General features: G+C 43.1%; 49 protein-coding genes (2 of these 49 cut by a window edge). 7 read left to right on the top strand and 42 right to left on the bottom strand.

The features are described from left to right. From TZ97_RS00865 to TZ97_RS00850, 4 genes are all read right to left on the bottom strand, one after another. Window positions 1-12 carry the 5' portion of a Cna B-type domain-containing protein gene (locus TZ97_RS00865; RefSeq protein ID WP_045759072.1) on the bottom strand. 2,664 nt of this gene lie to the left of the window's left edge, so the window shows 12 of its 2,676 coding nt (coding positions 1-12); it begins with the start codon at window positions 10-12; its stop codon lies beyond the left edge, outside the window. Window positions 13-384: 372 nt separating this feature from the next. Continuing rightward, window positions 385-1,113 carry a pseudouridine synthase gene (locus TZ97_RS00860; RefSeq protein ID WP_045759071.1) on the bottom strand — a complete coding sequence of 243 codons (729 nt, stop codon included), beginning with the start codon at window positions 1,111-1,113 and terminating at the stop codon, window positions 385-387. A 2-nt stretch (window positions 1,114-1,115) separates the two neighbouring features. Then, window positions 1,116-2,267 (bottom strand): MFS transporter, encoded by a 1,152-nt coding sequence (locus TZ97_RS00855; RefSeq protein WP_045759070.1) that lies wholly within the window; start codon window positions 2,265-2,267, stop codon window positions 1,116-1,118. Between the two features lie 105 nt (window positions 2,268-2,372). Continuing rightward, window positions 2,373-3,536 carry an MFS transporter gene (locus TZ97_RS00850; RefSeq protein ID WP_045759069.1) on the bottom strand — a complete coding sequence of 388 codons (1,164 nt, stop codon included), beginning with the start codon at window positions 3,534-3,536 and terminating at the stop codon, window positions 2,373-2,375. 145 nt (window positions 3,537-3,681) lie between these two features. Here TZ97_RS00850 and TZ97_RS00845 point away from each other — a divergent pair, with 145 nt between their 5' ends. Further along, a complete protein-coding gene (locus tag TZ97_RS00845) occupies window positions 3,682-4,374 on the top strand; it encodes a cyclic nucleotide-binding domain-containing protein (protein ID WP_045759068.1) in 693 nt (230 codons plus the stop codon). A 54-nt stretch (window positions 4,375-4,428) separates the two neighbouring features. Continuing rightward, window positions 4,429-5,043, top strand: coding sequence for a peptide deformylase (gene def / locus TZ97_RS00840; protein ID WP_003004253.1), 615 nt, complete (start codon window positions 4,429-4,431; stop codon window positions 5,041-5,043). Window positions 5,044-5,410: 367 nt separating this feature from the next. Here def and TZ97_RS00835 read toward each other — a convergent pair whose 3' ends face one another. The 5 genes from TZ97_RS00835 to TZ97_RS00815 all read right to left on the bottom strand — a co-directional run bounded on the left by TZ97_RS00835 (window position 5,411) and on the right by TZ97_RS00815 (window position 15,217). Continuing rightward, entirely contained in the window at window positions 5,411-6,652 is a 1,242-nt protein-coding gene (locus TZ97_RS00835; RefSeq protein ID WP_045759067.1) for an aminopeptidase, read from the bottom strand. 255 nt (window positions 6,653-6,907) lie between these two features. Further along, on the bottom strand, window positions 6,908-9,760 hold the full coding sequence (locus tag TZ97_RS00830; protein ID WP_045759066.1) for an AAA family ATPase: 2,853 nt from the start codon (window positions 9,758-9,760) through the stop codon (window positions 6,908-6,910). Between the two features lie 172 nt (window positions 9,761-9,932). After that, window positions 9,933-10,082, bottom strand: coding sequence for a hypothetical protein (locus tag TZ97_RS10800; RefSeq protein WP_003010006.1), 150 nt, complete (start codon window positions 10,080-10,082; stop codon window positions 9,933-9,935). 17 nt (window positions 10,083-10,099) lie between these two features. Next, window positions 10,100-14,494: a PolC-type DNA polymerase III gene (locus TZ97_RS00820; protein WP_045759065.1), complete on the bottom strand. Its 4,395-nt coding sequence runs from the start codon at window positions 14,492-14,494 to the stop codon at window positions 10,100-10,102. Window positions 14,495-14,689: 195 nt separating this feature from the next. Further along, window positions 14,690-15,217 (bottom strand): hypothetical protein, encoded by a 528-nt coding sequence (locus TZ97_RS00815; RefSeq protein WP_052690117.1) that lies wholly within the window; start codon window positions 15,215-15,217, stop codon window positions 14,690-14,692. 81 nt (window positions 15,218-15,298) lie between these two features. On the opposite strand from TZ97_RS00815, the gene TZ97_RS00810 reads away from it, so the two are divergent. Continuing rightward, window positions 15,299-15,910, top strand: coding sequence for a Fic family protein (locus TZ97_RS00810; protein ID WP_152620207.1), 612 nt, complete (start codon window positions 15,299-15,301; stop codon window positions 15,908-15,910). A gap of 226 nt (window positions 15,911-16,136) precedes the next feature. Here TZ97_RS00810 and TZ97_RS00805 read toward each other — a convergent pair whose 3' ends face one another. The 10 genes from TZ97_RS00805 to TZ97_RS00760 all read right to left on the bottom strand — a co-directional run bounded on the left by TZ97_RS00805 (window position 16,137) and on the right by TZ97_RS00760 (window position 29,912). Continuing rightward, window positions 16,137-16,496, bottom strand: a complete 360-nt coding sequence (locus tag TZ97_RS00805) for a hypothetical protein (RefSeq protein ID WP_045759064.1) — start codon at window positions 16,494-16,496, stop codon at window positions 16,137-16,139. 33 nt (window positions 16,497-16,529) lie between these two features. Then, window positions 16,530-17,510 carry a hypothetical protein gene (locus TZ97_RS00800; protein WP_045759063.1) on the bottom strand — a complete coding sequence of 327 codons (981 nt, stop codon included), beginning with the start codon at window positions 17,508-17,510 and terminating at the stop codon, window positions 16,530-16,532. After that, window positions 17,497-19,695 (bottom strand): hypothetical protein, encoded by a 2,199-nt coding sequence (locus TZ97_RS00795; protein ID WP_045759062.1) that lies wholly within the window; start codon window positions 19,693-19,695, stop codon window positions 17,497-17,499. The genes TZ97_RS00800 and TZ97_RS00795 overlap by 14 nt, the downstream gene beginning before the upstream one ends. 10 nt (window positions 19,696-19,705) lie before the next feature. Beyond that, on the bottom strand, window positions 19,706-20,059 hold the full coding sequence (locus TZ97_RS00790; RefSeq protein ID WP_003009991.1) for a hypothetical protein: 354 nt from the start codon (window positions 20,057-20,059) through the stop codon (window positions 19,706-19,708). Then, a complete protein-coding gene (essC, locus tag TZ97_RS00785) occupies window positions 20,056-24,480 on the bottom strand; it encodes a type VII secretion protein EssC (RefSeq protein WP_045759061.1) in 4,425 nt (1,474 codons plus the stop codon). Before essC ends, TZ97_RS00790 begins: the two co-directional genes overlap by 4 nt. Before the next feature lie 3 nt (window positions 24,481-24,483). After that, entirely contained in the window at window positions 24,484-25,773 is a 1,290-nt protein-coding gene (gene essB / locus TZ97_RS00780; RefSeq protein ID WP_045759060.1) for a type VII secretion protein EssB, read from the bottom strand. A 1-nt stretch (window position 25,774) separates the two neighbouring features. Further along, window positions 25,775-26,017, bottom strand: coding sequence for an EsaB/YukD family protein (locus TZ97_RS00775; protein ID WP_003013697.1), 243 nt, complete (start codon window positions 26,015-26,017; stop codon window positions 25,775-25,777). After that, on the bottom strand, window positions 26,018-26,473 hold the full coding sequence (gene essA / locus TZ97_RS00770; protein WP_045759059.1) for a type VII secretion protein EssA: 456 nt from the start codon (window positions 26,471-26,473) through the stop codon (window positions 26,018-26,020). Continuing rightward, on the bottom strand, window positions 26,470-29,493 hold the full coding sequence (gene esaA, locus TZ97_RS00765; protein ID WP_045759058.1) for a type VII secretion protein EsaA: 3,024 nt from the start codon (window positions 29,491-29,493) through the stop codon (window positions 26,470-26,472). The genes essA and esaA overlap by 4 nt, the downstream gene beginning before the upstream one ends. Window positions 29,494-29,624: 131 nt before the next feature. Continuing rightward, window positions 29,625-29,912, bottom strand: a complete 288-nt coding sequence (locus TZ97_RS00760; protein WP_031576577.1) for a WXG100 family type VII secretion target — start codon at window positions 29,910-29,912, stop codon at window positions 29,625-29,627. Between the two features lie 477 nt (window positions 29,913-30,389). On the opposite strand from TZ97_RS00760, the gene TZ97_RS00755 reads away from it, so the two are divergent. Next, window positions 30,390-30,950 carry a hypothetical protein gene (locus tag TZ97_RS00755; RefSeq protein WP_045759057.1) on the top strand — a complete coding sequence of 187 codons (561 nt, stop codon included), beginning with the start codon at window positions 30,390-30,392 and terminating at the stop codon, window positions 30,948-30,950. 54 nt (window positions 30,951-31,004) lie between these two features. Here the strand turns inward: TZ97_RS00755 and TZ97_RS00750 are convergent, their stop codons facing one another. The 19 genes from TZ97_RS00750 to TZ97_RS00660 all read right to left on the bottom strand — a co-directional run bounded on the left by TZ97_RS00750 (window position 31,005) and on the right by TZ97_RS00660 (window position 48,157). Next, window positions 31,005-32,855, bottom strand: coding sequence for a proline--tRNA ligase (locus tag TZ97_RS00750; RefSeq protein WP_045759056.1), 1,851 nt, complete (start codon window positions 32,853-32,855; stop codon window positions 31,005-31,007). Between the two features lie 15 nt (window positions 32,856-32,870). Beyond that, window positions 32,871-34,130, bottom strand: a complete 1,260-nt coding sequence (gene rseP, locus TZ97_RS00745) for an RIP metalloprotease RseP (RefSeq protein ID WP_021154371.1) — start codon at window positions 34,128-34,130, stop codon at window positions 32,871-32,873. Between the two features lie 36 nt (window positions 34,131-34,166). Then, the gene (locus TZ97_RS00740) at window positions 34,167-34,970 is read right to left on the bottom strand and encodes a phosphatidate cytidylyltransferase (RefSeq protein ID WP_023919527.1); all 804 of its coding nucleotides are present in this window, start codon (window positions 34,968-34,970) and stop codon (window positions 34,167-34,169) included. A gap of 9 nt (window positions 34,971-34,979) precedes the next feature. Further along, a complete protein-coding gene (locus tag TZ97_RS00735; RefSeq protein ID WP_003009971.1) occupies window positions 34,980-35,729 on the bottom strand; it encodes an isoprenyl transferase in 750 nt (249 codons plus the stop codon). Window positions 35,730-35,883: 154 nt separating this feature from the next. Next, window positions 35,884-36,210, bottom strand: coding sequence for a preprotein translocase subunit YajC (yajC, locus tag TZ97_RS00730; RefSeq protein WP_003004444.1), 327 nt, complete (start codon window positions 36,208-36,210; stop codon window positions 35,884-35,886). Window positions 36,211-36,366: 156 nt separating this feature from the next. Beyond that, window positions 36,367-36,612: a hypothetical protein gene (locus TZ97_RS00725; protein ID WP_003009969.1), complete on the bottom strand. Its 246-nt coding sequence runs from the start codon at window positions 36,610-36,612 to the stop codon at window positions 36,367-36,369. Window positions 36,613-36,837: 225 nt separating this feature from the next. Beyond that, complete coding sequence (locus TZ97_RS00720; protein WP_045759055.1) at window positions 36,838-38,967, bottom strand: AAA family ATPase; 2,130 nt, start codon at window positions 38,965-38,967, stop codon at window positions 36,838-36,840. A gap of 355 nt (window positions 38,968-39,322) precedes the next feature. Next, window positions 39,323-39,622, bottom strand: coding sequence for a hypothetical protein (locus TZ97_RS00715; protein ID WP_045759054.1), 300 nt, complete (start codon window positions 39,620-39,622; stop codon window positions 39,323-39,325). An 18-nt stretch (window positions 39,623-39,640) separates the two neighbouring features. After that, complete coding sequence (locus TZ97_RS00710; RefSeq protein ID WP_045759053.1) at window positions 39,641-40,021, bottom strand: hypothetical protein; 381 nt, start codon at window positions 40,019-40,021, stop codon at window positions 39,641-39,643. Beyond that, window positions 40,000-41,616 carry a lipase family protein gene (locus TZ97_RS00705; RefSeq protein ID WP_045759052.1) on the bottom strand — a complete coding sequence of 539 codons (1,617 nt, stop codon included), beginning with the start codon at window positions 41,614-41,616 and terminating at the stop codon, window positions 40,000-40,002. Before TZ97_RS00705 ends, TZ97_RS00710 begins: the two co-directional genes overlap by 22 nt. Window positions 41,617-41,618: 2 nt before the next feature. After that, the gene (locus tag TZ97_RS00700; RefSeq protein ID WP_045759051.1) at window positions 41,619-42,005 is read right to left on the bottom strand and encodes a DUF1310 family protein; all 387 of its coding nucleotides are present in this window, start codon (window positions 42,003-42,005) and stop codon (window positions 41,619-41,621) included. A gap of 186 nt (window positions 42,006-42,191) precedes the next feature. Further along, entirely contained in the window at window positions 42,192-42,590 is a 399-nt protein-coding gene (locus tag TZ97_RS00695; RefSeq protein WP_045759050.1) for a DUF1310 family protein, read from the bottom strand. Between the two features lie 107 nt (window positions 42,591-42,697). Then, window positions 42,698-43,462 (bottom strand): amino acid ABC transporter ATP-binding protein, encoded by a 765-nt coding sequence (locus TZ97_RS00690; RefSeq protein WP_045759049.1) that lies wholly within the window; start codon window positions 43,460-43,462, stop codon window positions 42,698-42,700. A 19-nt stretch (window positions 43,463-43,481) separates the two neighbouring features. After that, on the bottom strand, window positions 43,482-44,168 hold the full coding sequence (locus TZ97_RS00685; RefSeq protein WP_045759048.1) for an amino acid ABC transporter permease: 687 nt from the start codon (window positions 44,166-44,168) through the stop codon (window positions 43,482-43,484). Window positions 44,169-44,171: 3 nt separating this feature from the next. Beyond that, complete coding sequence (locus TZ97_RS00680) at window positions 44,172-44,864, bottom strand: amino acid ABC transporter permease (RefSeq protein ID WP_045759047.1); 693 nt, start codon at window positions 44,862-44,864, stop codon at window positions 44,172-44,174. A 66-nt stretch (window positions 44,865-44,930) separates the two neighbouring features. Then, window positions 44,931-45,809, bottom strand: coding sequence for a transporter substrate-binding domain-containing protein (locus TZ97_RS00675; protein ID WP_045759046.1), 879 nt, complete (start codon window positions 45,807-45,809; stop codon window positions 44,931-44,933). Between the two features lie 27 nt (window positions 45,810-45,836). Then, complete coding sequence (locus tag TZ97_RS00670; protein ID WP_045759045.1) at window positions 45,837-46,838, bottom strand: uroporphyrinogen decarboxylase family protein; 1,002 nt, start codon at window positions 46,836-46,838, stop codon at window positions 45,837-45,839. A gap of 99 nt (window positions 46,839-46,937) precedes the next feature. Further along, entirely contained in the window at window positions 46,938-47,138 is a 201-nt protein-coding gene (locus tag TZ97_RS00665) for a hypothetical protein (RefSeq protein ID WP_045759044.1), read from the bottom strand. A gap of 17 nt (window positions 47,139-47,155) precedes the next feature. Further along, a complete protein-coding gene (locus tag TZ97_RS00660; RefSeq protein WP_045759043.1) occupies window positions 47,156-48,157 on the bottom strand; it encodes a uroporphyrinogen decarboxylase family protein in 1,002 nt (333 codons plus the stop codon). Window positions 48,158-48,593: 436 nt separating this feature from the next. Between TZ97_RS00660 and TZ97_RS00655 the strand changes: the two genes are divergently transcribed. Continuing rightward, on the top strand, window positions 48,594-49,451 hold the full coding sequence (locus TZ97_RS00655) for a 5'-nucleotidase, lipoprotein e(P4) family (protein WP_045759042.1): 858 nt from the start codon (window positions 48,594-48,596) through the stop codon (window positions 49,449-49,451). Between the two features lie 58 nt (window positions 49,452-49,509). On the opposite strand, the gene glmS is transcribed toward TZ97_RS00655, so the two are convergent. The 4 genes from glmS to TZ97_RS00635 all read right to left on the bottom strand — a co-directional run bounded on the left by glmS (window position 49,510) and on the right by TZ97_RS00635 (window position 54,638). Beyond that, on the bottom strand, window positions 49,510-51,318 hold the full coding sequence (gene glmS, locus TZ97_RS00650) for a glutamine--fructose-6-phosphate transaminase (isomerizing) (protein WP_045759041.1): 1,809 nt from the start codon (window positions 51,316-51,318) through the stop codon (window positions 49,510-49,512). A gap of 232 nt (window positions 51,319-51,550) precedes the next feature. Then, window positions 51,551-52,936: a glycoside hydrolase family 1 protein gene (locus TZ97_RS00645; protein ID WP_045759040.1), complete on the bottom strand. Its 1,386-nt coding sequence runs from the start codon at window positions 52,934-52,936 to the stop codon at window positions 51,551-51,553. Between the two features lie 279 nt (window positions 52,937-53,215). Then, complete coding sequence (locus TZ97_RS00640; RefSeq protein ID WP_045759039.1) at window positions 53,216-53,911, bottom strand: gamma-glutamyl-gamma-aminobutyrate hydrolase family protein; 696 nt, start codon at window positions 53,909-53,911, stop codon at window positions 53,216-53,218. A 178-nt stretch (window positions 53,912-54,089) separates the two neighbouring features. Continuing rightward, window positions 54,090-54,638 (bottom strand): TetR/AcrR family transcriptional regulator, encoded by a 549-nt coding sequence (locus TZ97_RS00635; protein ID WP_003009944.1) that lies wholly within the window; start codon window positions 54,636-54,638, stop codon window positions 54,090-54,092. 229 nt (window positions 54,639-54,867) lie between these two features. Here TZ97_RS00635 and TZ97_RS00630 point away from each other — a divergent pair, with 229 nt between their 5' ends. Together TZ97_RS00630 and TZ97_RS00625 are read left to right on the top strand one after the other, a co-directional pair. After that, the gene (locus TZ97_RS00630; RefSeq protein ID WP_003009942.1) at window positions 54,868-55,569 is read left to right on the top strand and encodes an ABC transporter ATP-binding protein; all 702 of its coding nucleotides are present in this window, start codon (window positions 54,868-54,870) and stop codon (window positions 55,567-55,569) included. Window positions 55,570-55,581: 12 nt separating this feature from the next. Continuing rightward, window positions 55,582-57,671 carry the 5' portion of an ABC transporter permease gene (locus TZ97_RS00625; RefSeq protein ID WP_045759038.1) on the top strand. The gene runs 574 nt beyond the window's last position, so 2,090 of the gene's 2,664 nt are visible here — the first part of the coding sequence; its start codon is at window positions 55,582-55,584; the stop codon falls past the right edge of the window.

The following is a 57,671-nucleotide window of genomic DNA, read 5'->3' as shown; positions in this document are numbered from 1 at the left end:
CCTCTTTTTCATAAACGATTTTTCTCCTTTTTCTACGTTTACTAGATAAGGTATGTGAGTCGAAAAATTATCACTACATATTGTGATTTTATACACAACCCATCTTTTTTCATTATAATCGATTTACTTTGAGAAGACAAGCTATTATATATGCTTTTTTGTATTTTAAGTACATTTTTTTGATACAAAGAAAAATAGAGAGTGGGACAGAAATCGGTCATTCGTTAGAATTCGATTTCGTCGTCCCACCTCCGCACAGTTGAGTAGGGCTATAAAAGCTGATGAAATCAGCGTAGTAGAGGCCACTCAACCACTGCGTCTTGCTCGACAATCCAAAGACAATTGAGAGGCTAGGACTTTTGTCCCAGCCTCTTGGTTTTTTGCTTATAAGGGAACTCCAAACACCTCTAGGAACTTGAGTTCAGAAGATTGGAGTCTCCGCCATTCTCCCAATTGAAGAGTTGGATCTAGCGTTAGAGGACCCATCGAGATCCGCTCTAAATCCACTACTTCCTTGCCACAGGCAGCGACCATGCGCTTGACCTGACGGAATTTTCCTTCTGCAATTTCAATTTCGACATAGGAACTGGCGCTTGTCTCATCCACCTCTAAGATCTGCAATCTCGCAGGCAAAGTCGTGAAGTCTTTGAGGGCAATGCCTGCTTCAAAACGGGCCACATCTGCCTCATCCATGATCCCAGCCACCTGGGCACGGTAGACCTTCGACACATGTTTCTTCGGTGAAAGCATGGCATGGGCGAGCTTACCATTATTGGTCAAAAGGAGCAAGCCATGGGTATCGATATCTAGGCGCCCGACAGGAAAGACTTCCTTTTGACGGGCTGTCTCATCCAATAGATCCAAGACAGTTTGGTGATGGTCATCCTCAGTCGCTGAGATGACTCCAGCTGGTTTATTAAGCAGATAATACACAAAGGTTTCATGGACCAGATTTTCCCCCATAAAGGTCACCTGATCCTTGTCTGGATCAATCTGTAGCTTCCCTGCTGTCTCTTTTTTTCCATTCACTGCGATTTTCTTTTGCTTGAGAAGCTGCTTGACCTCGGTCCTACTCCCCACGCCACAATCCACTAAAAATTTATCTAGCCGCATGATTACTTCCCGCTCTTTCGCACAATCCAAAGGCCAAAAAAGGAAATCAGGATCATGAGGATACCAGAAAATCCAAAAATGAAGGCTGGAGCAGATGAGATCGTCCCTAATAGACTAAGGACAAAGGTCGTTGCGATCGAACCTGCACTACACCCCAACACCGCAATGGATGTTGCCTGACTTAATACTCCAGCTGGCATCTGATCAGATAAGACATTATAAACAGTTGTGAGAGCCACACTATAGGCAAAACCTGCAAGGATGGTCACAATGGCGAGCATCCAGAGATTGGTAGAAACCCCGATCAACAGTTGGGTCAAGCCATAGGCCACTCCCGAAACTACCAACAAGCGATCGCGAAACAGCTGGGTTAATGGGGAGAAGGCTAATCCTGCAAGGATTCCGACAAATTGCATGGTTGCTAAAATAATCCCAGCAGTTTGGGCAGTACCATGCCCTACTTGCTCGACCACACTTGGAATCCGAACGGTGATCATGACATTGGACAAGACGATAGCTGCCGCAACGACTGCTAAGCCTAGTGCCGTCCGCCATTGACCAGCTGTCATCTGATCATTCCGATGTTTCTCCTCTACACCAACTGTTTTCGAACTATATGGCACAAATAAGAGATACAAAAGTAAGATTGGAATACTGATACCGTAGACGAGAAAGGCAGCCTGCCAGCCAAAGCGAATCAAGAGACTCACTCCAAAGGTCAAAACAGCTGTCCCAACAACCTCTGCAGAACCCCGAATGCCAAGTGTTTGGACACGTTCTTTTCCTTTATAGCGCTCACTGATAATGGCAATGGCAGAAACATTGAGCAAGCCAACCGCCATCCCGAAAATAATCCGAGACAAAAAGACAACTGGATAGGCTGGACTGATTAAGGGAATAAAGCCACATAGAGCGTAAGCGACTAGGCCTGTCACAATCATCTGACGCTCTGAAAATAGGCGCCCAATCCATTTATTGAAGATGAGTGAAACCATGATCCCTGCAGAAGGAAGCGAGACCAAGAGCTCAATCATGCTGTGAGGAATTCCCTTATAATAGGCAAACATGGCCGACTGCGCACTCGAAATCGAAAACGAGGTCGTCAATATAAATGAAAGCGCGAGAATACTCACTTTCTCCATGATTCTTTTCATTATTTTTTCCTTTAAACTATTCTTTTTTTCACACTCCTCCTATAATAACACGAGCTAGTGACAGGACGCAATAGATTGAATTAAAAAAACGAAATGATTTTTCAATCATTTCGTTCGTGCTAGTAATTGTGAGGCGAAGACTCCTGTTAGGAGCATCAAAGCACCAATCAAGATAAAGAGCAGATGATTGGAAGGAGCTAGTGGCGTCACCAACTGGATGAAGAAAGAGGAGACGGCTGATCCAAGATTGCAGCCAATCAAGACAAGCGAGGTCGCAAGGTTCAGGAGATTAGTCGGAATTTTTTCAGATAAGTGATAGAAGATACTGGTTACTCCCGTACTGTAGGTAAATCCTGCCAAGAGGGTTCCTAGAACCAGGCTCCACAGCTGTCCAGACAAGCCGATCAAGGCTAACGCTAGACCGAAACCAAAGCACATGATCATGAGCAAGTTCTTTTTGAAAACATGTGTCAAACTAGCAAATCCCACTCCCGCTACAATCCCTGTCAATTGCATCAGACTTAGGACTGTTCCAGCTGTTGTCGCCGTTCCCATACGAGCATCAACAATGATATCCGGCACGCGCAGGCTAATGATGGAATTGAAACAAATGATGATGCCAGCAATCACGGCTAGCATCAGACTAAAACGCCATTGAGGGGAGCGAAGGCGTGCGGAACCTTTCTTTTTCTCCTTCAAGCTAGCCTGTTTTTTCCCCTTAGGATAGGGGACAAAAAGGATATAGAGGAGTAAAATCAAGTAACCACCTCCATATACGGCAAAGATCGCTGGCCAGCCTAGGGGTAAGAGTTGTCCAACAATAAAAGTCAAGATGGCAGAGCCCACCACTTCAGCAGACCCCCGATAGCCCAGCATCCGAGTCTTGTCATTGCCTGAGTAGCGCTCACTGATAATCGAAATAGCCTTGGCATTGATCATTCCTGTCCCCAAACCAAAGAGAATACGACTCAGAAAGATGAGAGGATAGTCCTGCACGACCAAAGGCACAAGGCCGCTAGTTGAAAAGAGCAAAAGCCCTGCGACAATCATCTGGCGCTCACTCATCCACCGCTCGATCAGGCTATTTAAAAAGAGCATGGCCACAACCGCAAAGGCCGGCAGGGAAACCAAGAGTTCCACCTGGCCTGCTGAATATCCAAATTGGCTAAAATAGGCCTTCATAGCCGGCAAACCGGCTGTAATTGAAAATGATGAGATCAGCATGAGCGACAAGCTCAAGAGACTGATTCTTTCCATTATTTTTTTCATTTTTTTATTTCCTACACTTTACTGGTAACATTTGACTTTACTAATTTATTTAGAAAAGATTCAAACTGGTATTTTCAATAGAATCCTAGTATAATCAATTTAGAAAGAGAAAAACAGGACATTTGTCCTATTTTAGGAGATTAAGATGAAAAAAATTTCCCCATCTACGAAACTCATGGAGATCATCACTGACTACCAATTGGATCAGATCTTTCCAGGTGACTGTCTTAGTCAGCTGGACCTTGTTCTCTATCAGGCTGGAGAGTATATCTGCCGCCAGGGTTCTGACCAAGATGTCATTCCTTATTTTCTCAAAGGCCGGCTCAAGATCGTCCACAGTCTTGAAAATGGTAGCGACACCATCCTTGAAATCCAAGAAAAACCTGGACTGTTAGGAGAGATTGAGCTCCTGCTCGATCGGGTCTGTATCACATCGGTCATTGCAGACCAAGACTCACTAGTCGTCCAGCTCTCTGCTCGGCATTTCAAGGACCGCCTACTGCTGGACCCGACCTTTTTGCGTTCTACTGCCAAGACCTTGGCTGAGAAATTACACCAGATCAACTATTTGGCTCCTGCCAACTTTCATTATTCGGTCAAGGAGCGCCTCGCTACACATTTTTTGGAACATGGTGATGAAAACGGGACCCTCAAGCCCAAGATGAATCAACTGGCCCTGCGTTTTGGGATCAGCTACCGCCACCTCAGCCGCGTGATCAAGCAGATGATTGACGAGGGGTTGATCCAAAGAGAAGGGCGAATCTATACGATTTTAGACCGAAAAAGAATGGGCGACTTGTCCATCAAACACACGGAAACAACTGACAGAAAACTTTAATTTCAGGTTCTTTTGTGTTATCATGGAAGGTAGAAAGAAAGTGAGAGTAAAACGATGAAAGCAATTGAAAAAGTTACAAGAGCGTCCCATTTGATCGATATGGATGACATTATCCGCGAAGGAAATCCCACACTTCGAGCTGTTGCAGAAGATGTGACCTTCCCTTTGTCTGATCAGGAAATTATCCTGGGTGAAAAAATGATGCAATTCTTGCACCATTCTCAAGACCCTGTCATGGCTGAAAAACTTGGCCTCCGTGGAGGAGTGGGACTCGCAGCACCTCAGCTAGATATCTCAAAACGGATTATCGCTGTTTTGGTTCCCAATCCAGAAGATGCCGATGGCAACCCACCAAAAGAAGCCTATAGCCTTCAAGAAGTCATGTACAATCCAAAGGTTGTTGCCCATTCTGTTCAAGATGCAGCTCTTGGCGACGGAGAAGGCTGTCTCTCTGTAGACCGCAACGTCCCAGGCTATGTGGTCCGTCACGCGCGCGTGACCGTGGAGTATTTCACAAAAGACGGTGAAAAGAAACGCATCAAACTTAAAGGCTACAACTCCATCGTCGTTCAACATGAAATCGACCACACCAACGGCATCATGTTCTATGACCGCATCAACCCAAATAACCCATTTGAAATCAAAGAAGGACTTTTGATTTTAGAATAGAGCAAATGACAAAAAAGTAAGGTAGTAGTGAATATCACTACTACCTTACTTTTTTTACGAGACTGCATCTACCGATTTCTGTCTCTCGGAACAGGGGTTGATTGACGGTACTTGAACCTTTCGGTTCTTCGTCCAGTCTAATCAACTGTGTGGGGGCACTAAAAAGGTCCTGTGGACCTTTTTTGCCCGAGCCTTAAAATCGAAAAGCGAGGGAGAAATCAAACTCTTCGAGTTACTGATTTCTGTCTCTTAGCACAGTGGTTGATTGACGGTACTCGAACCTTTCGGTTCTTCGTCCAGTCTAATCAACTGTGTGGGGGCAGGACTACGAAATCGAGACTGCGTCTACCGATTTCTGTCCTGCTCCCTATATTGCCCAATCTCCGTTGCGGAAGACTGGGACGCGGGTGCCGTCTTCTCGGATGCCGTCGATATCCATTTGACTTGAGCCGATCATGAAGTCGACGTGAACGTCGGAGCGGTTAAGGCCGGCTGCTTCGAGTTCTTCTTCTGTGAACTCTGCACCACCTTCTACGCTGGTTGCATAGGCTGCCCCGATGGCCAAGTGGTTAGAGGCATTTTCATCAAAGAGGGTGTTAAAGAAGGTAATCCCTGACTGTGAAATTGGACTTGGATCTGGTACGAGGGCACATTCACCCAAGGCACGCGCTCCCTTGTTTTTGAAGACCAAATCTTTCATGACTTTATCGCCTTTTTCAGCGGTGATATCCACAATTTCTCCATTTTCAAAGGTCACTTTGATCCCTTCGATGATGTTTCCGCTGTAGCTAAGCGGTTTTGTAGACGTGACATAACCTTCTGCGCGACGGAAGTCAGGAGCTGTGAAGACCTCTTCTGTCGGCATGTTTGGCAAGAAGCTTTCACCTTGGGCATTGATGGCTCCGGCAGATTCCCAGACGTGGTTTTTCGGCAAGCCAAGAGTCAAATCTGTACCAGGCGCTGTGTAATGAAGGGCTGAGAATTGTTCCTTATTCAGTGTATCTGCCTTGCTCTTGAGAATAGCAGCATGCTCTTCCCAAGCCTTGACTGGATCTTCCTCATAGACTCGGCAAGTCTTGAAGATTTGATCCCACAGGAGATCCACTGCTTCTTCATCGCTCGCCGCATTTGGGAAGACCTTTTTCGCCCATTCTAAACCTGCTGCTGCAGCAACTGTCCAGCTGACCTTGTTAGATTGAGTAGCGATGCGCATTGGTTTCATGGCCATGCCCAAAGCCTTAGCCGAGGCAGAAAGCTTCTCTGCATCAACACCATTTAAGGCACCTGGATCAGACGAGCGCACACCCAAGCGACTAGCTTTGTGGTCTAAGAGGTAGTTCATCTCCGCGATCTTATAGTCTGGCACATTGTCCAAACGATCCATCGGTGCATGGAGGAATTTTTCCCGAGTAGTAAAATCATCTGCCCATTGGACAATCACTTCGTGCGCCCCCAAAGCATAGGCTTCCTTTACAATCAAGTGGGCCAATTCTCTTTGTTCCACATCGATGTTCAAGACCAAGGTATGACCAGGTTGCACATTGATGCCGTTCGCAACCAATAATTTAGCGTATTTTTCGAGGTTTTCTTTAAAATTTGGTAAAACCATTGTTTTCTCCTTCATAAGTGAATAATCTTCTCCTAGTATACCATAAGTCCATGCAAAAAGAGAGTGGGACAGAAATCGGTAATTCGTTAGAATTCGATTTCGTCGTCCCACCTCCGCACAGTTGAGTAGGGGTGTAAAAGCTGATGAAATCAGCGTAGTAGAGCCCACTCAACCACTGCGTCTTGCTCGACAATCCAAAAATAATTGAGAGGCTAGGACTTGTGTACCAGCCTCCTTTTTCTTGTTCCTTCTAACTTAAGGAAGAACATAGCCTTGATCATCCACGGTATGGGGGTGTTCAGAATTGCTATTCTCTCTCAAAGCTTCCAAATCTTGATCCAAAATCGAATTGTAATCCGTACTACCTTCACGAGTTACCCGAGTCGATACTTGGCGCAAGAGTTTTTCATTAAGATTGCGAACCCAGCGACCATTACTATGGTCATTGGCACGCATATAATTCCTTTTCACAATCTCTCCGTATAGGGCTTCATTGACTTGGTAGCCTTGCTTACGCAATCCTAACAGACCGATCTCAACGATCTCATCTGGGCTGTAGTCTTCAAAATCAAATGTAGTCGGGATCCGGCTTTGCAGACCTGAATTGACCTGCAAGAAGTCGTGCATCTCTTTTGTGTAACCTGCAAAGATAATGACGATATCGCGACGGTGGTCCTCCATAAATTTGAGGACTTCATCCAAAGCTTCCTTCCCAAAATCATCATTTGAACCGGTAAAGAGCGTATAGGCCTCATCGATAAAGAGGACCCCACCCAGTGCACTCTCTAAAACTTCACGCGTCTTCAAAGCTGTATGCCCTTGGTAGCCTCCAACCAGATTGCTCCGCGAAACTTCGATGAATTTCTTCTGCTTGATCACCCCTTTTTGGAAGAGGATATTGCCCAAAATGCGGGCCACGGTCGTCTTCCCTGTACCAGGATTTCCAAGAAAGAGAGAGTGCAAGGTCGTATCTTCGACGATGCCACCTTGTTCAGCCCGTTTTTGATTGAACTCAGCCATGGCCACGAATTGTTCCACTTGCTCTTTCACCTTGGCAATGCCAACTAAACGGTTGAGGGCAGCCATTCCATCTTCTTCCTTATCGGCTCCTGCTTGATACTTACCTTGGTTAAGGACAGCATCGATATCGCTATTGAGGATGGTCTCAATATCATCGGAACCTTGGGCCACTACCCGATCTGCCATGGTCTTAGTCAATTGCTCATCGAGATTACGGATCCAACGACCATTGCTCTTATCTAGTGAGGCATCATAAGCCCGCTTAATATGCCGCGCATAGTAATCCCGGTCTTCGAGCTTGTAATCCCCTTTGCTTAGGATCATTTCGCCCAGTTGGACAATCTCATCTCCTGTGAAATCTTCAAAGATGAAATTATTTGGCACCCGAGAACGGAGGCCTGGATTGGTCTTTAAGAACTCCTCCATTTCCTTGGTATAGCCGGCAAAGATGATCATGATGTCATCGCGATTGTCCTCCATAAATTTGAGGATGGTATTGATCGCCTCGATCCCAAAATCCGCACCACTGTCCTTTTTATCTAAGCTATAGGCTTCATCAATAAAGAGGATGCCTCCTCGCGCTTTTTCGAGCAGGGCTTGGGTCTGTTCAGCCGTTCCTCCAATATTCGAAGAAATCAGATCGGACTCCGTTGCTTCCACGAAACGGAATTCTTCCCCTGAGAGAACACCTGCATCAAAGAGCACTTGTCCCAACAGACGGGCCACAGTGGTTTTCCCTGTACCAGGATTTCCCATAAAGGCAGCATGCAAGGTTTGCTTTTCAGGTGCCTTGCCACTGGCGATTCGTTTCTTGTTAAATTCCACCATGTTGATCATTTTCTTGATCTCATGTTTGACTTTTTCAAGACCAATCAGGCTATTGAGTTCTTGAAGAGCATCTTGTCTCTTCTCTGGTCCAGAGCCCGTTGTAGGGGTTGATGCCACCGTTGCATCCGTCGCCTGTCCCGTAGGAACGACTTGCGCATTGCCCTTCGCCACTTCTCTGCCAACAAGATAGTCACAGTCATCCTCGATTTCCTTGGTCAGATCACGCGCATCCCCCTGGCTATAGGTCATGGTGCCCACCTTCGCAAAGGCTCCACCTTGAAGCCGTATATTGGGAGCCGCAATCTTATGACAAATCATATGCTCAGCCATCAGCACACCATCATCAAAAACTCCAAATGAAATGGTTTGGGCATTCTCATTCAAGAAGGTCGTTTCCCCAGTCAGGGAAGCAAAGGACTCTTCATAGACGCATAAAAATTCTGTAAATGTAGCCTGGTGAGCTCGGATCATACTATTGAATGAATTGATGGAGGTCATACGATCCGAATCCGAATTGAATTGAACATTATTGTCAAGACAGACTCCAGTACCGGTAGGCAACTCAATTTTACAGTTTTCAGACTCCCAGATGACATTCCTCAACCAAACTGGTGGAAAGTCCTTTTCCAGATCCCCGCCTGTAATCGTTGAATTTTTTGCGATCACTTCTGAGTCCTTGGCATGGATCGTATTATTCCCAAATTTTTCAATATGGACATTTTCTAAGGTCAATTTAGATCCTTCTGACAGATCTATCTTAGAAAAAATCGTTGAATTTTGAATGGACAATTCTGATGCTGACATTCCGATGGCACTTTGGTGTTTTTCCGGAACCTTCATCCCAACTCCATCCAATGTCATTTTCGAATGCGTATCCATATAGATAAAAAATTCACTATTTGTCGGAGTGGTGATTTCAAAATAGACCTGTTTACAGGTGATAGCCGACTCATTCCATAAGGTCAAGGCAGTATAGTTCCCACCAGCTTTAAACCACAGATCTTCAAATGTCACCTGAGCTCCCTCTACAAATCGGAAAGAAGCCTCAATCGTGTTGTTAAACATGCGCCCGTTACCATTTGGATTTGGAACTACGTGCCCCACAAAATGAAGGCTCTTGTTGACCACAATCACCTCATCTGTCGGCCATTGAAAGACATACCCATTTTCAAACTCGATGGTATCTCCATCCTGCGCTTTTTCAACCGCATCCATAAAGTTCCAACTGTTGTTGTAAGGGCCTACTAAATATCTTGCCACGCTCTTCTCCTTTGTTTCATCTTTTTGAAAGAAAATCCATTGTTTTTCTATTTCCTTGTCATAAACAATCGTTACTAAAAATTGTAACACAATCCCGTGCCAAAGAAAACACTTATCAGATCTGAAAGGACTGAAAAACCTCTATTTTCAAAAGGAAAATAGAGGCTGTCAGTTAATCTTTCAAGGCTGAAAATAAGCCGGCTAGAGCAATTGCTCCTGAGAGCATGGCAGTGGAAAGGAGCAGCACATTGTCTGCCACTTCTAGCTTGTACTCAAAAACTTTTTCAGCTGGTTTGTCTTCTGCAAAAATTTCTACCTTCATATTCTCCTCCTTTGTTTCTAGAACAAATCATCAAAGAGGCTCAACTGGTTATCCTCCGGCATATTGCCAAGAATGCCCATCTCATCCATCTTTTCAACCAGTGTGGACGAGACACCGCCGCGCTTACGGAGTTCTGTTTTAGAAAGGAATTCTCCTTCTTCACGCGCCCGCACGATTTGCTTGGCAACGTTCTCTCCCAAACCATCCATAGCAACAAAAGGTGGAATGAGGGTATCTCCATCGATCAAGAATTCTGTCGCCTGACTACGATAGAGGTCTAGCTTGCCAAACTTGAAGCCCCGCTCCCACATCTCATTGACAATCTCAAGGGTGGTGTAGAGATCGATCTCGACGTTGGAAGCTTCGTTGTTCTTACGTTTCTCAGCAATTTCCTTCATCCGCGCTTTCACGGCCTCAAGGCCGGCCCCCATAGTCTTGATGTCAAAGGCCTTGGCCCGAATCGAGAAGTAAGCACAGTAGTAATAAAGTGGATGGTGCACCTTAAAGTAGGCTACACGAAGGGCCATCATAACATAGGCCGCCGCATGGGCTTTCGGGAACATGTACTTGATCTTTCCACAGGACTCGATGTACCATTCAGGGACATTGTTTTCCTTCATGGCTTGGATGTAGCCATTGCGCTCTTCTTCTGAGATCTTGAGCCACATGCCTTTCCGCACGCGCTCCATGATGGTAAAGGCCATCTTAGGCTCGAGCCCCGCGTGCATGAGGTAAACCATGATGTCATCCCGACACCCAATAACGGTCGATAGATCGGCAATTCCTGCCTTGATCAAGTCTTGGGCATTTCCCAACCATACATCGGTACCGTGAGACAAACCAGAAAGCTGGAGTAACTCTGCGAAGGTCGTCGGATGGGTCTCTTCGACCATGCCCCGAACAAAGTTGGTCCCAAACTCTGGAATCCCCAACATCCCTGTCGGTGTTCCGATCTGCTCGGCTGTTACCCCTAGCACTTCTGTCCCAGAAAAGAGGGCCATGACTCCTGGATCATCCATAGGGATATCATTTGGATCAATGCCTGATAAGTCCTGAAGTTTCCGAATCATGGTCGGATCATCATGTCCCAGGACATCGAGCTTGAGGACGTTCTCATCGATATCGTGGAAGTTAAAGTGAGTGGTCTGCCATTCAGCGGTCACATCATCTGCCGGGTACTGAACAGGAGTGAAATCATAGACGTCCATATAGTTTGGAATAACGACGATTCCCCCTGGGTGCTGACCGGTCGTCCGCTTGACCCCAGCGGCACCTTGCGCCAGACGTTCCACCTCTGCATCCCGGTAATACTTGCCGTAGTCTCGCTCATAGCCTTTCACAAACCCATAGGCAGTCTTAGCTGCGACCGTACCAACTGTTCCTGCCCGGAAGGCATATTCTTCCCCAAAGATATCCCGAACATCCAAGTGAGCACTCGGCTGGTCTTCCCCAGAGAAGTTCAAATCGATATCGGGTACCTTGTCCCCATCGAAACCAAGGAAGGTTTCAAAGGGAATGTCCTGTCCGTTTTTGCTGAGCTTGTGGCCACAGTTTGGACAATCCTTGTCCGGCATATCAAAACCAGATCCATAAGAACCGTCTGTGATGAACTCACTGTACTGGCACTGGCTGCAGACATAGTGAGGCGAAAGTGGATTGACCTCAGTGATCCCGATCATGGTCGCGACAAAGCTGGATCCGACGGATCCACGCGAACCAACCAGGTAGCCCCGTTCATTGGAACGATGCACCAGCATTTGCGATGCTAGATAAATCACGGCAAAGCCATTCCCCAAGATGGAGGTTAATTCCTTTTCAATCCGCAAATCGACAATATCAGGGAGCGGATTACCATAGATCTCGAAGGCTCGCTTATAGGTCAATTCTGCAACTGTTTCTTCGGCCTTGTCGATAAAGGGTGTATAGAGGTCACCCTTGACCACTTCGACCGGCTCAAAGGTCTCTGCGAGTGCATTGGTGTTTTCAATAACAATCTTGCGCGCCAAGTCTTCTCCCAAAAAGGCGAATTCATCCAGCATTTCATTGGTAGTTCTAAAATGCGCTTTTGGCAGAGGCGCTGGCTGGGCATCTTCTCCGTGCCCAATGGTCCGGTTGATCATAGCCCCTTGACCGAGACTACGGACAATGATCTCCCGATAAATCTCATCTTCCGGCTCTAGATAGTGGACATTTCCTGTCGCAAGAACAGGCTTGCCGAGACGATCCCCCACTTCGATCAAGCTCTTGATAATGGTCTGGAGTTCCTCCATATCCTTGACCTGCTCCTTGGCAATGAGGGGTGCATAGATAGCCGGTGGCATAACCTCGATAAAGTCGTAGTACTTGGCCACTTCGACTGCCGCATCCACACCTTGCGACATGACCGCATCAAAGACTTCCCCTTCTGAGCAGGCCGATCCGAGGATCAAGCCCTCGCGGTGAGCGTCCAGCACGGTCTTGGGAATCCGTGGGACTCCTTCGAAATACTTGGTCCCAGAAAGAGAGACCAGTTTAAACATATTCTTAAGGCCAGTCTGGTTCTTGACATAGAGAGTCGCATGCTTGACCCGCGCCTTCTTATAAGAATTCTCATCGATCAAATCGATATTCAGATCCTTAAGATTGGTCACGCCATGCTTTTCAGCGACATCTTTGATGAAGATAAAGAGCAGGCGCCCCGTCGCTTCCGCATCGTAGTTGGCCATGTGGTGGTGCTCCAAGCCTACTCCAAAGCGCTTGGTCAATGGTCCCAAGCCATGCCGTTTAAAATCTGGATAAAGGTTACGAGCAAATTCCAGGGTATCGATGACTGGCTGAGTGATCTTGGGAAGGCCATGACGCTCGTAGTTGGCATTCATGAAGCCCACGTCAAAGGTAGCATTGTGGGCGACAAGAACCGTTCCCTCACAGAAGGCTTGAAATTCCTTCAAGACCTGCACCAAGGGCTTAGCCCCCCGGACATGCTCATTGGTGATCCCTGTCAATTGGGTTGTAAAGGCGGACAAAGGATGGCCCGGATCGATAAACTCATCAAACTCCTCAATGACATTGCCCTTGTACATCTTAGAAGCAGCGACCTGGATCAAGTCATTGTAAATGGCTGAAAGTCCTGTCGTTTCCACGTCAAAGACCACATAAGTCGCTTCATTGAGGTCCAGATCCACCTCGTTATAGGTGATGGGCACCTTGTCCTCTACGATATTGGCTTCCATCCCATAGATCAGCTGGATCCCAGCTTTCTTGGCTGCTTTAAAGCCATGTGGGAAACTCTGCACATTCCCATGGTCGGTGATAGCCACCGCCTTATGCCCCCACTCAGCTGCCTTGGCGATCAGCTCTTCGACTTCCGGCAGGGCATCCATCGTCGACATATTGGTATGCGCGTGGAATTCCACCCGGCGCTCGCCTTCTGGCATCAGGTCCTTGCGGGCATAATGCACAACTTCCTGGATGTCTTGGACATTCATGGTCAAGTCGCGCGTGAAATTGTTCATTTCGATATTTCCCCGCACTCGGAGCCAGCTGTTCTTCTTGATCATATCAAACTTCTGGGCTTCTTCCTCATTTTTCACCCATTTCTGAAGGGAAAAACTCGAGGTATAGTCGGTCATCTTAAAGCTGATCAAGACCCGACCGGTCCGCGTCACCTTGTGCTCCACGTCAAAGACCACACCCTCAAAGACAATCCGGTTCTCTTCTGTCGTGATCTCGATCATCGGAGTGATCTCAGCCTTGTCTAGCTTAGGTTTAGCTACGGCTTTCTTAGCCTTGAAGTCAAAGGCTGGCTTTTCTTCAACCGCTGGTGGCGGAGCCATCTGGGCCAAGAATTCCATAGCCCGCAAGGTTTCTTCATTGGCTGCTTGGAAGATCTTTTCATTTTCCTCTTCAAAGCGCGCCACTTCTTGCTCTGTCAACTCCTCATCAGACTCCACCCGACAGGTGAAATGCGGAAAACCAAAGGCTTCCAATTGCTTGGCAAGGTTAGGCAAATGATTCTTACGAAAATGCTCCGTATCAACCGAAGAAGGCCCTGAGATGATCAATTCCTGCCCTTCCGCACGCACCTGCAAGTCTTGGTAAAGTCCCTTAAATCCTTGACTAGCACAAGGTCCATCCTCAAAGACCTCCCGATAGTAGGCCTGCAATAAATCATCAGAAAAGTCCTGATTGGCCACTTGGATGGTAAAGGTCGCCTGGTTTCCTGTCTTTGAAAATTCATCCTTCAAGCGCTGGCGCAATTCCTTAAACAAAGCAATCGGCAAGACCTCCGCAAAAGCAAAGCGGAACTCCCAAACCCGACTGACCTTATGCACCACGACTTCTTGAATCTCCGCATGCAAAAAGGCACTGGAAGATCGCATCTCCAGCGGCATATCCAGCTGATCCATTAAAATTTCAAAGGTGTTGGACATTGTTTCTCCCTTGATCTTGATTCTTTTGCTCGCTTTTGAGCGGCCCGTTTTCTAAGCAAAAACAGACCAATCAAAAACATTCGTAACCCTTATTTTATCACAATTTAAGGATTAATTCGAGGGAGAAGTGAAGACAAAAAAATCACCGATAGGACGGTGATTTCTCGATGGTTGGCCAACAGCAGGCAATCCAGATCATTCCCCACTTGTTGCCTCTGTTTCTGAACTGGAGCTCGGTGTCCGAAGCAAATCCTTCATCTGAGACTGGACCGCTTCTCTCGAGCTTTGTTCTTGCTTTTGGATATCCTCCATGACAGGCTGCAACTTCTGCCGGATTTCCACTTTCTCCTCTTGCTCTTTTTGCGCTTGGAAAGTCGGACGATACATAGCAAAGAAAGCCCCGATGACCACGATCAAAGCAATCAGGCTTACTCCGTAGCGTTTTGACTGCTCTTTAGAGTCGACCTTGATGCCTTTGATCGACAAGTCCTTCCACTCCGGATGCTCTTTCTCACAGGCATCTTTCTTGGTCTTGGTTGGCATGACCAAGACTTGGTTCATCAAGGAAATCATCCCCATGACCACGAGCAAGTAGGGAATATAGCGTGATTGATTGAAAATCATAATGATCAATAACACAAGACCAATCCCCGCAATCCCCACATTAAAAACAAAACGCATCAAAAATTCTTTCTTCAGCTGTAAATAAGTTTCTTTAGACATTGGTTACTCCTTATCAATCATTTATACATCATTCCTTACTATCATACCGAAAATTAATTTGAAGATCAAGTTAGTTACTAGATGGTCATACGGAAGTACTATTTACACCGCTGGCACCTTTCGAAACAGGAAGCTTTAGACAAGATCTGCTATGAATACAATCGCATACTAGGGAATTTTGAAGTGGAACCTCTGATTGCGATCCCTTTTTTCATCCATGATTTCTTATGCATCCGCCCCTTTAACAATGGAAATGGGAGAATGAGTCGGTTATTAACGACCCTATTATTATATCGAAGTGGCTTCTATGTAGGGAAATATATCTCCTTAGAAGCTTTCATCGCCCAAAACAAAGCAACATATTATGAAGATTTAAGAAAATCAAGACACCATTGGCATGATGAACAAGAGGACGTACTACCATTTGTGAAATACCTGCTTGGAACCATCCTTGTAGCCTACAAAGCCTTCGAAGAGCGATTTACCATCATCGAAGAAAAACTTCCTGCTCTGGAACTCGTCCGAAAAGCAACCCAACAAAAACTAGGACGATTCACCAAGCAAGACATTCTTGAACTCTGCCCATCCCTCAGCATCAGTTCCATTGAAGGCGCACTAAGAAAATTGGTAGCAAGAGGCGAGATCCAGCGAGAAGGCATCGGAAGAGCCACAAAATATAAGAGATTAAAATAAGGTCTTAAACTCCTTAGGAAAGCAACTGTCAGGAAGGCAGTTGTTTTTGTTTGCAAGATTAGGATTGCTCATCAACTGATCAACGACATTAAGATTTTTCGAAAACGTAAGAAATTAAAAAACTAGTCTACGTACTGCCTTGAACATCAAAAAGGAGAGAACCAATTTGGTCCTCTCCAGGTTGTAACTTTTCGCCACTGACTATAGTTGATAAAGAGCCAACTAATCAAGGTAAACCATCTGCTGCAGCTTTTTCACCATCAGTAGGCGATGTAGCTGTAGTATCATTTTTCGGTTTTCCATACGATTCTACTACACCACCTTTGGAAATGGAGTTGGCTATCGAAGCATCTGCTTTATGAAACGATGTCGCTACATGGTCTAAATAGTTATTTAGTTTACTCACCACTGTGGCAACATTCCCCACTATTGACTTGATTTCATTTGTTCCAGATGAAATCAAGTCCCCTGAGTCATCAGAAACAGACGAAGCTCCATCAGTGATCTGATCACCCAGTTCTTTTGCAGCAACTTGAATACCATGAATATGAGCAACATCTATTTCAACTGTCGAGTCCATTACCATATAATTACTTCCTCCTCTTAAATTCTATATACATTAATTTATCCCCATTCTACCATTATAATATTTCTGTATATCTTCATAGTTTGTGATTTTGGTTGTCTTCCCTTCGATACTCCATTTAGCATCTAAGTATAAACCATCGTAAACAGATATTCCAGTTTTCAGAAATTCTGTCTCAAGATTGATGAGCTCTCTGCCATTTATAATAGTCCCATTCTCCTCATTAATTACTTTATAAGCAAAGCTATTCTTTTTAGAAAAAAGGTTAAATGCTGATCGATCGGAATGTTTTAAATTGATGTTTCCGTTATAATCTTGTGATTTCCAAAATCCGTTATCAAAAGGCTCAACACCCGATCTATTTTTTTCATCTGTGAACAACCTGATGTCAATCTGATTTTTCACGTTAAGCTCTTGCTCTGTTTTCTCAGCATCTATTTTTAGAGTTCTAAGATTTAGTAAAAAGTATCGATATTTTTTCTGTTCGGTTATCGAGAGAACAACATAATCATTGTCACCTATTCTTCTAAGCGTTGACAGCGTACCATGTAACTCTATATGATCATTTTTCAAATAATTTACCATTAATTTCCAAACATCTATTTCTTTTTTAGAGGCTTTTTTATTGGTTAAATCAAAAATGTCCAGATATACATATTCATCTGACTTCATTTCTTTACTAGCAGTCGCTCGTCTTAATTTTTCGCGCTCTCTAACAAGAAAATTTGGATTTACTCTAATCCAATCAGAGGAATTAATAGCTTTCGCCACCTTGTTATTTTCAAAATCCCACTCAACAATAACACCGTTTTTATCATCAATAAATTCAAATTTTTGAATATCCGCATTGAGGTTATAAACACTAAAATACTCATTTCTATCTGAACTACTAGATTTTTTTTGGTCATCCTCTAAATGGTTTGAACAGCCAAAAAGAAGAAAAATAAAGATAGTTCCTAATAATAATCGAGAAGAGGCAAATATACTATTTTTGTTTTTGCTATTTGGCACCATACGGCTTCACCTCTTCTATTTGGTATTCTTTATCAAAATAGTCTCCCAAGCCTGACATACCATCTCTTCCGATATTCTTAACAATAGTAGTAAATTTTTCCAATTGTTCTGGAGACATATCTTGTAATTTTAAAGCTGTTTCTTTGCCTCTCGCATAGGCAATGACATCCGAATAGGCTTGTTTGTCTTCTTCTGTAAATGTCTTATTGATCGCAGCATCTAAATCATTCTCAGTAAGGTTTGTCGCATTATTAATGTAACCCTTTAGACCTAACTTATTTAATTCCTTCACTCTCAGAATTGCATTAAAATCATAGTACTGGCCAAATCTTCCATTTGCTATAGTAGATTTACCATTTTCTGATAGGTCCCATCCTCCATAGTCCAAAATCTTTTCCATAAAATCGTTTCTAGCTTCGGAAGTTTGCTGATCAATCTGACTAATAGCAGAATTATAAGTGTTTACAGCTTCTGCTGCATCAGATATTCCGGAGCTCAACTTACTCCAATGATCCCAGAGTTTATCAAATTTTGTATCAGGGATATCCTGACCTGTAGTTTTCTTATAGAGACTCTTATAATCATCTCTTGCCGACTTAATAGCATCCGTACCGTTAGACTGAAACTCATTACCTTTAAATCCATCACTCACTGCACCCAAAGTCTTGACGACCGATAAAGCAGTCGAACCAAATGGAATAAAAGATATTCCTGTTTCAGCTATTGCTTTTAGGATACTATCGTTAAAATCATCATGCGCTTTCTGTCTTTCTTTCCGAAGTCCTTCTAACCGTTCACTGTACTCCGAAGCTTCCATTCCAAAATCTGAATATTCCGTTGTTGCTGTGTATTCATTATACTCTCCCCAGGTATAATCTTTATCAGTAGGCTTAAGTTTCCTCTGTTGATAAACCTGCTGTGCCGAGCTAGCGTCGAACTGAAAGAATCCTTTATCTGTTTTAATATTAAACTGACCGTTATTTAATTCAACTTTTGCCACTTTTTTATAGTAGTAATATTCCATTGTTCTTCTATTTTCGAAGAATTTGGACTCCATGGAAGTTCCTATTTCTAAAACTTGTAGAGAGTACATCAAACCTGTATTACTATTGATTGCATTCAACTCCGATTGATAGGAATCATACAGAATTTGATAATTTTTCATGTCTTCTTCATATTTCTCTATTTGTTCAGGAGTTGCATTCTCTGGTAAAGTTGGCTTATCCTCATACAGTTGATACATTTGGAACATTAATATTTGTGCAAGATGATCCTCTGCCTTTAATATACCATTTGTGAAAATGTCATTTCGTTCAACTGAATAATCACCTAAAGCATTTACAAAGTGTTGCCACATTTCATTATTCTCAGCTAGCGTCCAGTCATTCTGTTCATTAGCAATAACCGCATACATTTCTTCAGAAATTTTATTCGGATCTACCTTCAATACGTCACCAGGCTTATCACTAATAATAGCTTTCAGTGCCTGAGCATCCTCCTTAGTCTTAGGAACATTTAAATAGTACATTTGAATTGCTGTGAGATGACCATTTGCAATAGCTTGAAAGATTGCTGAACTAGGAATATCAGAAAAGTAAATCGCATTATTTAAGATAGCCTGAAAGTTTTTTATTACATCAGTCGCATCTTTAATATTATTTATAAATTTATCATAGGCTTCTTGTACCGCCTTATCTTTTTCAGTTCGTTTAGTAGCTGCATTCTCTAAATCTGTCGTAGCTGTATTAAGAGCCCCTTCTGTATTATATGGAGAATTTCCCATAGCATCCGCAGCCTGTTTAAAAGCCCCATCTAAATCTTTGGATAGATTGAAAATATCATTTGTTTGTGCTCCTTTAAGTAGGCTTGATAAATCATTCGCTCCCGTATCGCTACTATAACACTTATCAACAAACTCTGCCGCTCTAATTTCACTAACATACGTTGTTACAACTTCCCCATATTTTTTAATGGCAGACGGTAATTGAGAAAAGATTTGACTTTGTATTGTATTTAACTTTTTAAAGTAAGCATTTACGGCAGCCCCTTTACTATCATTACCTGCTTTATCAGTAAAATTGCGATACAGAGCATTGGTTTCTACTTCATACTTATCAGAAAAGTCTTTTATATTCTTTCCATATGACTCTAATTCTGAGATGCTATTAATTTTAACTTTAGCCATATTGTACTCCTTAACTGAGTTGTTTTTGCAATGATTCCAACAAATAGCTATTACTACTTATAATAGTATTTTCTTGTTTAATAGCTTGCTCTAACTCATTTGATACAGTCTCCCGTACTTTTTTAAAATCTGTATTTGCCTGAGTAATAACTTGTTTTTCATCAGTAGCCATCACATCATATGGAGCGCCATATAAATCATAGGAATCTTTTATGCTTTCTGCATTTTCGGGAATATACTTCAACGCAATCTCTATCGTATCTACTTTGCTCTTAGCGGCTAGTAGTTTTTTTAATTTCTCTCTTGAAGTATTTACAATTGCATGAATTTTGTTAATTTGTGCTATAAGTTCAGATTTACTCATATTGACTCCTTATCTACTAAAACCTTAATTTTATTCAAGGTATTTTGTCTAATATAATAATGCTCTTGATAGTTTAGTTGCCCTTCTCTAATTGGTTTATTGACTGCTGTAACAATTGTCTGATCTGTATATCGAAGACCTAAAAGAACCTGTGATATTTTCTTCACTTCTTTTGTTACAGGATCATAACGGCTAGAAATACCTGAATCACTCATAATTACAGAACTGTAACCTACACGATAGCCTTTTTCTAATACACTGATTAATTTTTGCTGTGTTACTGAATCTAAACCATCTACAAAATGTGCAAAATCAAGGATAATGATTTTCACTACATGATCTGTCAATCGTTTATCTAGTCGCTCAGAAACCTTTAATGCTAACCCGCCAATCATATCCATTACATCTTCTTTTGAGCTTAATATTTCTATATTCTCTATTTTAGGTAAGAAATTATGTTCAGGTGCAAATACAACTAATTTCTCTTGATGTTTTTGACCATACTGGATTAATTGTTTTAGCAGATTTGTCATTTGACTTTCTTTACTTGTTAAATAAAGTAAGTTTGATACATCAGGATCCCATGTTACCGGTTCAACTGTTTCCAGATCCAGTCCGAGAGGTACTTTACCTCCATCCAGCAAGGCCGCTACATCCTCACGTCCATAGAAGGCTGCTTCTGTCAACTCATCTGGCACCATTGGGATACCTGCTGGGGTGTGGCCTGTCCACATCTCTTTGAGACTTTGGACTTGGTCGCGGAGGTTGTTAATGATTTGGATATCATTGTCCCCTGCAACTGGTAGGGCGAACTGGACGACATCGACTTCGTCACGCTTCATGAGGGCGCGTCCCTTAATGTCTTCCATCGTAGACGCCAGTGGGGTTGCTCCCACGATACCGCGGACCTCAGAGATATCATTTTGTGGCAAGGTCAGCTGATGCTTGAAGTTTGAATAGAGCTGAGCCCGCAGGTTGTTCTGACGGCTAGCTGTGATGATCAAGTGCACACCGATGCTGAGACCTTCACGAGAGATCCGCATGAAGAGCTTGAAGAGGTCTGTCTCATAAGGCTCGTCCTTCATGGACTCATAGCTATCCATGAGGATGACCATGGTCGGCTCTTGCTTACCGGTTACTTCACGGTAGAGGGCGATGGTGCCGACACCATGCTCAGAAAGCAGCTTCTTGCGGCGATCCAACTCACGGTTGATGATCCGGATGAATTTCTGGATTTTCTCCGTCTGATCCAGCAAGAGGCTATCGGCCACATGTGGCAATTGAGTCAAGGGTGCTAGACCATTGGTTCCGAAATCCAGCAGATACATAGTCAGATTTTCTGGGCTCTGCTTGCGAGCCAGATCCATTGCGGCTGTCTGGAGGAAAGTGGTCTTTCCTGTACCTGGACTTCCGTAAAGAAGGATATTGCCATCTTTTGACAGATCGATGGCGACTGCTTCTTGCTTTTGCGCTTGCGGGATATCGGCGACCCCGATCAGGACGCTTGGAGCTGTCTGTTTTTGCCAAGCCTCGATTGGTACGACCTTTTCTAACTCATCCAGCGTGATCCGCTCTTTGAGCGGTGGCAACCATGGTTGGGCCACAGCTGCGATGCCTTCTTGTTGGTGCAAGTGATTGATTTCTTGCACGATGACATCCAGCTCTGTTGGCACTTCCTTGATTTCTTCTGCCATATCCAGACCAGAGAGGTCTTGGTTGAGGACTTCGTATTGGCCCAGTTCATTGATCAAGTAGATGGTATGGTCTTCGATCCCTAGCTGGTCCTTCTCAGGCTGGTAGTCTGCTCCTGACCAAGCGGTTTGGAAGAGCTCATAGACTTCGTTATTTCCGACTTGGAGGTAGGCACGACCGGTCTGGGTGATCTCAGCCGCATCTGCCGTCCGCAGCATCTCCATAGAGTCCCCACGGTCTGCCACCTTGAGGGCTAGCTTGAAGCGGGAGTTGGACCAGATCTGGTCATCCACGACCCCAGAAGGTTTTTGCGTCGCAAGGATCAAGTGTACCCCGAGGGAACGCCCGACACGCGCGATAGAGACCAACTCCTTGATGAAGTCTGGTTGGTTGACCTTGAGTTCGGCGAACTCATCACTGATCAAGAAGAGGTGAGGAAGCGGTTCTGTCGCTTCACCTAGTTTAAATTTCTTTTGGTATTGGTTGATATGGTTAACCCCATATTGGCCAAAGAGACGCTCCCGACGATGGATCTCCGCATTGATAGAGGCTAGGGCCCGCATAGACTGGGCACCATCCAAGTTGGTGATAGTCCCAAGCAAGTGAGGCAGATCCTTGAAGAGGTTGGCCATTCCCCCACCCTTGTAGTCGATGAGGAGGAAAGCCACATCGTGTGGGTGGAAGTTGACGGCAAGGCTCAAGATGTAAGACTGAATGGTCTCAGACTTACCAGAACCGGTTGTCCCTGCGATCAAGCCGTGTGGTCCATGAGCTTTTTCATGGAGATTGAGGTAGACCAAATCGTCCTTCCCGCGCAGACCAATCGGCACGGCCAAACTTTGGTAAGGGGCATGACTCTCCCAACGACTCAAAACCTTGAGGTCATTGAAGGTCTCCGCCTGATACATTTCAAGGAAGGTCACCGAGTCTGGAATTGAGCTCTTGAGCTGTTGGATATGTTTCAGTGGGGCTAGGCCACGCGAGATGGCTTCCTTGTCATAACCTTCAGGAAAGTGATCCAATTGGAAGTCGAGTTCGCGAAGAACCCCTTCTTGCAAGAGCAATTGCCCTTGGTTGCGGTCCTTAATAGAGATAACCGTTTGAATATTTTCAGAAAGAGATGAGAGTACGTCTGCCACATAGATAATGGAGCAGCCTAGCTCTGTCGGATCCTCACGGAAAAACTCCATGATGACATGATCCAAAATCAAGGTTTCATCAGTGATGAGGACCACATAGTGAGGGTGGAAGATCTTGGTATCATTGGCTTTTTCTTCCTCTTTTTGCGCCTTGCGGAGCTTGAGGATCTGGTTGAGACTGTTCAAGACCTGATCACGTGTCCGCTGATTGTAGACAAAACTACGGACATTCATGTCTTGCAGAGTCGCATGAGGCAACCAGCGCATCCAATCCCAGCTTTCTTTTTCTTCTTCTGGAATGATCGGAATAATAGTCAGATCATGGTAAGAGTGAAAGACAGCCAATTGGGCAACGAGGAGTTGCAACTGCTCTAACACGATAGGACGAGGACCGACATACCCTACAGGTCCCCGATTAAGGCTGGCTACAATCGGAAGATTGTCGATCTTTTGGTGAGCTTGGAAAAGGGCATAGCCTTCTTCTTCCAAGGCATCTTTCTTCCCACTGCGCTCTTCCTGACCATATTTGAGCTCATAGCTGGTTGGAACCTTGCCCAAGCCCAAACGATAGGCCAAAAAATCAAAATGAAGCGGTGTTTTTTCGTAGATCCGCGAGTCATAGCGTTTGACCATCTTAGTCAAGTCTTCAATCGCTGGGAAATGGTAAAACATGCCTTCTCGCTGCTTCCGAGATAGCTGTTCCAAGTCCTTAGCCTTGTCCTTGAGATAGAGATGGTAGAGCTCCACGCGCTCTTTCTTGTCTTCTTTGTATTTCTTACGATTCTTGAAGAATCCTTGGACCGAAAAGATCACACTGACCACAGACATGGACACCGTCGCGATGATATAGAGCCCCCGCGGTTGGAAAATGGTGATCAAGAGGGTTACCCCAACCATGATGAGGGGTGGCATGATCAACTTCAAGAGTTCATCTGATGGCTTTTGAGGCTCCGCTCCCGGAGGATTGATCAAGATCTTGTCTTCCGAACTCCGGTAGATAATCCGCGGAGACCGGTGGTACTCTGGATAGTCCTTGTAGAAGTCATAGCGTGAATGCAAACGCGGCACTAGATAAGGACTCACTTCGACAGCCCCTTCCACACCAAATTCTTCTGGATAGAGCTTAAAGGTCACATCTCCAATAGCCAGTTCATCCCCAAAGGCCAGTGGAAAAGTCGCTTCACTGACGAGTTTGTGGTTATGGTAGAGTTTTCCGGATAAGAGCTGACAAGTCCAAGTCTGCTCTTTTTTCACAAGGAGAAAGCGTACTGGATAGTGCAAGCGCACATCCGCACCCTTTTCATCTGCTACGAGAATTTCTTCCTTATCAAGCAGTTCATAGGTATGGACTTCCCCTGTCGCCAAGTAGCAGACCACATCTCCAAGAATCTTGCTATTTTCAAGCACACCCTTGTCTTCACCATACTGGTAGAAGATTTCTCCTTGACTCCATTGGAAATGAAGGGGTTTTTCTTGCGAAGCCAGGGTCAACTGAGCTGTTTCTTGATTCGATACGGTCGCTGTTTTTCCCTCTTCTAGCGCTAGCTCATAGCGAAAACCTTTTTTATAGAGTATGATACGTTTTTTCATAGACTACTCCTTGTGTTCGCTAGACTCAGTCGAGCTTGCAGTTGTAGAAGACGAGCTTTCTGTTGAGGAACCTTCTGTAGATGAAGCTGTTGTTGAGCTGCTAGTGGAAGCTTTGGTTTCATCTGTCTCTGCTTCTAAGAGTTTAGAGCGGGCATCCCAGTATTTCTTATATTCGCCCTCAAGCTCAGAGAGTTTTTTCTCGCGCTGTTCACCAGAGAGTTTTTCGCTATCACGTGTCGCCTTGATTTCTTTACGAAGGACGTAGATGATCAAGTCTGAATCGTCGATCCGCTTGGCTGTATCCAGCGCTTGGGTAAAGTCATGACGGCCGATATAGATCCAGTAGTGGAGATAGAGGCTGTCTGACTTGAGCGTAACATTGTTAAGGATGACCTTCTTTTGGTCCTCTGAGAAATTCAAGCCTTGCAAATAAGACGTCGCCAACTCATATTTCTGTGTCGTTGGAAGACTGCTTGGAGCCACTCCCTCCAACTCATCGATCACACCGGTATAGTCTACCTTGAGATAGGCTGTATCCGCTTGAAGCAACTTTTCTTTAAAGGGTGCTTGGAAAAAGACCAAATAGATCAAAGGCAAGAGTAAGAGGGCCACTACAGCGGAAAGCCACACTGTTGCCAACTTAAAGATTCGGTGTTGACGGCTTGAGACCAAGGTCAAGGTCTTTTCTTCCTCTTCCTTGCGTTCTTGGTAGGCTTTCTCTAAGAGAGCTTTCATCTCTTCTAAGCTAGCAGCATCACGGATTTCCACCAAGAAATCTGGCAGATCTTCTAATTCGAGCGTGCCTTGATAGAGCTCCATGAAATCCCAGTCCCCAAAAAGAGTGACCGCATAACACTTGGCCTGGCGCAAGAATTCAACCTGATCCCACTTGCGTGGCACCATCATTCCCGGAACCCCGCGGTAAGCGATCTTGACTTGCGCATCCTTGGTCACAAACAAATTGATGGGATGCAACATAAAGGTCACCGGAAGCTCCAAGGCTGGCGCCAAATCTAAGACATTAATAGCTAGACGTAGACGGTCTGAAACCGGTAATTCTTGGATTTCTTCTGCACTCAAGCCCAGAGCATCTGTCTGATAGGTCAGATGAATCTGGTCTTGATCCGCTGTCATGCTCTGCTCTAAAAACAAGGGATGATGGAGATCCAAAATCCATAAATTGCGTAAATCCTGGCTATCCACTTCTGAACGCTTGAGGTCCAGCTGCCAGCTCGTGTCTTCTTTTTCAAAACGGAAGACTTGTTCTTCCAGTGTAAATTGTTCTTCTTTCACCTTACCACTCCTCAATCTCGATCAGATCACCACTTGTGATCGGATACTCTTGTACCACCTTGCCTTCATCCAGCAAGATGCCCTTATTTACCACGCGCAACTGATACTTACTTCTAGGCTCCATGGCAGACCCAAAGATCTGATCCAATTCGCGAATCAAGCGTCGCACCTCCATCCGTGTTGGGATTCGGAGGTCATGGCTTGCACCATTCATACGGAAGGTGACATTGATATGTTGGTCCATTTAGGCCTCTTTTCTATAGATTCGATAGGAAATATAGCCAGCAATCCCAAAGAGAAGGGCACTCCAAGCCAGCATTTGCAAGGCTGGAATAAAATCCGACAGGCTAGCCGAATTGTCCTCCACATTGGACTCGAATTTAGATAATTTTTGATTTTCAGGCTGGAACAGGTCCGCTTCAGGCCCCGTTTTTTTCTTTCCCTTTATAGCAGAAAACAACTGGCCGTCTGAATCGGTCAATTGTTTCTCTTGCTTGCGTTTTTCATCTGCTAATTTTTTCTGATCCTTCTCATTGAAAAGAGACTCAGTCGCATCCAATTGGCCCCCAAGTGTCTTTTCCTGCTCTGTCTCAAGACGTGAGTTGTTGACCTGCAGACGATTATCAATAAAATCATCTGCAGAAACAACAGCTACTGGCAAGAGACTAAAGACAAAGAGAAGATACATCATTTTTTTCATAAGCTTGATTCAATTTCCTTTGTTTGAGTAAACTTCTTAGGAATGAAGATATTGGCAAGGGCCAAAAGTCCGAAGAAGACCAACAATCCGAAGAAGACGCCGATACCGGCTGTTTGTCCATCAAAGTAACCCGCAAACTGTCCTTCTAAAATAGAAAGGAGGTTGACATTTTTCACCAGTGCTGGAAGGCCTGACAAGGTCGCAGTCGTTCCGATCGCACTTGATAGGTAGACGTAGCTGATCAACATGAAGAAGGCTAGTCCCATTCCAATCACACGGAAGTGTTTCAAGAGAAGGTATTGTAGTTGTACCAAGACAAAGCTTGCTAGAACCGCTAAGAATACCCATGAAGGTACATATTCACGACCAACAGAGAGTTGAATACTTGAAATCATTCCGATCACCAGTCCAAGGATGAGAGAAAGTCCCACAAGGACACCGACAGACAAGAGATCTGATTCTTGCAAACGATCCAATTTGAAACGATCCTTAACCTTGCGAATGATTGGTTGCGTCGCAAAGAGATAAGCTGTAAAGAGACTCAAGACTTCCAACATAAAGATCCAGATAAATGGACGGTAGACGTTGATAGTCGCTTTCACAGAAGAAGATTTCTCTGCAACTGGATTTGACAAGAAGTCGAGCAAGACTTCATTCGGCACTCCGTTTTCATAGGCATTGTTGAAGACCTTACGGAAGGCTTCGACGAAGTTCCCATTTTCAGACAATTCCTTGTCGAATTCACCCATCAAGCTCTCTGCATTGCTAGACAATTTCTCTGTATTGCCTTGGGCTTTTTCCAATTCTTTGTTCAATTGGCTAAAGATTTCATTGGTAGAGTTAGCAGCTTCTACATTGCTACGAGATGAGCTCTTAACGCCTTCTGTCGAGCTCAATAATGACGTGTATTCAGAACCAAGAGCTGACAAATCTGCATCGGTCTTGGTTTGAGCCTGTGTCACTGTTTCTTGTGCAGATGAGATAGCTTCTAGGCGTTTTTGAAGGTCTGCATACTGCTTCAATTGATCGTTGATATTTTGGGTTAGATCCTTGTTGGTGTTTTCGATTGCTTGAAGATTTGCCTGCAATTGTGGTCCCAAGTCTTGCAACTGTTTAAGTGTACCATCTAACTGGGCTTTCACACTCTTCGTTGCATCCCCAGATTCATCCGTTTCAATGCTCTTACGGTAGTCCTTCATGTTACTTGAAACAGCAGCCTTCACGATGTCGACCAAAGCGTTTGTCAAATCCATATCTTCGATTGGATCATAGAGTGAATGACGAACATGGTTGTCATCTTCTGGGTAGTAGGCATTGATCAATGCTCCTGCGCGTTGATAATCCAAGGCGATTTCACTAGCTTTCGATGCGTAGTTAGCAACCGCTGTTTTCAAATCTTCTGCAGATACGGTCACACTGGTTGAAGAAACCCCATTCACAAGGACTTCAACATCAATCGCGCTTGGCATAGCTCCTCCATCTTCAACAAGGTGAATTTGAATTTGTTTGCCATCTTTCAGTTCGACTTCCTGCTCACCACTGCCTGCATAAGTCTGTCCATCATAGGTCCAAGTATCAACCTTGACCCCTGCAGGGACATGAATACTAACTTTCTGTTTCCCAGATTTAGCATTAAGGACATCCGCAACTGCCGTTAATTTGGCATCCACTTCTGCAGCCAATCGTTTTAATTCATCGGCATTTCCTTTTGCTTGCGCCTTCGTTCCAGCAAAAGCACTATCAAAATCAATCGCTGCGTTGAGATTTCCATACTTATTCAAATTCAGACTAGCAGGATCTAAAGACGGAAGTTTTTCAATTGCTTGACGAATGTCATCATCCGCTTTATCTCGAGCCTTGCTGATAGTTTCGATTTTTGGCTTTCCAAGCAAGGTACGAAGAGTGACTTTGTCTCCTTCTTTTAGACCATAGTAGTCAAGGATCTTCGATTTTACAGAAGACTCGATGTTATTTTCGTGCTCATCTAATTTGTCGCGTTCTGCCTTGATCCCTTTTTCGAGGTCTGCCACACGATCATTCACATCTTTTGTCAAGCCTGCATAGGTCTTGGTACCTGAAGCATCTCCTTCGGTTTCAGTTGGTTGACTCAATTGTTTGGTAATTGCTTCTTGGTTTTGTTGTAGATTCTTATACAACTCTTGGGTCTTTTCACTGACAACAGACTGATTCATAGACATCAGCTGATTCATGAACTCTTCATGGCTAATTTTATCCTCAGAGCGTTGTTTGATCAATGTATCGAAGTTTTGACCGTACTGATCCTGAGATTGGGTCAATTGATCAAAAGCCTGTGTATAAGACTCAAGGACTGTCTTCAAGGCATTATTCGACTCAACAGAAGACGTAGACAAGCTATAGAGACTTGGGAAGATATTCTTGGAATCCAAGGCCGAATCCAGCAAGTTGCTTCGGTATGAACCAATGTTGGTCGATTGGATCTTGTTACTTGTCTCCACGTTTTTCTGAGCTGTATAGAGGTTGCTCAAAATGCTGACCATATACATATCAACCAACTGGCTATTCAAGTCTGAAACGATATCTTTAGCGACTTTATTGGCCTCGTTTTCAACCTGAGAATTTCCAGCCGCATTGACCTTATACGTCACCGTGGTCTTCTCTGCATTAACCGCGTTCACTTCCAAGACCTTCTCTGAAAAGTCACTTGGAATGACAATCATCAATTGGTACTTGCCATCTGCAAGCCCTGACTCAGCAGCTCCACGAGGGAGTACAGACCAGTTTTGCGAATTATCCCGTTCGATATTCTTTACATAGCTAGCCCCAAGGTTGTATTCTTTATCATTCAGTTTGACCGCCTTGTCTTCATTGACAACCGCAATGTTGAGCTTGGTGTTTTCTGTCGTTTGCACGGTCTTTGCTTCGTTTTGCTTTTGGTTCTTTTGAACCGTCGTATAAAGACCCACTACAGATCCCATCAAAAGGAGCACAACCGCACTCTGACCGATGTATTTTAACCATTTTTTATTTTTAACTTCCATACCTTTTCCTTTTTCTAATTCATAGATACAAAATAGGGGTTAGGAATTAAGAATCTAACCCCTATTTTCTATATATCAAAAGACAAAAGGGTGATCTACCTACAAGAAGTAAGATCACCTCCAAGACTATCTTAGTGGATTTGTGCAGCGATATCTTGGTCAGTTTGTTCAACGATATCAGCGACTTTGATCAATTGAGCGTTGATGTCTTCCAACAATTGAGCGAATTGTTTGATTTTTGGAGACAATTCGTTGAATTGTGCTTCAAAGCTATCAAATGCAGATCCATCCCAGTTTGCGTCGATGACTTGTTGTTCATGAGTCAAAGTGTTAAGGATTTGATCGATTTCTTGAGAACCTTGTGCATAGCGTTGTGCTGATTGACGTAGTTCTTCTGGAGTTAATTTAATTTGAGCCATATGTTTCTCCTTTTGGGCTGATACCCTTATATTTTTTCCATAAACAATACATTTTAGTACGAATTAGTAAAATGCCAGATAACTGTATATTTTACCTTTTGCTCCCTTTTTGTATTATTTACTTAAAAATATCTTAATGAAATATTGCCAGAATGTCAAGTTTAGAGGGCTAACTGATAAAACATTGTAACTTTGTTACAATTGTGTAACACTTTGTCATAAACATGTAATATATTTTCTGAATTCCTTGCCCCAGTAGTCTCCAACTAGTATTATTTCCGGAAATAAAAGAAGACACTCTGTCCTTTCATATTAACTCGACACATAGATTAAAATTGTTGATTTTAGGTGTTTTTAAAAGCAAATTTTGAAGATTTTTGTATATTTTTTCATTTTTAAAACTTTTATGGTATAATGAAACCTGTTCAAAACTTGTTTCATACAAGATCGAACACCATTAACCTATAAGGAGTTTCTATGAAAAAAATATTATTGACCTCTGTCTGCCTCCTAGCTCTTACCGCTTGTAGCCAAGGCCAAGCAGAAAAAGGAAAAGCTTCAACAACATCTAGCCAAAGCACTTCCCAAGTGAAAAAAGAAAAAGAAGAGAACATTCGAACCAAAACTTTCTCCACAGAACTTAACGATCACCACCAAAACAAAATTCAAATCGGCTACAAAAAAGATGAAATTGTCTCTTTTACTTTTCTTAGTTTTGAACCCATTTCCTCAGATTTGCAAGACATGGATCTTTCCGAGTTAAAGGAAATCTACCAAGAAGAATTAGAACATAGCGATATCTATAAAAGCTTAAATGGCAAGCCTGGTCTTAGCTTCCGCATTCAAATTTCGAAAGATAAACAATCCTATGCCAAGGTCTTACAAGCTGACTTCTCAAAAATCAAGAAAGATGAGTTTGCTTCCATCTACGGGGATCAAGGGGAGGAAGAAACAGCTGAGTTCAAGAAATACCTCAATGGCAAACCTCAAGATCTCTTTACCTATTTCAAAGATCAAGGTCTCAAAGAAGAAAAATAAAAAGAGCTTCCTGAGTTTCATCACCACACTGGTGAGGGCTCAGAAAGCTTTTTCTTATTTATTCAAGATTGAAAGGGTTTCAAGGAGATTGTCCGCATGAACTTCGATGGTATCTCCCGTTGCTTTGATTTTCACTTCTACGATACCTTCAGCTGCTTTCTTACCAACTGTTACGCGGATTGGAAGTCCAATCAAATCACTATCGCTGAATTTGACACCAGCGCGTTCATTTCGGTCATCCACCAAGACTTCGTAGCCTTTATTCACCAAGGCTTCTTCGATCCGATCGATCAAAGCAAGACTCGCTTCATCCTTGACATTGACTGGAATCAAGTGCACATCAAATGGCGCCAATTCTTTAGGAAAGTTAATTCCCCAAGCGTAACGGTACTCCCCTTTTGGAGTCTTATTGACAAAGAGGCGAGCATGTTGTTCCATAACGGCTGAAAGAAGACGGCTGACACCGATTCCGTAGCAGCCCATGATGATTGGAACTGCACGACCGTTTTCGTCCAAGACATCTGCTCCCATGCTAGCGGAGTAGCGTGTGCCGAGTTTGAAAATGTGACCGATTTCGATCCCACGTGCAAAGTTCAAGACCCCTTTCCCATCTGGTGAGATTTCGCCTTCACGAACTTCACGGATATCGACGTATTCTGCAGTAAAGTCACGTCCTGGGTTGACACCAGTTAAGTGGTAGCCTGTTTCATTGGCACCGACTACTGCATTACGGCTGTCTTGGACCTTGCGGTCTGCGATAATCTTAACATTTTCAGGAAGATCAACTGGACCGAGAGAGCCAAAATCAGCTCCCAATAATTCTTTCACTTCCACTTCGGTTGCAGGTTCAAAGAAGTCTGCGCCGAGGTGGTTTTTCAACTTCACTTCATTGAGCTGATCATTACCTACAAGAAGGGCAACAACAGGCTCACCATCTGCGATGTAAACCAAAGTCTTAATAGTAGCTTCTTCTGGAACATTCAAGAATGCAGCTACTTCATCAATCGATTTGACACCTGGTGTTTCCACGCGCTTCACTTCTTCTTCTGCTACAACACGGTTACTTGGCTTGTATTCGTTAGTAGCCATTTCCAAGTTGGCAGCATAGGTTGATTCACTTGAATAGGCAATGGTATCTTCACCAGAGACCATCCATTTGAGCAATTCTGCTTTGATTTCTTCTTGGACTTCTGCTGGAATTTCATCAAAGGAAGCCACTGATTTGTCTAAAACAACCCAACGATCCAAGTCTGTACGAGCAGGCGTAACAGCCATAAACTCTTGGCTATCTTTTCCGCCCATGGCACCACCATCACCGATGATGGCTTTGTAGTCGATACCACTGCGTGTGAAGATCCGCTCATAAGCTGCCTTATATTCATCATAAGTGACATCTAAGCTATCGTAGTTAGCATGGAAGCTATAACCGTCTTTCATGATGAACTCACGGGTCCGAAGAAGACCGTTCCGTGGGCGTTTTTCATCGCGGTATTTTGGTTGAATTTGGTAGAGATTCAACGGCAATTGTTTGTAAGATTTTACTGAGTCGCGCACAATAGCGGTAAAGGTTTCTTCGTGAGTTGGACCTAAGATAAAATCAGAGCCTTCACGGTTTTTCAACTTATAGAGGTCTTCCCCGTAAGTTTCGTAACGACCAGATTCACGCCAGAGATCCGCACTCAAAAGGGCTGGAGCAAGCATTTCTACTGCTCCAATTTTTTCGAATTCTTGGCGCATGATGCCTTTTGCTTTTTCAATCACTCGATTAGCTAGTGGCAAATACGAATAGACACCAGCTGATACTTGGCGAACATAACCTGCACGCAACATCAAAGCATGGCTAATGACTTGAGCATCGCTTGGCATTTCGCGAAGCGTTGGAATCAACATTTTACTTTGTTTCATGGACAATATCCTTTTCTATTTCAAAAATAATTTCATAATATCATTCCAGGTGACAGCAATCATCAAAATAACCATTACAGCTACACCTGCAAGTGTCATATAGGTTTCTACTTCTTGTTTCAATGGCTTTCTCCGGACGACCTCGATCAAATTGATCAAGATTTTTCCTCCATCCAAAGCTGGAATCGGGATTAGATTGAAGATCCCAATATTAATAGAGAGCATGGCCATAAGAGACAAGACTGCTGGAATCCCTAATTGAGCAGCTTGTGAGCTGGCATTGTAGATAGCAACCGGTCCACCCAGTTTATTGAGACTAAAGTGGAAAATGATATCTTTCAAAGCTCCCAAAATCCGTGTCGCTGTATTCCAGGTATCTGTAAAACCAGACAAGAGTTTATCCACAAATCCTGTCTTGAGGCCATTTGTCACACCCAAATAGTAACGATTCCCTGACTTAGTTGGCTTCACTTTGACTTCTTTTTCTTGGCCGTCTGTCTTGACCTTCAGGGTCAATTCAGGAGCCGTCTTGCTGTCCTTGGTTGCTTTCTCAACAGCGTCTGTCAGCTCATCCCAGTTGCTAACGGTGTCGTTGTTGACTTGAAGGATCTGAACATTGCTTTTGACACCGACCTTAGCCAGCGCCCCATCGGGTGCCACCTGAACATTGTTGCTGTAGTAGTCAATCGCACCACCGCGCATAAAGGCTAAAAGTGAGTAGACGACAATACTGAGGATAAAGTTGTTCATAGGACCCGCAAAGTTGGTGATTAATCGTCCCCAAATGCTGGCATTCTGATACTGAACATCTCTCGGTGCAATCCGCACTTCTGTTCCATCTTCCTCAACGATGGTCGCATCATGATCGACATCATAAGTCTTAGTCTCATCGAGAACCAAGCCCGTAATTTCCAGTTTGTCTTCAAAGTCAAACTGGGTAACATTCATGGGAAGGGCTGTCTGATCCAGATTCTTTCCTGAAAGATTGATCCGGACGACCTTACCAGCCTCATTTAGCGTCAAGCTGACAGGCGTTCCGGTTTTAATCTCAGTTGTATCCTCACCCCAGCCAGCCATCCGAACATAGCCACCTAAAGGTAGAATGCGAATCGTATAGGCTGTTCCATCTTGACCAATATGGGCAAAGATCTTTGGACCCATCCCGATCGAGAATTCTCGCACCAGGATGCCCGATTTTTTTGCAAAATAGAAATGACCAAACTCGTGAACGAGAACGATCACTCCAAAAATAACAATAAAGGCAATAAACTGCATCGTTCTATACGTGGTTTCCTTTCTATCTCTTCTGTCTTAGAACAAGCCCAAGAAATGCATCAAGGGAAAGACAAAAATCAAACTATCAAAGCGGTCTAGAACACCACCATGTCCTGGAATAAATTTCCCAGAATCTTTCACACCGAAGTGGCGTTTAATCGCACTCTCTACCAGATCTCCAAACTGACCTGCGATACTAAAGAGGATGGTAAAGAAGATCATAGCAAGAAAACCATGTCCACCCGCCACAGAACGATCCACGATCATATAGATCACAGTTACCGCAACTGCAGACAAGATTCCCCCAAGACTGCCTTCAATCGTTTTATTAGGAGAAACCGCAGGCATGAGCTTGCGTTTCCCAAACCGACTTCCTACTAGATAAGCACCTGAATCTGTAGCCCAAACAATAAAGAGGGCTAAAAGAACCTTATCAATACCAGCAATTCGCGCATCTACTAAGGAATGGAAACCAAGTCCAACATAAAAGCTAGACGCAATGGGATAGACCACATCTTCATAATTGTAATTCTGAGCAAGAACAGTTGTTCCCATGAGAATCAAGACAACCAAACCATAAGCAATCATATTGCCATCTGCTGGAAGGTAAGGGAGGTAGTCCTCGATCGGCAACGTCAGGACAAAAGCCGCTAACATGGCTAGCGCTCCTTCAAAGGTCGCTGTCTCAAGCCCCTTCATCTTGAGCAATTCATGAACCCCTAGCATGGCGATCAAGCCAATCACAATCTGGAAGAACACCCCTCCAACCATTACTGTTGGAATGAAAAAGAGCAGGGCAATTCCTCCAAAAATCACACGTTTTTGTAAATCTTTCGTCATCATCTTCTCCTAAACACCACCAAATCTCCGATGGCGATGGCTATATTCTACTATGGCACTTCGTAGTGCTTCCTCTCCAAAATCTGGCCACATCACATCTGTGAAATACAACTCACTATAAGCAGCCTGCCAAGGAAGGAAATTACTCAAACGGATCTCTCCGCTGGTACGAATAATCAAATCCGGGTCCCTTAGGACACGTGGCAAACTCTCAGTATAGAGAGAATCTGCGATCATCTCTTCTGTGATATCTTCTGGGCTGAACTTCGCATCCAAGACTTCTTGGGCGATCTGCTTCACAGCCTGAGTGATCTCAGCACGTCCACCATAATTGAGTGCGAAATTCAGGATCAAGCCTGTATTGAGATGGGTCATCGCTTCTGCTCTTTCCAAAGCTTCCAGCGTTTCTTTTGGTAATTTCTTGGTATCACCGATCATTTGAATCTTGACATTGTTGCGATGCAATTCGGGGACGAAACGATCATAAAACTCGACCGGCAAGTGCATGATGAACTTGACTTCATCTTCAGGGCGTGTCCAGTTTTCCGTAGAAAAGGCATAGACAGTCAAAACCTGAACCCCCATATTTTTTGCTGCAATCGTCACTTCTTGGAGAGCTTCCATCCCCGCCTTATGACCGAAGACGCGCGGTTGCATCCGCTTTTTCGCCCAGCGACCATTGCCATCCATAATGATTCCAATGTGTTTCGGGACTTCTAAAGGTATCTCGATTTTTTCTTTTTTCTTAAAACGAAACATGTTTTTCTACCTATTTCAATATTTATCGCTTCATTATACCATAAATCCCCATAAAATAGGGACTCTGGCCTCTTTTTTGAACCAGCAAGGCTTTCCTTCATCACATCGTCCTATTTGCCCACCAAAAAAGAGGCCTTTGCCTCTTCTTTGATGATTATTCTTCGATGGCTGAATCGGCATCTGAGCTAGCACCTTCTGTAGCAGTAGCTGAGATTCCTTCTGATACAGGAAGAACTGTTTTGATCGCTCCCAATTCAAAGGTCAGGTAGACACCATCAACATCCAAGACAACGGTCTTGCGATCTGTATCGACTTCATCGATGGTTCCGTACAAGCCACCAATCGTGATGACTTCATTTCCTTTTTGAAGTTTATTCAAACTTTCCATCCGTTTTTGATACTGTTTCTTTTGGCTACGGCTCATGAAGTACATCAAACCGACCATAAGAACGAGCATAATTAGCAAACTTCCGCCTTGCATATGTTTCTCCTTTAATTTTCATATATGCTATACTATATCAAATTTCGCCCGTCTTTTCAAGTTTTCCCATCCTCTTCAAGTAAAATCAGACTCCAGTCTCAGAGAAGAGGCACGTTTTGATGAAAAAGAAAAAAACCACGAAAAGTGGGCTACTGACTAGTCAATCGTAATGCCATACTTTTCATGATTCTCATCATACCAATCAATCAAGGCCAAAGCCGTTTGATAGGTAATATTTTTGATTTTACTCGTTCCCTTCGTCAAAGTCGCTAGGCTCATTTTGCTGATGTTTGTTTCAGTTGCGACACGATAGCTCGTCAAGCGACCGTCAACCATCAGTTGAACAACGGCTTCCACTTTTCTGTATTCGGGAGTTGAGTAGATATCAATTGTATTGCTCATCTTACTTCCAATCCTCAAATTTTATTCTTGTATAGATTATATACTTATTTTCTTTATTTATTAATAATTTTGCTCAAATTGGATTAATTTCACTAATTATTGATGTTTTTTTAGCTCAAATAGGAGGATTTTGGCCTTCTACGGCGAATAATTTCCCCCAGGTGGGAAGAAAAAATAAAGACTGCTATATGATAGCAGTCTCTATTTTTCACAAACTAATTCGCCTTAATCTGCTTGTTTATCAGCGTTTTCTTCCTTCTTTGTGTCTTTTTCTCTAATCACAAGGACACCATCTTCCATGTCTGCTTCGAGATGTTTGGCATCCAAGTTATCCAAGTGGAAGTCTGTGACTTTGTCACGGATTTGTTGTTCAACTACCCGACGGAGTGGACGAACACCCATGACTTCATCATAACCTTCTTCAGTCATATATTCTTTGGCTGCATCGCTCACTGCCAAGTCGATTTCTTTCTTAGAAAGGGTCTTATTGACATCTACCAACATCAAATCAACAATCTTAGAAAGATCTTCCTTGCTCAAGTGTGAGAATTCAATGACAGCGTTGAAACGGTTGAGGAATTCTGGACGGAAGTAAGGTTTCAAACGATCCATGAGTTCTGGTTTATCCGCATCTTCTGTCAAGTTGGCTTCGTAACCAAAGCCAGCGTTTGAAGTGGCGATAATCACAGTGTTCTTGAAGTTGACCGTGTTCCCTTGACCATCTGTCAAACGACCATCATCCAAGACTTGAAGGAGAAGGGTGATCACTTGAGGATCTGCCTTTTCAATTTCGTCAAGAAGGACGATTGAGTAAGGGTTACGGCGAACACGTTCTGTCAAGGTATTGCTGTTATCATCGTAACCAACATAACCAGCTGTTGTACCAATCAATTTAGAAACGGCTGTGCGGTCGCTGTATTCTGACATGTCCAAACGGATGATGGCATCTTTGGTTCCGAACATATCAAGAGCCAATTGTTTAGCCAACTCAGTTTTACCAACACCAGTAGGACCTACAAAGAGGAAGCTACCGATTGGACGGTTCCCTTCGTCAAATCCTGCACGGTTCCGACGGATAGCACGCGCTACTGCTTCAACGGCTTTATCTTGACCGATAACCTTAGTTTGCAAACGGTGACCCATATCTTTCAAACGTTCGATATCAGTTGCACCCATTTGAGACACTGGAATACCCGTCATCCGTTCTACAGATTCAGCCACATCGTTGATTGTTGCTGTTACTTTATGGTCTTCCGTATGATTAGCAATTTTCTTTTCAAGTTCTTCGATTCGAACTTTTGCTTTCAAAGCTGCTTCGTAATCTTCTTTAGCCGCAGCTTCTTCTTGTTTGGTTTTTTCTTCTTCAATTTCATGTTCCACAGCATGAACATCCGTTACTGGATGTTGGGCTGCCAAGTGAGCAGCTGTCACATCGACTAAGTCAATGGCCTTATCAGGCAAGCTACGTTGTGGAATGTATTGGATCGAATAATCAACCGCTGCTTTCAAAACTTCATCTGGCAAGATGACATTGTGGTGTTTTTCATAAAGATCACGGATCCCTTGGAGGATCTTGAAAGTATCTTCGGCTGATGGAGCATTGACTTTCACTTCGTTGAAACGACGAGCAAGAGCCGCATTCTTCAAGATGGTGTTACGGTATTCATCTTGAGTCGTTGCCCCAATGACTGTCAATTCCCCACGTGAAAGAGCAGGTTTGATGATATCCGCAAGACCTTTAGATCCTTGACCATCACCTGTGCTACCTGCACCAAGGATTTGATGGATTTCATCAAAGAAGAGAATAACATTTCCCATAGCCTTGACTTCTTGGATCAGATTTTGAATATTTTCTTCAAAGCTACCACGGTATTGCGTACCAGCTTCTAGACCAGAAATATCAATCGAGATGATTTCTTTGTTCTTGATAGCAGCTGGAACATCCCCGTTCACAATAGCTTGTGCCAAACCTTCTACAACTGCTGTTTTACCAACACCGGCATCCCCTACAAGAACAGGATTGTTCTTGGTACGACGAGACAAGATTTCAGCAGTTTCTTGAATTTCTTTATTACGTCCGATGACCGGATCCAATTTTCCTTCACGAGCTTCTTCGGTTAAGTTGCGACCAAGTTTTGCAAGGATCCCATCTTGTTTCATTCCTTTACCTTGATGGTGTTGCACTTGCTCGCTTCCTTCATTTGGAAGTTGACCAGTTTGGCGGTAAATAGCGAATTCTTCTGGTGTCACTTCACGACCGTTGATCATGTAGCGACGGTTTTCAGAACGAAAACCACCCATGTTTCCCATTAGTTGATTGAAAAGATCATCCATATTGTTAAAGTTGTTATTCATATTGTATACCTCTAATTACATAATTTTAATTCATTCTTGAAAATTAGCAGACCAATTGGCTGCTGTTTAATTGTTTACATAATTTTAATTCATTTATTTAATAATAGCCCTACAGGCTAACAGTTTCTATTTTCCCTTTTATCAATTAGTTGTCTTAATTCTGGAAATAGCATATCACCATCTCCTTTCCACTATTGATCTTGTAAACCAGTAGGTTTTCCCAACCTCTTTTTGTTTACATAAATTATTATAACGCAGACTGATTTCTTTGTCAACACTTTTTTACATAATTTTTAAAATTTATTAAAAAAATCTGGAGTCACTCCAGATTCCATATTTAAATAGAAGTTCTTGGCTAGATAGATTTAAATTTCCCAGCTTTTTCTTGAATAACTGTCTGTACATTTTTAGCAAATTGCCCCACCATGGACTGATCCAGTTGTTTTCCAACTACCTGGACGTCTTCTTCGGCTACTGTTGCAATCGCAGTCAATTCCTCATTGTAACGCTTCTCAACTCCTGCCTTGCAGGTCAATAAAACAGGCGCATAGACAACACGGATTAAATCTTTTTCAAGTTTCTTTCGGCTTTCGATGATCCTCATCTTATCTTTCATATCTAAATCAAAGAAATCTTTGACTGGACTATCACCCATACTTCCTCCTCTTCTATACTATGAAACTTTATCTTGTGCAAACTCCTCTTCCAGTTGGCGTCTATCTTTCCGGTAGGATTGCCATAAATTCTCTTCCTCGATTTCGATCTGTTTTAAGGCTACTTGTGCAGCTTCTCTAGCTTCGAGATCATACTCTTCGATACAGCGATGGAGGGACTCCCATCCACAATTGACATCAACCTTCTGCTCTTGTAAGAAGGAAGCTGCCATCGCATACTCTTCTTCCAGCATCTGGGTGAAGAGCTGCTGTTTTCTTTCCACTAGGCAACGCTTTTCATCTAGCTCCAAACGCGCTTTTTGAAACTCTCTTTCCAAGTGATCTAGTTTCTTTTCCTTTTTCGAAAGAGTCGATGAAATTAATAAGCTAGTTGTTCCCACTGGTTCATTTCTCCTGCTATTTCTTGATCTTTTGCTTTTAAGAGCTCAATTCCTGCATTCACTTGCTTGTTTAAAGCATGGAATTCATTCGATAAGGACTGATATGCAGCCAAACGGTTGTCGAATCTTTCTCTTACTTGAGTGACAACTGTTTGCCTTGTTGCACCAGCCTGTGCATAGGCCTCTTCTACTTCGGCAAGATTGAGAATGAAGCCTTTCGGAACGGTCTGTAATACTTTCTCCAAAGCTTCTAAATCTGTATCCAGTCGTGCCTTAGATTTCTGAGCTTGCTCCAGCCCTTCATCCACTACTCGAATCAGCTCATCAGAAGCCAAGCGTGCCTGCAAGGCATCGAGATAGATTTGTTCACTTGAACTCAGTCCACCACCTGTTTTTTGTAATTTATCCTTTAGGCGATAGTAAACCTTCATCCGCTCTTCAATGATTTCCTTGCGAGTGATGGCTTCCGTTCCCTTTTCAAGAACCAAATTCCCATCCTTATCATAGATATAACCATGCATCATGTGCTGCAGACCAGTATTTATCAAATTCTTAGTTTTGAGGTGCTTGACAATCCCACTGGATTCCTTGCTTCCAGAATCCTGATAGCCCAAGCTAACCAAATCTTTATGGTCAATGTGGTTGTAGATTTTGTACTTCAGCGAATCTATACGCGCTTTTTGCTCGGGTGTTAAGATGGAATAGGCATTAGGGCCATTGTATAGATGGACAGTCCCAATATGAGACGCTTCTTCTTCCGTCAAGCAGGCAAGCGCATACTGAATATTCATAGACCCCAGAGAGTGACCGTATAGATCGATCTTGGCATTGGGGTATTTTCGGATCACCTCTTTCAAATGAGCTGCAGCATCTTTAAACTGGGGAGGCGGGAAAGTACCTCTATCTTTGTTGTACTCTTTTAAAATGGTAGCCCCAATAAATACTGGAAACTTTGCTTGACTATCAATTAGAATATCCGTTCCCATACCATATAGATTTGCTTTCGCCTCACGATAAGCATTTGTTATTGGATTACTTCTAATACTCTTGACAAAGCTTTTTACATTATTTCCAACATTTTTATCGAGTAAACTAAACGGATAACTAATAAGCTCCGAAATATTAGAATCGGCAGTTTCATCCCTTTTTTTCAAATTCTCCTTAATCTTATCTCTGGTGAATCTTTTCGCATAATCTGTCGCATAGTTTGCCGCTCCATTGGGACCAAGAATGTTAGAAGCAGCAGGCAAATCTGTCTTTACCCAATCCGTAAATGTATCATGGAGTAATTTTTGGGTACTTATTTCAGTTTCAGATCCCTTCATCAAAACTGTTACATCATGGATTTGAGCACGATCTTCATCAGAAGCAGAATAGGGGACTGCATTTTGTTGCGCGCCTTGGCCATTGTTAGTAAGAACGAACACCTGCTCCTCGTTGCCATTGGTACTATCATAAATGTGGGCGACATTACCAATGTATTCCTCTTTCTTAGCCCCAATTTTAAATTTTCCATTTATTTTGACATCTTTTTCGTATTCAAGTAGGGCAGCTTTAACATTTTGTTGATCATTGAAATTTAAATTATTAGCCATTATCACTCCTTATCTAATAAATCACTTAACTCCTCTGTTTCCCCAAAATAGGTCTCTTCATATTTCCCTGTTGTAGCATCCTCTTGTATAGTTGTGCTTAAAATTAGCTTTTCATCATTATTTATAACTATTTTCACTAATAGCCCTCCCATCGGATTATAATCTAAATCATCTTTAGAAATTTTATATGATTTGATTTTTCCTTCTGGAGTAAGAGCTTTAGGGTCTAATTTTTTCAACATATTTTCAATCGCCACTTTCATCTTCTTACTCTCTGCGATTTGAATCATTTCTTGTTTCTTGGCAGATTGTCCATTAAAAAAGCTACAGCCTCCTAAGCTCAGGCTAAATACTACCATTATCAACACAATAAATTTACTTTTTTTCATCTTCTTCCCATTCTTTCTTCAGGTTTCTTAGAATTTATTATACAAAATTCTATTCATACCTGAAATGTTACTTTTGTTAAAAAATGTTGCCAAATCGTTACAAGCACTAGCTATTAATGTAACATACCAGCTTTGATCCAGAAATATTTCTATTTTCCTATATTAGGGGTATTTATCTAAATGAGTTTATTTCCCAGTCTCTTCTGCTTTACTTAACAGATCACTTAATTTTGCTGAAATACCGTAACTACCTGCTTCGAACTGTCCTGAATCTTCCATTTGAACAGTCGTATCGATCGTTAACTTTTTATCGCCATTGATAACGAGAGTGACATTCATCCCTCCCATTGGATTGTATTCCAATTCACCTTTTATCAGGGTATAGGAGTGAATGATTCCTTCTGAAGTGAAAGCTTTCGGATCGATACTGATTAACAAGTGTTTTATCGCTCGCTCCATTTTCGTACTCTCTGCGATCTGAATCATTTCCCTTCTCTCAGCAGCTTTATCCGTAAAAAGACTGCAACCTCCTAGAAACAAAGTCAGTAAGAATAGTAGTACAAATCGTTGTTTTTTATCAGTCATATTTCCCTCTCACTTATATTATTCGTAATGATTTTTAAAAAATGACCCAATTTTTAAAAATTTTTTCCAGATCCTAAAAAACACACCCTTACTGGGTGTGTCTCCTGTTAAATCATGTATTCAACGCTATAAGTGGCGTCGGATAAAATCCGTGAGAGGAATTGTTTGGTTCGTTCTTCTTTTGGACTGTTGAAGAATTCATGCGGTTCGTTTTCTTCGATGATGTGTCCGCCATCCATAAAGATAACGTGGTTGGCCACATCACGCGCAAAGCCCATCTCATGCGTCACCACAACCATGGTCACTCCTTCTTGGGCCAGTTGCTTCATAACACCAAGTACATCCCCTACCAACTCTGGGTCTAGCGCTGAAGTTGGCTCGTCTAGCAAAATCACGTCTGGTTTCACTGCGATGGCACGCGCGATTCCGATCCGTTGTTGCTGACCACCTGACAATTGAGAAGGATAATAATCCTTATAAGCGAGGAGACCAACTTTTTCAAGGGCGGATTCTGCCCGTTGGATGGCTTCTTCTTTTGGAATCTTACGGGCTACAATCAGGCCTTCTAAGATATTTTCAAGCGCTGTTTTATTGGCAAAGAGATTGTAATGCTGGAAGACAAAGGCTGTCTTTTGGCGGATTTCTAAAATTTCTTTTTTGCTGAGTTTTGAGAGGTCATACTCTTTTCCACCCAAAGTCAAACGGCCTGTGTCTGCCTTTTCCAAGTGATTGAGGCAGCGAAGGAAGGTTGTTTTTCCTGATCCAGATGGCCCCAAAATAACGACGACATCCCCTTGGTTGACCTTGAGATTGACATCTACCAGGACTTGGTGGTCCTTAAATTTTTTCGATACGTGTTCTACTTCTAACATCTTCTTATTTCTCCTTCTTCTATACGAGTGTCAGGCGTTTTTCTAAGCGATTGAATCCCCACTGAATCACCCCACAAATGACAATATATAGAATAAAAATCACTAGATAGGATTCAAAATATTGATAGCCATAAGAGGCTTCTACCTTGGCAATGGCGGTGATATCCTTGATGGTCATGACAAAGACAAGGGAGGTACCTTTGACCAAATTGATAACTAAGTTACACAAATTGGGAAGGGCTGCACGCAGGGCTTGGGGAAAAACAATGCGGATATAGGCTTGGCGGTTGGTCAAACCAATGGCTTGCGCTGCTTCTAGCTGGCCCTTATCCACCGTCAGAATGGCTGACCGGAGAATTTCAGCCAGACTTCCTGTTGTCATCAAGCTAAAGATGATAAAGGCATAGTAAATGGGATTGATCTCAAAGACATTAAAGTGACTACCAATACTCTTAAAAAAGCTATTTAAGAGGCTGGGGAAGAGACTATAAAAGAAGAGAATCAATAGAATCGGAGGTGTCGCGCGGATAAAGGCTAAGTAAACCACTGAGAAACTGCGAACACCTTTGACCTTATAGATCTGACCGAGTGCCAAAAAGAGGGCTGGAAAAAAACTCAAGAGAATCGATACGACCATGATCAGAAGGGTCACTGGAACACCACCCAAGGTGGCTAGAAATGTTTTACTAATAAAATTGAAATCCATAAGCTACCTTTCTGTTACACTGAGTCGTTTTTCAAGCAATTGAGCGGAGAAAGAAATCACAAGGGCAATTGCCCAGTAGATTACTGCTACGGCTGTATACGTCTCGAGGGAATAATTCCCAAGATTTCGGCTGATCAAGTTATTTCCTGCTCCCATGATATCGATAAAGCCAATGGTATAAGCCAAAGCTGCATCACGCATGAGGTTCAAGATGGCAGTCGTCATATTGGGAAGAGCTACGCGAAAGGCTTGGGGAAGGACAATCCGCCAAATGGTTTGAGCTGGCGTCAAGCCAATACTCAAGCCTGCTTCCATCTGACCTTTTGGAATGGCCAAATAGGCTGCCTTGAAGACCTCAGAGATCATAGCGGCAAAGAGAAGAAACATGGCAACAAGGACAAAGACAAACTTGGACCAGTGGTCAATGTCAATGCCCAACCACCAGTTCAAAAATTGGGGAAGTCCATAAAAGACCAAAAAGAGCAAGACAATCGGAGGGGTACAACGCAAGGTAAAGACATAACCCTTTGCCAGACCTGCTCCTACCTTATCTTCTGATACTTGTGCCCAGGTCAAAACCAAGCCAAATGCAGAACCGAGAACCGTCGTTAAAACCATCAAAGCTAGGGTCGCTGGTAGAGCTTGGACCAAGGTTGGAAGAAATGACCAGACCTTGGAAATGTCGTATGAGACCATGTTTCTTTTCCTTTCTGTATCCGTATAGAAATAAGGAAGCTGGGGCTATGCGCACCCAGTTCCATCTTATTTCTCTTTATCTACATAACTGAAGACATCTTCACCGAAATATTTTTTCGACAATTTAGCAAGTGTGCCATCTTTTTCTAATTCTTTGATGGCCTTGCTGTATGCTTCCGCAAATTTTTCGTTTTTCTTATCCTTATGGATCAATGGGTAAGTTGGAATTCCTTTGTAGGCAAACCAGCTCAGTTTGTCCGCATATTGGTGGTAAGAACCATCTTTATCTGTGACAGCTTTTTCAAAGGAAAGTTTGATGTCAAAGAAGGCATCGTAACGTCCTTCAAGAACCCAAGCATAGGCATCTGCGACTTTGAAAGATTCGGCAGCTGTTAATTCGATTTGTTGGTCCTTATGCTTTTCATTGTATTCTTTAATAACATTCCACTGCGCATTTTGTGGTGAAATTGGAACCAATTTTCCTTTTTCTTTAGCGAAGTCATCGATATTCTTGTATTTATTCGCATCTTCTTTCCGAACGGTAAATCCGATGATACTTGCTCCGATTGGTTCTTTTGGAATGATAAATTTCTTGGCACGTTCTTCGGTATACCAAGCTCCTTTGGTTCCGATATCGTATTTACCAGATTCTAGACCGATCAAGAGATCGTCATCACTTGTTCCAGTGTACTCAAACTTGTAGTCTGGTAGTTTTTCGTCAATGGCTTTGAGCACGGCTACTTCATAACCATCTGATTCCCCTTTTTCATCGACGAAATCGTAAGGCACATAGTTTTGAGTGTGGGCTACTTTCAAGGTTGTTACTTTATTAGATCCTGTTGATCCTTTACTTTCGTTTGCGTGGTTCAAGCTTCGACCAAGAATGGTTGCACCTGCAAGGGCAAGAACGGCCACCCCACCGATAATCCATGTTTTTTTACTCATACTCTGTTCTCCCTCTTTCTATTTTCCTTATTCTGCTGCAGCTTCACGAACCCATTCGATTCGTTCTTCATCAATGTCACTTGGGATGGTACAATCGGCACCAATGACCAAGCCTGTGGTTCCAGTTTCTGCGATGATGCGTTTGGTTTCTGCTTGGATCGCAGCCTTATCTCCTGTGTAAAGAAGTCCATTTTTTCCATTTTCAAAGCCACCAAGAACCGTGCGTCCACCGAAGATTTCGCGTCCTTCTGCTAGGCTGATTCCTTCTGGCCCGACTGCCCAGTTAATGACTTGGGCTGGGTAGTCTGTGAAGAGATGGATATCATTGCGAGCTCCTTCGTAGCCACAGATATGAAGAATATTTACGCCACCAGCTTCATTGGCTGCCTCTAAGACATGGAGTTCACTCGGTGCAATAATGTTTTTATAAACTTCTTGTGTAACCCGCGCATCCTGGATACTTTGAACACTGAGGTAGATCCCGTCTGCCCCTGCTTCTTTGATGATTCGTTGGCTCAAACTTGCAATATCTTGGCCAATTGTATCCAATACTTTTTTAAGAGTTGCTGCATCTTGATCGATAAAGTTGGCGATCAAGTCATCTCCTCCTGAAACTTCTCCGACCAACCATTTGAAGTAGGTCACTGGAGCAAAGATATTGTAGATAGCCACAATGTCTTCTTCAAAACCGGCACGGATTTTTTTAACGAGCTCTACTTGCTCTGTGATCCATGGATGATCTGCTCCGAGTGGTTCAATCCCTGCTAAGTCAGAGATATTTTCAAGGCCTTTGTGAATGGCTGGATTTGGATAAGCAAAGTAACCATCACTCATGAGTTTGACAAAGTCTGGTTTGACCTTGTGAAGGAAGTTTTTATGGCCATTGAGGTTTTTTTCAATAATTTCCGGATTTGAAAATCCTTTCAACCATTCTTCTTCTGTTGTAAAATGATGCCAAAATCCAACTGGCACACGGTCGACTGCTTCTCCTTTGAAAGCTTTTAACACTAATTCTCTTTTTGATGACATGTTCTTACCTCGTTCTAATCTTTTCTTGTTTGTTATCTTATCACTTCGATAATTGTTTGACTAATATATATTTTTTATCAAGCTCTTCATCTTTTTTTATCACTGATCTTCAAGGAGTAGAATTCCTGCTAGGTCAGATGGGCGAAGGAGGGAGAAACTATGAGCTGGAATCTTCTCCAGTCTTGCCATATCTGGATCTTTTTTTGCTTTCCCCTGACTGCTTGCTAGAGCTACTTTACTGAGCCCTAGAAGCAAAAACAAAACGGTTACCAGGATACACCATACATTGATCTTTTTCATCTCCCTCTCCTTTCTTCTTACAATACAGCTGCTTGACGTACCCAATCTAAGCGTTCCAATTGGAAATCATCTGGCACGGTACAGTCTGCTCCAAGAATCAAACCACGGCTTCCGGCTTCAGCCACCAAGCGACGCGTTTCTTGCTCAATAGCTTCTCGTTCCCCTTGGTAGAGCAAACCTTTCTTGCCGTTGACAAAGCCACCCAAAACGGCACGATCGCCGAAAAGTTTACGACCTGCGGCTAGGCTCAGACCTTCATGATGGGTCGCCCAGTTAATGACTTGAGCTGGATAATCCTTGAAGAGCTCCACTTCATTGCTGGCCCCTTCAAAACCACAAATATGAAGGATATTGATGCCTCCAGCTTCATTGGCTGCTTCTAGGACAGCGATGCTGCTAGGCTCAATGAACTTGCGGTATTCTTCATCTGTCACACGCTCATCTTGGATCTGCTGAGTTGAAAAGTAAATACCTTCAATACCTGCTTCTTGGATCAAGCGGCGACTTAAAGTAGCGATGTCTCCTGCAATCACGTCAAGGACATGAGCTAAAGTTTCTGGATCTTCCTTGATAAAGTCTGCAATCACTTGGTCTCCACGAGATTGATCCGTACGGAACCAGCGTTTCAAATAAGAAATGGGCGAGAAGATATTGTAGAAAGAAGCAATCTCTTCATGAAAATGAGAACAAATTTCCTTGACCACCTCGATTTGTTTTTCAATCCATGGATGATGCTCTCCAATCGGTTGAATATCCTTCAATTCTCGGATCGATCTGATCTCTCTCGAATAAAGAGCACTCGGATAGCGGAAGAAGCCATCACTCATGATCTTGACAAAATCAGGTGAAATTTCTTCTACATAGTGTTGGTGGCCCTTAATACTTTTTTCTACTACAGCCGGATTGTCTAGACCCAATTCTTTTTCTTCTTGGGTCACATAATGGAGCCAAAATCCTACAGGGATTCGCTCTACTGTTTCGCCTCGAATGGCACGAAGAACCAATTCTTTTTTACTCATACTGTACATCCTCCTCAATATTTCTCCAACAGAAAGACTAACTGCTTTCCTTCTGGAATTTGTAACCATGATATCACCTCGAAAAGTAGCTGACTAATATATTTTCCCTATCAAGTCCTTAAAATTTCTTTATTAAGGAAGGCATCAAAAAAACGCAAGCCCTTGAAAATAGGGACCTGCGAGTATCTTTCTTTATTGCTTCATTTTAGAAGAAAAGGACCGCTTTGATCATTTCTTGATCCGGTTATAGCAGAAAACTATACCCCTTCTTTTAAAGGAAAAAATGGCACATGTTGATGTGAAAAAGCCCTTCATATCAGCATTTCTTTCTTCCTATTCATTTTACCATTCCCTGGTTCGCCTTCTCCTCTTTCTTGTCAGGCAAGATTGAAAGGAGTATAATTTTTATAGAATAATTTTAAGGAGTGTACGGTTTATGAAAACAACAAAAACCACCTTTACCATCGTTTCTGCTCTTGCTTCTGTCATTTTACTGACGAGTTGTGGAAGCAACACCAACAAAACGCAAGAGACAAAAGCAAGCAGCACTAAAAATCAGGTGACGATGACCTATGATCAACAGCGCTCACAAGAAAATACCATGTCTGTCCTTTGGTACCAAAAGGCAGCTGAAACTAAGGCTTTGTATTTACAAGGCTACAATGTCGCTACTGACCGTTTGAAAGAGATCCTCCAAACTCCTTCTGATAAGCCTTATTCCATCGTCTTGGATTTGGACGAAACTGTTTTAGACAACAGCCCTTACCAAGTTCAAAACGTCAAAGATGGTACGGCCTTCAATCCTAAAGATTGGGATGTTTGGGTGAAAAAAGCAGCCGCAAAAGCGGTGCCAGGTGCCAAAGATTTCCTTCAATATGCGGATCAAAACGGGGTTCAAATCTACTACATTTCTGACCGTACAACCTCTCAAGTAGATGATACCATTAAGAACCTTGAAAAAGAAGGCATTCCTGTTCAAGGACGTGACCACCTCATGTTCTTAGAAGATGGCGTCAAATCAAAAGAAGGCCGTCGCCAAACTGTACAAGAAAAGACCAATCTTGTCTTGCTCTTTGGGGACAACCTGGTTGACTTTGCAGACTTCTCTAAGACCTCTGAAGCTGATCGCGACAAGAAATTGGACGAATTGCAAAAAGAATTTGGTGAAAAATTCATCATCTTCCCAAATCCAATGTATGGATCATGGGAATCTGCTGTTTACCAAGGTAAAAAACTAGATGCCAAGGGACAAACAGAAGAACGCCTCAAAGCCTTGCAAGGTTTTGATAAATAAAGCAAACATCCTCGCTAGGAAAAACCTAACGAGGATGTTTTTTTCTATATGGATAATTTTATTCAACGGTTACAGACTTAGCAAGGTTCCGTGGTTTATCAACATCAAGCCCACGATGAAGGGTTGCAAAGTAGGCAATCAATTGGGTTGGTACCACCATTGAGATTGGAGAGAGGTAAGGGTGAACCGCTGTCAAGACCAAATCATCTGTCTCTTTAGCGACATTTTCTTCTGCAATGGTTAAGACATGAGCCCCACGTGCTGCCACTTCTTGGATGTTTCCACGTGTGTGGCTGGCTAGGACTGGATCAGACAAGAGGGCGATAACCGGTGTACCCTCTTCGATCAGAGCGATAGTACCGTGTTTCAACTCACCCGCAGCGAAGCCTTCACATTGGATGTAAGAAATTTCTTTTAGTTTCAGACTGGCTTCCATAGCAACATAGTAATCTTGACCACGTCCGATATAGAAAGCATTGCGGGTTGTTTCCAACAAGCCACGGACTTTTTCATCGATCACTTCTTTTTCTGAAAGGGTTGATTCGATCGATTGGGCAACGATAGACAATTCGTGCACCAAATCAAAGGCTTTGGCCTTTTCATTGCCATTGGCTTCCCCAACAGCTTTTGCAAGAAAGGCAAGGGCTGCGATTTGAGCCGTATAAGCCTTGGTGGAAGCGACCGCAATTTCAGGACCAGCATGGAGCAACATAGTCATGTCTGCTTCACGTGAAAGAGTTGATCCTGGAACATTGGTTACTGTCAAGCTTGGAATGCCCATTTCATTGGCTTTGACCAATACCTGACGACTATCAGCTGTTTCACCAGATTGGCTGATAAAGATGAAGAGTGGTTTCTTGCTGAGAAGTGGCATACCATATCCCCACTCAGATGAAATACCGAGTTCTACTGGGGTATCCGTCAACTCTTCCAACATTTTTTTAGACGCAAATCCAGCATGGTAAGAGGTCCCAGCCGCAAGGATATAGATGCGGTCTGCTTCTTGAACAGCCTTGATAATAGCTGGGTCTACTACTACTTGACCAGATTCATCTGTATAGGCTTGGATCAACTTACGCATGACAGTTGGTTGCTCATCGATTTCCTTGAGCATGTAGTATGGGTAAGTCCCTTTTCCAATATCAGAAAGGTCGAGTTCAGCCGTGTAGCTAGCCCGTTCTTTGACGTTGCCATCATAGTCTTGCACTTCAACGCTGTCAGCCTTGACAATGACCAACTCTTGGTCATGGATTTCCATGTATTGGTTGGTTTCACGAATCATGGCCATGGCATCAGAGCAGACCATATTGTAACCATCGCCAAGACCGATCAAGAGTGGTGATTTATTTTTTGCCACATAGATCGTGCTTGGATCTTCCGCATCCATCAAAGCAAAAGCATAGGCCCCACGGATGATGTGGAGGGCTTTTTTGAAGGCTTCGAGCGTAGATAAGCCATCTTCTTCAGCAAATTTTCCGATCAAGTGGGCAGCGATTTCTGTATCTGTTTGCCCCTTGAAATGGTGACCTGCTAGGTATTCTTCCTTGATTTCAAGATAGTTTTCAATGACCCCGTTGTGGACCAAAACAAAGCGACCTGTTTCAGAGCGGTGTGGGTGAGCATTGTCCTCAGTTGGTTTTCCATGAGTGGCCCAACGGGTATGTCCAATCCCAGCTGTCCCTTCGACACCTTCTGCCTTAGATGACAATTCTGCAATACGGCCAACTGCCTTTACCAATTGGCTCTTGCCTTCACTAGCCAGAAAAACACCCGCAGAGTCATAGCCTCGGTATTCGAGTTTTTCAAGTCCTTGAATCAAAATATCAGTAGCATTTGTATTTCCTACAACACCAACGATTCCGCACATAGTTTTTACGATATAGCCTTGCTATACTTTCCCCTTTACTTAGTCAAACGACCCATGGTCGATTTCTCAGTTACTTTAAAATTGGTCTAGTCTAATTTGACCAAAAAGCAACCAGCGGAGTCAGTATACAATGCTTCTTCCAGTTTGTCAACTAGGAAATTCAAGAAAATTGGTCTAGTTAAGGGAGGGTTAAGAAAAACCTATCAACATCTTGGTTGATAGGTTGCTTTTTCTACTCTTCAAATCCATTCCGCTGACTCAACTTACGGAACCAATGACCAGATTTTTTGAGGGTTCGTTTTTGACTTTCGAGCTCCAACTCAACTAAACCATAGCGGTTCTTGTAGCCATTGAGCCATGACCAGCAGTCAATAAAGGTCCAGATCAGATAGCCTTTACAGTTGGCACCATCTTGAATAGCCCGGTGGAGCTCGCGAAGATGGTCTTTGACAAAGTCAATCCGGTAATCGTCTTGGATCACGCCATCCTTGCGAAATTTTTCCTCTCCTTCAACTCCCATCCCGTTTTCGGTCAGGATCCACTCGATATTGCCATAGTTTTCCTTGATATTTTGGGCAATGTCATACAAGCCTTGCTCATAGATTTCCCAACCTCGGTGGGGATTGATCTTGCGACCTGGCATGACATAGGGTTCATAAAATTGTTCAAAGAGTAGGGGAGATGCTGGATTTGGAGCATAACGAGGAGCCGCCACACGGAGTGGTTGGTAATAGTTAACCCCTAGGTAATCCACCGTATTTTCCTCGATCAAGCGCAATTCAAAGGGATCATAATCCGGTAAGAGATCGCGCTCCCGTAGGATCTCCACTAATTCTTCAGGATAATGACCAAGAACAGATGGATCTAAAAAAGATTTGGCTTGAAAGAGCTCGGCAATACGCGCAGCTTTCACATCTTCTGGATGCTGGCTCCGAGGATAGGCTGGTGTCAAATTGAGCACAATCCCGATACGGTAATTAGGATCCACCTCATGACAGGCCTTAACTGCTAGAGAGCTTGCTAGCTGGGTGTGGTAGGCTACTTTAACAGCTGCTGCTGCGTCTACCTTATGAGGAAAATGGGCATCATAAAAATAACCAAATTCTACAGGGACAATAGGTTCATTAAAGGTGATCCACTGATCGACCAGATCTCCATAGGTCTTGAAACAAAAACGCGCATATTCCTGGTAAGCATAGGCGGTTTCTTTATTTTCCCAACCATCCCCTTGCTCTTGAAGAGCCATCGGTAAATCAAAATGATAGAGGTTGACCAAGAGGTGAATCCCTTTTTCTTTAATCTTTTCAAAGACACGGCGGTAGAAATCAACACCTGCTTGATTGATCTCCCCTCGTCCTTCTGGGAAAATACGTGACCACTGGATAGAGGTTCGAAAGGCCGTGTGGCCGGTTTCTAACAAGAGGTCCAGATCTTCTTCCCAGTGTTCATAAAAAGTCGATATTTTCTCTGGTCCTTGCCCTTGATAAAAGCGGTTGGGCTCGACCCTATACCAGTAATCCCAGAGATTGTCTCCCTTTCCATCCTGGGCTAGACGTCCTTCTGTTTGAGGCCCCGAGGTCGAACTCCCCCATAAAAAATCCTTTGGAAATTGATACATGTCCTAATCCTCCTCATTCTACTAGCTCTATTGTAGCGAATCCTCCCCCAAAACCTAGGCACAATTTACAGTCTTTCTTACGCAGATTAAAGAAAAGAGAGTGGGACAGAAATCGGTCATTCGTTAGAATTCGATTTCGTCGTCCCACCTCCGCACAGTTGAGTAGGGCTGTAAAAGCTGATGAAATCAGCGTAGTAGAGCCCACTCAACCACTGCGTCTTGCTCGACAATCCAAAAATAATTGAGAGGCTAGGACTTTTGTCCCAGCCTCGGTCTTCGTTATAAGTCATTCACGACATATTCAAAGAGCTTGCGATCTGCTGGGCTCTTGTCAAAACGCAGTTCCGGATGCCACTGAACGCCGAGGAAACGACTCTCATCTGTGGATTGAACAGCTTCTATGATGTCATCTTTAGGATCCCGCGCGATCACTTCTAGGCCATCTGCCAAGTCTTTAATACTTTGATGATGGAAAGAATTGATGCGACTGGTCTTACCATAAATCTCTTGCAGGACCGTCTGATCCTTGGTCACCAACTCTTGGCTGGTGTACTGACCTGGATTGTCCTGCCAGTGGTGTTCAATGTCTTGATGCAGAGTTCCCCCTAGAGCGACATTATAGAGCTGGGTTCCACGGCAGACGGTAAAGATAGCTTTTTTAGCCGCACGCGCTTCTTCAATCAAGGCCAACTCAAAGAGATCGCGTTTTAAGAGGTAGTCATCACTGTCGATGGTGATTTCTTCTCCGTAAAACTTGGGCAAGACATTTTGTCCACCGGTGATGATGAGCTTATCAATCATCGATATGTAGTCTTTGGCCAAGGCCGCATCTCCAATCGGCAAGATCAAGGGAATCCCTCCTGCCTCTTTGACCGCTTCGACAAAACCAGTCGCCGCATAGCTCATGTTCGCGTCTGGATCATCTGGGAAGGGTCTTTCATTTCCTGTAATTCCAATCACTGGTCTTATTTTCATGCTTATTTCCATATTCTTTCATTCATCTTCAAGGCTTATTGTAACACAATTTCAAGCCAGACTCAATGGAGATTTTTTTTGAAGAGACAGTCAACAATTAGAATGAAAGGACTCAGCCATCTAACTTCTGTCAATAAGAGGCAATTCTGTTTCAAAGCCCCTGAGGATTCTTAAGTAGTTACTTTTCTTTAAACCACTCCATCCCTGGGGAATCCAGTATAATCTTGGTCAATTGTTGGGGGTTTTCCTGAGTCCCATTGATAATCCAGTCGACAATAAGTCCTGTCAAACCAGAAACATACATGGTAATAGCATAGCGCTCTGGCATTTGATAAGCTGCCACAATGACTGGTCGAGAACGTGGCGTAGACTCAATCATCCCCAAGATAAAATAACGAATGTTGTCTGCAAAACGAAAGCTTGGATTTTTTGCAATTTCAGCAAAAAAAGCACTGTTCTCTTGGAAATAAGACAAGATGGCTTCTAAGGCTTCTTTGGGATAAAAGGTTTCTTTCCTCAAAATCATACGAACCGTCGTTATGGTTTCTTCTTTTAATTGCTCTAAAAAATCCTGTTTATCTAGGTAGTGCAGATAAAATGTCGAGCGGTTGACACCCGCTTTTTTAGTTAACTGACTAATCGTTATATCCTCTAAACTTTTTGTAGCCAAAAGCTGAATGAAGGCTTCTTTAATATCTGACTTAGTTGTCGTTTGTCTCTGTTGCATACGAACCCCTTATTTCTACATATTGTTGATTAAAGTATATCTCGAATTTTGAAAATGTCAACTATCATCTGATATTTTCAGTTATGATTATCATATTTTCTTCGTTATTTCAACACATTGTTGTTTTCTGTTGTAGCAATCGTATTTAAAAAATCATAAAATAACCTTCGTAATTATTCAACAGGTTGTTGTTTTAGCAGCTGATAATTTTTAAAGAAGACAAATACACATGGCGTATATTGAAATGAAACATAGTTACAAACGGTATAAAACAGGTGATGTGGAAATCATCGCAAACAATGATATCACTTTCGAAATTGAAAAAGGGGAGTTAGTGATTATACTCGGTTCTTCTGGGGCAGGAAAATCAACTGTTCTCAATATTCTTGGTGGTATGGATACCAATGATGAAGGAAAGGTCGTCATCGATGGGAAAGACATCTCCAATTATAATGCGAAACAATTAACAGCCTATCGTAGAGACGATGTCGGATTCGTCTTTCAATTCTATAACTTGGTCTCAAACTTAACGGCCAAAGAAAATGTAGAGTTGGCTTCTGAAATTGTCGCGGATGCTAAAGATGCGGAACAAACTTTGATTGATGTTGGTCTAGGAAAACGCATCAACAACTTCCCTGCACAATTGTCTGGTGGTGAGCAACAACGGGTAGCTATCGCTCGCGCCGTCGCAAAAAATCCGAAAATTCTCCTCTGTGACGAACCTACAGGAGCCCTGGATTACAATACTGGAAAACAGGTCTTGAAGATTCTCCAAGACAAGGCTCGCAATGAAGGAGCTACCGTTATCATCGTCACTCACAACGGGGCGCTTGCACCTATTGCTGATCGTGTGATTCGTATGCATGATGCGCGTGTTCAAAGTATTGAACTCAATGCCCATCCACAAGATATTGATAGCCTCGAGTACTAGAAAGGATGTCTCATGAATCGTAAAACTTATTGGAAGGACGTGAGAAAGTCTTTCTCTAGTTCTAAAGGACGGGTGGTTTCTATTGCTTCACTCATGGCCTTAGGTTCTTTCGCTCTTGTGGGTCTAAAGGTGACGACACCTGATATGCAACACACGGGAACAAGCTATTTTACTAAACACCAAACAGCTGACCTCACAGTTACTGGTAGCTATGGACTGAACCAGTCAGATCAAGACCTCCTAAATCAAGTCTCATCAGAGGCAAACATTGAGTATGGTTACTTTAAAGATGTAGTACTGAAAGGTTCCACTGATTCCTTTCGACTATTTTCAAAACCAAAAGATATCTCAACTTATGAGGTTGTAAAAGGAAAACTTCCAAGTAAGCAAGGTGCAATTGCTCTTTCTTCAGTCTATCAAGATAACTATAAGATCGGTGACAAAATTGAGTTTTCTGAAAAAGAGGGTGACAATGGTAAGGATGTCTTAAAAGAACACAGTTTTACCATCACTGGCTTTGTTCAGTCTTCTGAAATCTTATCAAGTGTTGACCTAGGTTCATCGACAGCTGGTAGTGGGGAACTCAAAGGGTATGCGGTTGTTCCTGAATCTAGTTTTGATTCCGACGTCTACATGATTGCACGCTTAGCTTACAAAGACGTCCGTGGAGCTAACCCCTATACCCAGGATTACACTGACAAGGTTTCCAAACACGAGGATGAGCTTGAAAAATTAGTAAAAAATCAGCCTGCTAACCGTTTGAAAGAATTAAAAGCTGATCCACAGGCTAAGATTGACCAACAAACAAGACAACTTCAGAAAGCAGAAACGGAGCTTAACAAGAAACTTGAACAAGCGAAAGCCAGCGGTCAGGATAAGAATCCTCTTGTCCAGGGACAATTGACTCAGGCACAAGATGAAATCGCTGACAAGAAGGAGCAAATAAAGGAAGCTCAAGAAAAAATCGATAGCATTGCTGAACCAAGCTACGATGTCTACACACGTCGTGAAGCTCCTTGGTCAGAAGGGTACGTTTCATATGAGACCAACGCTTCTGTTTTTCAGAACCTCAGTAATATCTTCCCTGTTATCCTCTACTTTATTGCTGCCTTGGTTACCTTTGTAACAATGGGACGCTTCGTCGAAGAAGAACGGATTAAGGCAGGGACATTCAAAGCTCTCGGTTACCAAAACAAGGACATCATCCGTAAATTTATTATTTATGGATTCGTGACGAGCATGATTGGTACTGCTATTGGGGTTGCTGCTGGACATATTCTCCTTCCAACTATCATATACAATAGTTATAAAGAGCGAATCCTCCTCGCACCAATTGAGTTACACTTTTATCCATTTAAGACTCTTCTAGCTATTGTGCTTGGTCTTTTGTCCACAGTTCTTCCCGCTTTCATGGTAGCCAAGCGCGAATTAGGAGAAAAGCCAGCCCAACTTCTTCTTCCAAAACCTCCAACATCTGGTTCTAAGATTCTTTTGGAGCGCATCACCCCACTTTGGAACCGGATGAACTTTACACAAAAAGTCACTGCCCGTAATATTTTCCGATACAAGCAACGGATGTTCATGACTATTTTTGGTGTCTGCGGTTCCATCGCACTTCTCTTTGCTGGACTCGGTATTCGTTCTTCTATTGGAGACCTTAACACACGCCAATTCCCTAACATCATTCGCTATGATATGATTGTCGCAAACAAGGATCATCTGGATGGGCAGGAAAAGGAAAACATCCAAAAATTAATTAACGATAGCAAGGTCAAGGAACATCTTTCTATTCATTACGAAATGCTTTCAAAAGTGGCAGGAAATAATAACGATCGTCAAGATATCACAACCCTTGTGGTCAAAGACAAGGATCAAGAAACTCTACAACATTACATCAAGCTCAATAATCGTGAAACTGGTCAAAAACTCGATTTGACCGACAAAGGGATTATTATTTCTGAGAAATTGGCAGACTTAGCTGGCGTTTCTGTAGGGGATGAGTTAACCGTTCAAAATAGCCAAGACAAGGATATCAAACTCAAAGTTGCTGGTATTTCTGAAATGTATATGGGTCACTTCATCTTTATGAATGAAACTACTTA

It is taken from the genome of Streptococcus parasanguinis (genome assembly GCF_000963275.1).
GTDB classification, from domain to species: Bacteria; Bacillota; Bacilli; order Lactobacillales; family Streptococcaceae; genus Streptococcus; species Streptococcus parasanguinis_B.
This window is presented reverse-complemented; position numbering and strand designations above follow the sequence as displayed.

Coding starts and splice junctions, on each gene's coding strand:
- TZ97_RS00860 (WP_045759071.1), bottom strand. CDS start 1,113: ATGCGGCTAGATAAATTTTTAGTGGATTGTGGCGTGGGGAGTAGGACC.
- TZ97_RS00855 (WP_045759070.1), bottom strand. CDS start 2,267: ATGAAAAGAATCATGGAGAAAGTGAGTATTCTCGCGCTTTCATTTATA.
- TZ97_RS00850 (WP_045759069.1), bottom strand. CDS start 3,536: ATGAAAAAAATAATGGAAAGAATCAGTCTCTTGAGCTTGTCGCTCATG.
- TZ97_RS00845 (WP_045759068.1), top strand. CDS start 3,682: ATGAAAAAAATTTCCCCATCTACGAAACTCATGGAGATCATCACTGAC.
- def (WP_003004253.1), top strand. CDS start 4,429: ATGAAAGCAATTGAAAAAGTTACAAGAGCGTCCCATTTGATCGATATG.
- TZ97_RS00835 (WP_045759067.1), bottom strand. CDS start 6,652: ATGGTTTTACCAAATTTTAAAGAAAACCTCGAAAAATACGCTAAATTA.
- TZ97_RS10800 (WP_003010006.1), bottom strand. CDS start 10,082: ATGAAGGTAGAAATTTTTGCAGAAGACAAACCAGCTGAAAAAGTTTTT.
- TZ97_RS00820 (WP_045759065.1), bottom strand. CDS start 14,494: ATGTCCAACACCTTTGAAATTTTAATGGATCAGCTGGATATGCCGCTG.
- TZ97_RS00815 (WP_052690117.1), bottom strand. CDS start 15,217: ATGTCTAAAGAAACTTATTTACAGCTGAAGAAAGAATTTTTGATGCGT.
- TZ97_RS00810 (WP_152620207.1), top strand. CDS start 15,299: ATGGTCATACGGAAGTACTATTTACACCGCTGGCACCTTTCGAAACAG.
- TZ97_RS00805 (WP_045759064.1), bottom strand. CDS start 16,496: ATGGTAATGGACTCGACAGTTGAAATAGATGTTGCTCATATTCATGGT.
- TZ97_RS00800 (WP_045759063.1), bottom strand. CDS start 17,510: ATGGTGCCAAATAGCAAAAACAAAAATAGTATATTTGCCTCTTCTCGA.
- TZ97_RS00795 (WP_045759062.1), bottom strand. CDS start 19,695: ATGGCTAAAGTTAAAATTAATAGCATCTCAGAATTAGAGTCATATGGA.
- TZ97_RS00790 (WP_003009991.1), bottom strand. CDS start 20,059: ATGAGTAAATCTGAACTTATAGCACAAATTAACAAAATTCATGCAATT.
- essC (WP_045759061.1), bottom strand. CDS start 24,480: ATGAAAAAACGTATCATACTCTATAAAAAAGGTTTTCGCTATGAGCTA.
- TZ97_RS00775 (WP_003013697.1), bottom strand. CDS start 26,017: ATGGACCAACATATCAATGTCACCTTCCGTATGAATGGTGCAAGCCAT.
- essA (WP_045759059.1), bottom strand. CDS start 26,473: ATGAAAAAAATGATGTATCTTCTCTTTGTCTTTAGTCTCTTGCCAGTA.
- esaA (WP_045759058.1), bottom strand. CDS start 29,493: ATGGAAGTTAAAAATAAAAAATGGTTAAAATACATCGGTCAGAGTGCG.
- TZ97_RS00760 (WP_031576577.1), bottom strand. CDS start 29,912: ATGGCTCAAATTAAATTAACTCCAGAAGAACTACGTCAATCAGCACAA.
- TZ97_RS00755 (WP_045759057.1), top strand. CDS start 30,390: ATGAAAAAAATATTATTGACCTCTGTCTGCCTCCTAGCTCTTACCGCT.
- TZ97_RS00750 (WP_045759056.1), bottom strand. CDS start 32,855: ATGAAACAAAGTAAAATGTTGATTCCAACGCTTCGCGAAATGCCAAGC.
- rseP (WP_021154371.1), bottom strand. CDS start 34,130: ATGCAGTTTATTGCCTTTATTGTTATTTTTGGAGTGATCGTTCTCGTT.
- TZ97_RS00740 (WP_023919527.1), bottom strand. CDS start 34,970: ATGACGAAAGATTTACAAAAACGTGTGATTTTTGGAGGAATTGCCCTG.
- TZ97_RS00735 (WP_003009971.1), bottom strand. CDS start 35,729: ATGTTTCGTTTTAAGAAAAAAGAAAAAATCGAGATACCTTTAGAAGTC.
- yajC (WP_003004444.1), bottom strand. CDS start 36,210: ATGCAAGGCGGAAGTTTGCTAATTATGCTCGTTCTTATGGTCGGTTTG.
- TZ97_RS00725 (WP_003009969.1), bottom strand. CDS start 36,612: ATGAGCAATACAATTGATATCTACTCAACTCCCGAATACAGAAAAGTG.
- TZ97_RS00720 (WP_045759055.1), bottom strand. CDS start 38,967: ATGAATAACAACTTTAACAATATGGATGATCTTTTCAATCAACTAATG.
- TZ97_RS00715 (WP_045759054.1), bottom strand. CDS start 39,622: ATGGGTGATAGTCCAGTCAAAGATTTCTTTGATTTAGATATGAAAGAT.
- TZ97_RS00705 (WP_045759052.1), bottom strand. CDS start 41,616: ATGGCTAATAATTTAAATTTCAATGATCAACAAAATGTTAAAGCTGCC.
- TZ97_RS00700 (WP_045759051.1), bottom strand. CDS start 42,005: ATGAAAAAAAGTAAATTTATTGTGTTGATAATGGTAGTATTTAGCCTG.
- TZ97_RS00695 (WP_045759050.1), bottom strand. CDS start 42,590: ATGACTGATAAAAAACAACGATTTGTACTACTATTCTTACTGACTTTG.
- TZ97_RS00690 (WP_045759049.1), bottom strand. CDS start 43,462: ATGTTAGAAGTAGAACACGTATCGAAAAAATTTAAGGACCACCAAGTC.
- TZ97_RS00685 (WP_045759048.1), bottom strand. CDS start 44,168: ATGGATTTCAATTTTATTAGTAAAACATTTCTAGCCACCTTGGGTGGT.
- TZ97_RS00680 (WP_045759047.1), bottom strand. CDS start 44,864: ATGGTCTCATACGACATTTCCAAGGTCTGGTCATTTCTTCCAACCTTG.
- TZ97_RS00675 (WP_045759046.1), bottom strand. CDS start 45,809: ATGAGTAAAAAAACATGGATTATCGGTGGGGTGGCCGTTCTTGCCCTT.
- TZ97_RS00670 (WP_045759045.1), bottom strand. CDS start 46,838: ATGTCATCAAAAAGAGAATTAGTGTTAAAAGCTTTCAAAGGAGAAGCA.
- TZ97_RS00665 (WP_045759044.1), bottom strand. CDS start 47,138: ATGAAAAAGATCAATGTATGGTGTATCCTGGTAACCGTTTTGTTTTTG.
- TZ97_RS00660 (WP_045759043.1), bottom strand. CDS start 48,157: ATGAGTAAAAAAGAATTGGTTCTTCGTGCCATTCGAGGCGAAACAGTA.
- TZ97_RS00655 (WP_045759042.1), top strand. CDS start 48,594: ATGAAAACAACAAAAACCACCTTTACCATCGTTTCTGCTCTTGCTTCT.
- glmS (WP_045759041.1), bottom strand. CDS start 51,318: ATGTGCGGAATCGTTGGTGTTGTAGGAAATACAAATGCTACTGATATT.
- TZ97_RS00645 (WP_045759040.1), bottom strand. CDS start 52,936: ATGTATCAATTTCCAAAGGATTTTTTATGGGGGAGTTCGACCTCGGGG.
- TZ97_RS00640 (WP_045759039.1), bottom strand. CDS start 53,911: ATGAAAATAAGACCAGTGATTGGAATTACAGGAAATGAAAGACCCTTC.
- TZ97_RS00635 (WP_003009944.1), bottom strand. CDS start 54,638: ATGCAACAGAGACAAACGACAACTAAGTCAGATATTAAAGAAGCCTTC.
- TZ97_RS00630 (WP_003009942.1), top strand. CDS start 54,868: ATGGCGTATATTGAAATGAAACATAGTTACAAACGGTATAAAACAGGT.